This window comes from Massilia sp. Masssp94 (assembly GCF_059491305.1).
Window position 1 is genome coordinate 1 of the sequence record NZ_CP168501.1, and the last position, 55749, is coordinate 55749.

Sequence of the window (55749 nt, forward strand, 5' to 3'; positions counted from 1 at the left end):
GAAACAAACCGCCCAATATCCGGATCATAGTAACGGAACCGGTTGTAATGCAATCCGCTTTCGTTATCGTGATACTGCCCTTGAAACCGAACAGGCTGCACCTCCCCGATCTCATCGGGCAATACGACGACCGGCACCTCCTCCCGCACAACCTCGAGCACATTCCCCCAAGCTCGATACCGCGCAGCCCACACAACGCGCCCATCCGCATCGGTCAACTCCCGCGGCGTCCCCAAATGGTCCGTATGCAAATGCCGCATCTCGGCCGGCTCGGCGCCATCCGCACCTGCCACTGAATCCAGCCCCGCCAACGGCACAAACGCATCCTCGCCATACACATACGTCCGCGCATGACTCCCGCGCTCCTCGCACAGCAACCGGTTGCCATCCCAGACAAAGCGGGTCACACCAAACGCATCACGCTTGGAAATCCGGCGTCCGAACGGATCGTAGGCATAGCTGACAGTCTGCGCGCTATCGGTCGGCCCGCGCGCCACCACGCTACGCACCAGCTGATGCCCAGGATTCCACTCGAATCGCATCCGCGTATGCTTGCCGACCAGCTTCTCGACGACATTGCCATGCCCATCGTAGTCGTAACGCTTGTCCTCGTACACGCGAATACGGTTACCTTCGACGCGGCCGACCGGCGCCACGGTGGCATCGAGCAGGTTATGCGCCGGATCGAACGCAAACCGCTCGCTCGACTGCGGCTGCACGGCCGACAAAATGCGCCCGATCGGATCGTAGCTGTAGCGCGTCACACCGTTGCGCTGATCGTCGATCGACACGAGATTGCCCACCTCGTCGTACTCGTACTTGCGCGTGATGATGGTCGATGCCCCCTCGCCCGCCGTCTGCGACAACAGGCGCCCCACCGGGTCGTACCGGAACTGGCTGACGAGCGCCCCCTGCGTGCGGGCCACCATGCGGTGCGCCCGGTCGCGCTCAATATCGGTGATGACCTCGCCGTCCAGGTTCACCTGGTGCAGGTGACCCGAGCCGTAGTACAGGTTGTTCAGGATGCGGCCATCCGGCAGCGTCGTCTGCACGTGAACACGCAGCGCAAGCGAATTATCTGCCCGATACAACCGCAGCCGCACCACGGCTGACGCTACCGCGTCGACGAGCGCGTCAACTAATCTATTTGTTTGAGAAGAATTCTCGCGAAAAATTGACGGCTAAATATCTTGCGAAACCCACACCGCTGAATTAAGGCATCATGAGACATGAGCCTCAATTCGTTTCCCAAGAAATTCATAAAAATTCTCAGCGTACGGCATATCCTCGCCCGACGGGAGCCTTAGATATATCGGACATTCGCCGTTTTTGAAATTTCTATAGTCGAAGAAAAAAACTTCACCAAGATCAGTCTCACTAACAACAAGTTTTGAATCGTCCAGCAGCCCAGCTTTACGATTCATTAGATGTTGAAAAACTATGCCCCCCATTCGCCGACTCAAAAGGAACTCCATAAATACTGTAAATCTCTTCCCCTCCAATTTCGCCGCCTGCATATTGCTTGAGAAACCACCTATATGATTCTGACAACTTTCGATTTAGCGCGTTTTCTGCATTTACCAGCCATTCATCGTCTACCGCATCGGACGATGATCCAAAATCAATGATCGACTGATGGGCCGCGATCAATTTTTTAATCTCCGTCGCCGTTAAAGGTGGATTCATAATTTATTGCGCCCCATCGTTAGTCGCACGGTTCGCCCAATAGCGAGCCTTCCATGCATCAAATGCGGACCGATCAATCCCCGAAGGGATAACGTTGGGATTAATGTGAATTATTTCACTATTTTCTAATGGAATGTCTGCGTCAACTCAGCTATCGCGCTGTCATTTGATTGGAGCATGTGGTGAAGGTGTATGGGCTTCCCATCCGTGCCAATCGGCTCGCGACCTGTCGCCATCCTCTCAATATTCGTTCCGGAAATAACTTTCCCGCTTGCGCACCACGACGTGACTAAATTTTGATCAAAAGTATCATTTCTGGGATAGGCCGTAATTCCTTCAAATTCAGTCTGATTTGGCCAATAAACCCTGCCAGGATTCCCGCCATTTTCAGAAAATCTGCATGGCGTTAAGCCTAGCGGATCGACCCAGCTTATTGGATTGGAAGTATAGGCGAAGGTATTAACTCCGCCCAATAGACCGATCAGATCAATGGAAACAACCCACCCAATATCTGGATCATAGTAGCGGAACAGGTTGTAATGCAAGCCAGTTCGTTGTCGCAATATTGGGTTCAATATGGCGAATGACCCGGTTTCGACCATTTGTCCTGGTTCGGCCAAATTAACACCGCAGCTTGACCCGCCAAGTGCTCACATTAACGTAAAGGTTTTAATTTGCCGCATTGATGTGATTTCGCCATTCTTCAATCAATCCTTTAGCCAGAATGGCATCAATGACCCCGTTATCGATAGTGCCCACATATTGCCCGTCCAATTCAAACTCGAATTCAAGTCCATGCTCTTGCGATAAGCGCTGGACGGAATCGACAATATATTCAACCTCTTCAAGAAGAAGCGCATCGATTTCGCGGGGCAGATGATTAGAGGGCGACGCCGAATAAATCTCATGCACCCCCCCCACTGTTTCAACTAGAGCGTCACCTGGACGCGTCCCCGTGCTTTCCACAGTATCGACAAACTCAGGGGCACGGATAACCCAAGTTCTCAATGACGACATTTTTTCAATTGCATCCCTTACCAATTTCCGAGCTTCATCGTCCACGTCTTGGGCCAGAAAAAAAAGTAATTTCTGCTTTGGGTGCGATTCAACGAACTGGATTTGCATAATATTTATCAAGGCTCAGTCAATTTAGGTGGATAAAAAGGCAGGGCTGATCCGGGGCCGCCGACGTTATAACGGAACCCTCCAGGAAGATGAGCGTTCAAATGACGAGTTGCTGGCAACGGAATTGTCACCGGAGTACTAGCGATATGATGCATCGAAATTTTTTCGCCCATTAAACCGACATCTTCCGGAAAAAACATAACCCATGCCTCATCTACTTTAGGAGTCCTACCCTTAGCGATTGCTGATAAATTATCTCCGCTAAGTATTTCGCCATATCCAATGCTATCCCAGTGATCACGAAGAGCACGCCAATCAGCAGCATTTGTTCGAGTTACTCCCGAGCGTGTTGTATTCGGTTGCCTAGGCAAAGTGTCGGTCCGCGTGGCACCTTTTTCACTTGGCGTTCCCTGACCGGCCCGACACGGGCTCAGACCAAACGGATCAATCCAGGTTACCGGGTTCCAAACATACGTAAATGTGTTCGCCCCACCCAACAGACCGATCGGATCAACTGAAACAAACCGCCCAATATCCGGATCATAGTAACGGAACCGGTTGTAATGCAATCCGCTCTCGTTATCGTAATACTGCCCCTGGAACCGAACAGGCTGCACTTCCCCGATCTCATCAGGCGAAACCACCTCCGGCGAATCCCGCTGCGCAACCTCGAGCACATTACCCCACGCACGATACCGCGCAGCCCACACGACCCGCCCACCCGCATCGGTCATCTCCCGCGGCGTCCCGAGATGATCCGTATGCAGATGCCGCACCTCAGCCCGCGCCGCGCCACCCGAATCTGCGACGGCATCCACCCGCGCCAGCGGCACGAACGCATCCTCGCCATACACGTACGTCCTCGAATGACTCCCCCGCTGCTCGCACAGCAACCGGTTCCCATCCCACACGAACCGCGTGACGCCAAACGCATCCCGCTTCGCAATCCGGCGCCCGAACGGATCATAGGCATAGCTGACAGTCTGCGCCACATCCGAAGGCCCACGTGAAACGACGCTGCGCACCAGCTGATGCGCCGGATTCCACTCGAACCGCATCCGCGTATGCTTGCCGACCAGCTTCTCGACGACATTGCCATGCGCATCGTAGTCGTAACGCTTGTCCTCGTACACGCGAATGCGATTGCCCTCGACGCGGCCGACCGGCGCCACCGTCGCATCGATCAGATTATGCGCCGGATCGAACGCAAAACGCTCGCTCGACTGCGGCTGCACGGCCGACAAAATGCGCCCGATCGGATCGTAGCTGTAGCGCGTCACACCGTTGCGTTGATCATCGATCGACACAAGATTGCCCACCTCGTCGTACTCGTACTTGCGCGTGATGATGGTCGATGCCCCCTCGCCCGCCGTCTGCGACAACAGGCGCCCCACCGGGTCGTACCGGAACTGGCTGACGAGCGCCCCCTGCGTGCGGGCCACCATGCGGTGCGCCCGGTCGCGCTCGATATCGGTGATGACCTCGCCGTCCAGGTTCACCTGGTGCAGGTGACCCGAGCCGTAGTACAGGTTGTTCAGGATGCGGCCATCCGGCAGCGTCGTCCGCACCCGGTTGCCCAGCTCGTCGTACTCATGACGCACCATGGTCGACGTACCCGAGGCATCCGTCTGCTCCATCACCAGCTGACCGATAGCGTCATACGCCATGCTGACAACGGCATCCGCATTGATCGCATGCGTCATGCGCCCCAGCGCGTCGTAGGCGAAGCGCAGCCGCATCTGCTGCGCCTGCGCCGCACCCGTCACGCGCGAGATCACTTTTTCCGTCAGCTGGCCCAGCGCATCGCGCACATACGTCGTCGCGATGGGCGTCAGTTCCGTGCGCGGCGCGCAGCCCAGTTCGTCCTTGCCGACGACGAGGCCGCTGTCGTCGTAGCGGTAGCGCGTCACGCGCGCATCGAAGCTCGTTTCTTCGGCGAGGCGGTCCAGCGCGTCGTAGACGAAGCGGTGCACGTCGCCGTTCTCGTTGATCAGTTCCGCGATCCGGCGCGCCGTGTCGTAGCGGTATTCCAGCACGCCGCCGCGCGCGTCAACGCGTTTCAGCGGCTTGCCGTCGCGATCGAGTTCGTAGGCGGTGCGGTGGCCCGCGGCGTCGACGTGGGCGACGAGGCGGCCCAGCCGGTCGTATTCGTAGCGCTCGGTGGTCCCGTCGGCATGCGTCACGGCGTACAGGCGGCCGAGCGCGTCGTAAGCGTAGGTGCTCGCGTTGCCGTTCGGGTCGAGCGCGCGCACGAGGCGCCCCTGGTCGTCGTAATCGAAACTGCTCGTGCTGCCCGAGCAGTCCGTGTAGCGGATCAGCTGCCCGGCGCGGTTGTACGCGAGCGCCTTGACGCCGCCGCGCGCGTCGATGACTTTCACCGGCAGGCCGCGGTCGTCGTACTGGTACGCCGTACGCTGGCCCAGCGCGTTCGTCACGCTCGTCAGGTTGCCCTGCGCGTCGTAGCGCAGCACGGTCGTCGCGCCGAGGGCGTCGGTGATGAGGGCCGGCTTGTCGAAGCGCGCGTCGTAGACGATGCCCGTGCCCCGCCCGCCCCGCTCGACACGGACGATGCGGCTGCGCTCGTCATAGCGGTAGCGCACCGTGCGGCCGGCCGGGTCGGTCAGTTCGAGCAGGTTGTCGTTCTCGTCCAGACGACGTGTCGTGACGCCGCCCGCCGCATCCACCTGCGCGACCAGGCGCCCGCGCGCGTCGAACCTGTAGTGCTGCACGCGGCCCAGCTGGTCGGTGACGACCGTTTCCTTGTCGAGATAGCGGAATGCCCACCACTGCCCCGTGTTGGTCCAGTTGCGCAATACCTTCCCATCCGGCCCTTCGACGTCGTACTCATAGCGCGACACGAGGCCGTCCGGCTGGCCGTGTTCCACCATCACATGGTTGCGGTAGCCGAACTCGCGCACGGCATCGCCCGCGCGGTTGCGCACGCGCCGCAGGTCGCCCGCGCCGTCATACTCGTAGGACACCAGCGTATGCGCGCTGCCTTCCGGTTCCGCGGGCATCAGCGTCACGCCCAGCAGGCGCATGCCGCCCGCGACGCGTCCGAACTCGAGGGCCAGGCTGTGCCCCGCGCTGTCGTCGATGCGTGCGGGCAGGCGGCGGGCGTCGTACGTGACGCGGATGTGGTTGTCGTTGGCGTCCTGCCAGCCCGTCAGCCGGGCGATACCGTCGCCGTACAGCACGGCGAATTGCGTGCGCAGGCCATTGTTGTCGACCAGCTCGAACGTCGTATCTCCCGTGCGCGCCAGCGTGATCTGTTCGGACGGCGAATGGATCGCGTCACCGACCCGCGGCAGCGAGAACGTGATGCCGCGGTCGAACGCGTCCAGCACGACGACCTCGTCGGCGCTGAGTTGCAGGCTGTCGCTGATGGGCAGCGCCCAGCCCTGGCCCAGCCAGCCGGCGCGGTGCAGCGCCGAGCTGTAGGTGCGCTGCCAGACCAGCGGCAGCGGCGCGGGTAACGCGAAGTCGAGGTCCAGGTCGCCGAGGAGGATCTTGTCGCCCGTGATCGGGTTGACGGGCTGGCCGACGAGGTTGCACGGCGGCTTGCTGGTGGCGATGCCGCGCTTGACCTCCGATGGCTTCTCGGCCGGTTTCTGCGCCTCCACCGGTTCCCTCGCGACGCCCTTGCCCGCGCCGGCTTCGGCCTGTCCCTGTGCCGACGCGAGCCTGGGCTGCAGGTTCGGATGCGCCATCAGCTTGTCGCGGTTCTGGCCGACCCATTCCGCGAACTTCGGCCCCAGCCGGCTCTGCGACAGGTTGCGCACGAGGAGCGAACTTTGCACCTGGCCGCGCGACAGGTACAGCACCAGCGCCGTCAGGATTGCCTTCACGAGCAGCATCTGCCCTTGCGCGAACGATTCCGTCGCCTCGCGCAGCATCGTCGTGCGCCGGGCGGTCGCGTCCGCCGGCAGGTCGCCGGCGTGCCAGGCGGTCGCGAAACCGTGGGCGGCATGCCGGCACAGGTCCGGCACCGTGCTGCTCATGTCCATGACCAGCATCCCGAGACCCATCCAGACGAGGATCTCGCCGCCGATCGCGACGCCCGCCTGCGCGCCCACCGCCGCGCCCGGGATGGCGCCCACGCCGAAGGCCAGCGACCCCAGCGCCCCGCCCGCCGCCGCACCGAGCACGGCGCCGCCGCCCAGGTACAGCGCCATCTGCTTCATGACCTCGTACAACACGTCGACGATCACCGCGAAGTTCAGGTCGGCGAACTGCTGCCTGAGCAGTTCCGCGAAGCGCGGCCGGGATGCGTCGAGCGCCTGCTTGACGGCCAATGCGTTGCGCACGCCGCCCATGTCGGCGCCCGCATCGGCGATGCGACCGAGCGTCGCGCTCGCCTCGTTCGACCAGCGCTGTACGCGCCGCGCGATGTCGAGCCGGGCCTGCGCGCCGGCCTGGGCATAGTGGCGCTGCATGGTGTCGAGGGCGCGCGTCAGATCGGTCCAGTTGCTCGAAAAGTCAGACATGGTGCTCGTAGGAAAACAATTGTGAACGGCGCCAATGGCCGATTTAACGAACAGGAAATTTCTGATAGTATATACATGATTTAACATAAATCTAACAATCCCCCGTGCGGAGGACACATTCGATGCAGGAGCTGCGATATGTCATCAGATTCGCTCGATAACCGGATAAAGGCGCTCGGCGTTGCCGGCACTGCCCTCGACACCGCGGCGCTGCTGAAAGCCGGCTCGGGGAGCGCGGCCCTGGCGTCGGGCGTCGCCGGCCTGGCCGGGCACGCGAGTCCGCAACTCGCGCAGGCACTCCAGGTCGCGTCGCAGGCGCACTCGCTGGCGCAGCATGCCGGCGCGCTGGCCGACCATGCGGGACCAGGCGCGGACCAGCCCGCGGTGCTGGCGCAAGGCGCGGCGGTCGCGGAAAACCTCGCCATCGAAGAACATCCCCTGGCGGGCCAGGCCGTGAGCGATTTCGCCGGCAACGAGCCGCACTACGTGCCGCCCAATGTCGATCCCGCCGGACAGGACGACGCCGCATCGGCCGTGGCATCCCTGCTGGCGAAGTTCAACGACGGCAAGCGCCTGCTGCGCTTCTATTCGCCGCTGCAGGGCGACAAGACCCTGCTGATCGAATCGCTGAGCGGCTCGTCGGCCATGTCCGACCAGTTCGTGTTCAACCTCAGCCTGATCTCGGAAAACGCCGCCATCGACCTGAAAGACCTGATGGGCAAGAACGTCAGCGTGGGCGTGCAGCTCGCGGACGGCAGCGAACACTTCATCAACGGCTACGTGCACTCGTTCGGCTTCAGCCATGCGGACGGCGGCTTCGCGTTCTATCACGCGCAGATCGTGCCCTGGCTCAGCTACCTGAAGCAGCGCGTCAACTCGCGCATCTTCCAGGACCAGAGCGTGCTCGAGGTCCTCGACACGATCTTCAAGGGCGACTACAACGGCCTCGCCGCGTACGAATTCCGCGTCAGCCAGACCTACCGCCCCGAAAACTACATCGTGCAGTACGACGAGACGGACGAGCACTTCGTCTGCCGCCTGATGGAGAAGTACGGGCTGTTCTACTATTTCGACCACAAGCCGAACGGCCACGTGATGGTGATCAGCGACGATTCGCGCTCGGGCGCGTTCTGCCCGCCGCAGCCGGATCACGCCGAGGTCGAATTCAACGGCGGCAACCGCTGGCACGACCGCGACAGCGTGACGGCGTTCGCGGCCGAGCGCAACCTGCAGCCGACCAAGGTGGCCCTGAACACGTTCGACTTCAAGGCGCCCAATGCGATGCAGTACGTGGAGCTGCCCACCGTGACGCAGCAGGGCGACATGCCGGCCATGGAAATCTACGACGGCAACCCCGCGTTCTCGTACAAGGACAAGGACGACGGCCAGCGCGAAGCGCGCCAGCGCCTGGAAGTGCTGGAGTGGCAGGCCAAGGTCTTCACGGGCGCTTCCGACTGCCGCGGCCTCGTCGCCGGCCGCACGTTCAGGCTGCAGGGCCACCACTGGTTCGATCCGGCCACCGAGGGCGACAACGATTTCCTCGTGCTGTCGGTGCAGGTCAGCGCCCGCAACAATTATTTCGAGCGGGGCCAGAGCGACGTCTACCGCAACACGTTCACCGCGATCCGCCGCAAGATCCCCTACCGCCCGCGCCGCGCGCACCCGCCGCCGCGCATGCCCGGGCCGCAGACGGCGACGGTCGTCGGCCCCAAGGGCACGGAGATCCACACGGACCAGTACGGCCGCATCAAGGTGCAGTTCCACTGGGACCGCTACGGCCGCCGGGACGAACGCAGCTCGTGCTGGATCCGCGTCTCGCAGCCGTGGGCCGGCCGTGGCTGGGGCACGATTTCCGTGCCGCGCATCGGGCAGGAAGTCATCATCGACTACCTCGAGGGCGACCCCGACCGCCCCGTCTGCACGGGACGGCTGTTCAATGCGGACCAGCCGGTCCCGTACGGCCTGCCGGACGGCGCCCACATGATGGGTTTCAAGAGCCGCTCCACGCCGGGCGGCGGCGGCTTTTGCGAGATGGTGATCCATGACAGCAAGGGCAAGGAACTGATCAATATCCACTCGCAGAAGGATATGGTCACGACCGTGCAGAACACGCAGGCCACCGTCGTCAACGGGCCGCACCAGACCAACACGGTCAGCACGGGCTACCAGACCAACACGGTCAAGCAGTACATCGTGACGACGGCGCAGACGGGCCACATCCACGACACGGCGAAGACCAACATCGAGCTGACCGCCGAGGACGACTACATCCACGCGACGGCCAAGACCAATATCGAACTGGTGGCGCAGACGGCCCACCTGCACCAGACCGCGAAGCAGAACATCGAGCTGACGTCGCAGACGGAGCACATCCACCTGAAGGCCAACACCGACATCACGCTGGAAGTCGGCAGCAGCAAGATCGTGCTGCAGGCCGACGGCACGATCCTGATCCAGGGCGTGAACGTCAGCGTGATGGGCAGCCGGATCGACCTGAATAAATAAATGAGCCAATGAGCGAGCGCGCCATGTACCACGCCAACCACGCCACCTTCGAACTGCCCGCGCAGTTGAAGGACAAGACGATGCACATGTTCACCTTGCGCGACGATGGTCCGAGCGAATTCAACGTCGTCGTCTCGCACGCGGACGTCAAGCCCGAGGAACAACTGGACCAGTTCGGCGAGCGCCTGACGAAGGAACTGACGCGCGCCTTGCCACGCTTCCAGCTGAAGGCGATGACGGAACGCCTTGTGGACGGCGCGCCGGCGCTGGAACTGGCCTACAGCTGGCGCAACGAAGCGGGTTATATGCACCAGCGCCAGGTCATCACGCTGGTCCAGGGCAGCAAGCCGGGCACGATCGAGGCCATGCTGATGGCGGCGACGTGCCTGCGCGAGTTCAGCGACGAGTGGAACGCCGCGTTCGACGCAATCGTGGACAGCATCAGGCTGCGCCGCCCGCTGCCGAAGGTTCAGGATGGGCCGCCCGCGGCGCCATCCCCTGCCCTGCCGACGATCTTCGCATTGTCCGAACCGCGCAAGACCCTGCACGTGTTCGCGGACAGGCACGAGGCGGGCAGCAAACTGTCGGCGCGCGACGTCAACCAGGACCACTGGGAATTCTATGACGCCGAGGGCACGCGCCTGCAGGCGAACGTCTCCCGGACGAACGCCGGCCTGTCGCTGCTGCGGCCGTCGGGCACGGTCACGCTCGAACGCACGGCGGAACCACCGGGACCGGCACTGGCCGAGCGGCTGCACCTGGCCCAGTACATCCAGGCCAGTTCGTCGTCCGTGCCGTTCTACAGCCTGACGGAGGTGCGCGCGCATCTCGATCGGGTCGCGAACGATCGGGTCGCGGAGCGCTAGATGCCGGCGGCGGCACGGCTGGGAGATCCGATCGGGCACAGCCCGACCATGAGCTGGCTCCTGAAAGGCCTGCTCATCGGCGCGGCCATCGCGGTGGCCGGCGTGGCGATCGTGGGCACGGGCGGCCTCGCCGCAGTCGCCGTCGTCGGCGCGGGCGCGGCGATGGGCGCGGGCCTGGGCGAAGCGATGAGCACGATGAGCTTTGCCGGCAAGGAAGTTACGGGCGCCATCGCGATGACCGGCTCGTCCAACGTGTTCGTCAACGGCCTGGCCGCGGCCCGCGCGCACGTCGACCAGGTCCTGTGCTCCAAGCACCCCGGCCCGATACCGATCGCGACGGGCAGCGGCCAGGTCTACATCAACGGCATGCCCGCCGCGCGCGTGGACGACAAGACGGGATGCAGCGCCGTCATCACGAAGGGGTCGGGCAACGTCTACATCGGCGGCGGCACGGCGCAGACCGACACGATCAATCCGGAAAACCTCGTGCCGGGCTGGGTGCATGCGTCGCTGCTGGTCGTCGGCGTCGGCTCGGCGATCGTCCTCGCCGGGCCCGTGATCGCCGTGGGCGGCCTGGTGGGCGCGTTCGCCGGCGGGATCGGCTGCGGCTGGGTGGGCGGCAAGATGTTCGGCGAAGGCAGCGACGGCCAGAAATGGTCCGCGATCGCGGGGAGCTTCCTGGGCGGGTATCTCGGTGCGAAGGCCGCGCCGGGGGCGTGGGAGTTCGCGCAGCGGGTCCAGGTGTCGGTCGAACCGGGCACGCTGGGCATGAACGGCGGGAACGTCCGCGTCTCGCTGCGTCCGCCTGCGACGGCTGCCGAGCCGCCGGCCACGCCGCCGGTGGAACCGCCGGCACGCGTCTCGGCATCGACGTATGCGCGCCTGCGCGCCAAGACGCCGAGTTCCGCCATTCAAAAACAGGTCAACGAAGGCGTGACCTTGCCGATGCCCGACCGGGCACTACCGGGCCTGACCGTGACGAAGCCGCTGCACGCGGACCATATCGTGTCGATGAAGCAGATCACGGAAATGGAGGGATTCGCCCGGCTGTCGCAGGAAGATCAGCTCGCCGTGCTGAACAATCCGCGCAACTTCATCGGCCTGAGCGAAACGGCGAATACGTCGAAGGGCGCGAAATCGTTCGCCGAGTGGACCGAATACAAGAAAGGCGGCATCGCCGTGGACCCGGCCTTCCGGCAGGAGATGATGCAGAAAGAGGTCGACATGGCGGCCGAGTTGCAACAGCAGATTTATAATCTCCTGGGCGGCGGCTAGCGTGCACCGGCAATCACTGAAAGACGAAGCGATGACAACAACACCCGACAAGAACGCGGTACTGAATGAATTGCAGCAGTTCGTGCAGCCGGCCGCATTGATGGCCTCGCCGGCCGAAGCGGAAGCGGATCCGGCCGTGCCCGTGCAGTGGCTGCGCTTCCTCGACGAGCAGGAACACGGCCGCAGGCTCGCGCTGCTCACGGAATGGAGCGACTTCGCCGCGGAGTGGCCCAGCGTCCAGGATTTCCTGCGGACGATGCTGAAGCACCTGTACGTGATGCGCGAGCAGGACGACACCTTGTCGCTGCTGTATCTCTACACCGTCGGCGGCAAGGACCTGAACTTTTTCCGCGGCCGCGCGCCGATCGCCGACGTGCCGGAACGCCTGCGCCCGATCTGGGACTGGGTGCCCGCCAAATTCCGCGATTTTTATACGCAGTTGCACGATGGCTGGACCTTCCTGCCGGCGAATTCGATGGGACCGCTGCCGGTCGAGGATTGGGCATTCCTGTCCGACGACAAGTTCGACATCGACGACGACACCGCACGCCGGCTACCCATCGATATCTCGCGAGCCGTCGCCGTGTTTCACAACGGCGCCGGCGATTACCTGTGCCTGAATTGCGTGGGCAACGGTGAAGCGACGGGAGTCATCTGGTGGCACGAAGATCCCGAGAATCCCGAGCCGGTCGATTTCTGGGGCGTGCTGGATGCCTGGGTCGGCATTTTTCTGGAAGAGGCGGACCGCCACGGTGCATGAGCGGATCGCCGCGCTGTGCAAGGAAGGCGATGCGCTGGCGTCGGCAGGCAGCGTCGACGACGCCAAACTGAAATACATGGCGACGTGCACTTCCACGCGCAGCGCTTCGACAAGGCATTCAAGTGTTTTCATAACGCGGTCCAATGTCCGAAAGGGCTCGGCAACCCCTACATTCACTTGCGTCTTGGGCAGCTCTACTTCGAACAGCGTCTCTTCGACAAGGCAGCCGATGAACTGACGCGCGCGTACATGGGTGGGGGGATCGATCTCTTCATGGAAGACGACGCCAGATACCTGGCGTTTCTCGAGACAAGAATCTCGCTGTGAAACGCCCCATCCATTACTGCAAAAGCTGGTCCCGTGCGAAGAAAAAACCGACCGAGCTTTGGCCTGCCGGGAAGGCCGAGGCGGCGCATCTGCATCGGCAACCCTATACGGCACTCGTTGGCAGTGCGGAACGGCCGTATTGTTTCGTGGACGTTGCCGCCAACGTCCTGGTCGTCGGTTTCCTCGACAGCCTGCTGCGCGAATCGCTGACGTATGCATTCAAGGAAGTCGAGGCAGGGAAGCTGTTCATGACGATGGCGGTTCACCGGAAATTCGAGGCCGACACCGACAGCGTGACGGGTGGCGTGACGTACATATTCGATCGAAGCGGCACGATGCGGATCCGGCGCGAATATTTCTGCCCGCATCGCGCGGAAACCGCAGCGTCGTCGTGCGATCCAGCGCCGCTTTACGACATGCGGCCCGAATTCGGACAATACGACGATATCATTCGCGTCGAGAGACAATGAGCGCGCGTTGAGCGACGCCAGCCCGGCACTTTCCGGCACGCCGGGCCGCACCCCGGTTCAGGCTGTCCCGCCCCCTTTACCCTGCGTCTTCGCACGCCGCATCAGCCCCGCCAGCGACACGCCGAGTCCGATCAGCGCGAGGCTCGACGGCTCCGGAACGGCGGCCGCCGGATCGGCGAAGGTCAGTTCCAGGTTGTCGAGATTGAGGATGTGGCTGGGATCGTCCGCGTAGATCGCGAATCCATAAATGTCTTGCGCACTGGTCAGCGCCACATGTCCGCGCAGGCTGCTCCCGCCCGGGCTCGGGTTGGCCAGCAATGCGCTGGCGATGGTCTGGCCATTCTTGTCGTAGGCGACGAGGTTCACGTCCCACGACGAAAAACTGTCGATGCCGATGGCAGTCACGGGCTTGCTCAGCAGCGCAATCGGGTAGGTCGAGCTGATGAAGTGATTGGATGGATTCCCGTCATAAAAGTCGGCCTGCAGCAGCGTCCCCTGGGTAAAACCCAGCCCGAGCGGGGCGTACAGCTGGTCCAGGGGTTGCAGGAAGGTGGAGGCAGTCGGCACATCGTCGGCGGTGCCAAGCACGCCGTCCGCGCCGGGGACATGTTCAAAATCGATGAGGACAGGGCTTGCGAACGCCGGCATGGCGGCAAGGCCGCAGGCCGACAGGAACAGGGAACAAAACAGTTTTTTCATCGGATGGACGGTGACGTTGAGTTGAGGAGACCCTGTACGGGCAGGCTGAAGCGGTAGCGATACTATTGAGTACTTGCACTCATGTCCACAACCCGGCGCAAGCGTGCGCGCCCATCCAAGACGCATACGCGTGTTCGTGAAAATGTGTGAGCCTGTGGCGCGGCCGAGATGCTATCGTTACGCCGCATCCGCTTCAAAACGACATGAACACACGACTGGAAATCTCGATGAAAAACCTGGTGCTGGCCACCGCCATCGGCCTCTCTTCGGCGCAGGCGCTTGCCTGCCCACTGTCCGACTCGCTGGCGAAGCGCTACGGCATCTCGTTCTCGGGTTTCAGCACCGCGGTGCCGGAATCCGTCGCGCCCGACACGGCCCACGGCGGCCCCTTCATCCGCGTGCGCATGCCGGACGCAGTCAATGTGCTGGATGGCTTCCACCACACCATCGTCATGGATCGCAGCACGAAGAAAGCCTGGATTCTCCGCACCGGCGGCTTCGTGGGCGTCTACCAGTGGTTCGGGCCGGTCGACGTCATCGATCCTGCGCTCGACAACTGCCGGCTGGAGCCGACAGACGGCGCGAATCGGGCGGAACGCCATGGATGACTCACTGCACGTGCGCGTGACCGATGACGAGACGATCAGCATCGATGGACGCCTGGTGGCCGGGAATGCCGAACTGGTCGACGCGCTCAGGTCGGCCTTGCGGGACAACCCGAACGTGGCGCTCGTGATCGAACCGGTGAAGCCCGAGTACTACACGGGCGTCGCGAAGGTCATCTACGCAAGCCAGCGCGCCGGGGTACCGGTCGAGAACCTGCGCTACGCGACCGGGACTGCCTAGCATGCGCCGCAGCGTGCCGTTGTTTCGAGGCCGTCAGGCATGCGCCTGCAGGCAACCGCCGTTCCGGTTCAACGATTACGAGACGGTGGAACTCGGCGAAGACAGCCGCGGGGCCGACGTCTCGCTCTCCACCTGCAACGCGTGCGGTACGATCTGGCTCACGTATCGCATCGACGAGCCGCACTATCATCGTTCCGGCCGCTGGTGGCGCGTCGACATCGCCGCCGCGGACGCGAGCACGTTGTCCGCCGCGACAGCCAGAGACCATGTCGAGCGTTCCCCCGCGGGGTTCGTCGGCGGCTCCTTCTTCGACTCGCCAGGCCGCGCCGTCACGGCCCCGATCACCGTCAGGTAAGTCGCGCCCCCATCAACGATCCACCATCGCCATCGCCTTCTCGTTGTACCGCGCCCCCGCGACGCCGATCTGCTCAAGCGCCCCATCCAGCCGGCGCAGGTCCTCGTCATCCAGCTTGAGAACGGCTGCCGCGAGATTCTGTTCGAGATAGGTACGGCGCTTGGTCCCCGGAATCGGCACGATGTCGTCGCCCTGCGCCAGCAGCCACGCCAGCGCAACCTGCCCCGGCAGTGCGCCATGCCGCGCCGCGATCTCCTTCACCAGGCCGGCGATGGCGAGATTGCGGTCGAAGTTCCCGCCCTGCAGGCGCGGGTCGTTCTGGGCGCGGAAGTCGTCCGCCGGATAGTCCTCGGCACGCTTCGCCGTGCCCGTCAGGAAGCCGCGGCCGAGCGGGCTGAACGGCACGAGGCCGATGCCCAGTTCGCGCAGCGCGGGCAGCACGTCGGCGTCGAGGTTGCGCTCCCAGATCGAGTACTCGCTCTGCAGCGCCGACACGGGCTGCACGGCGTGCGCGCGGCGGATCGTGGCGACGCCCGCTTCCGACAGCCCGAAATGCAGCACTTTACCTTCGCGGATCAGGTCCTTGACGGTGCCCGCCACGTCCTCGATCGGCACGTTCGGGTCCACGCGGTGCTGGTACAGCAGGTCGATGCGGTCCGTGCGCAGGCGCCTCAGCGAGGCCTCGACGACTTCGCGGATATGTTCCGGGCGGCTGTCGGCGCCGGCGAAATGGCCCTTGCCGATGACGAAGCCGAACTTGGTCGCGATCTGCACCTCGTCGCGCCGGCCTTCCAGCGCGCGGCCCAGCAATTCCTCGTTCGTGAACGGGCCGTACACTTCCGCCGTGTCGAAGAAAGTGCAGCCCAGGTCGATGGCGCGGTGGATCGTCGCGATCGATTCCGCGTCGTCCGGCGTGCCGTAGGCGTGGCTCATGCCCATGCAGCCCAGGCCGATGGCGGAGACTTGCAGTCCTTGGGATCCCAGTTGTCGAGTCGTCAGCATGTTCTTCATCCTTTTTTGCAAAATGCCGCCCGCGGCGGCCTGGTGACAATGTAGTCGTTGCACCTTGCAAAGAAAACACCAATAATCGGATAATCATTTTCCAAAAATGGAAGATGAGAGGAAAAGCGCGCCATTGGACTGGAACGATCTTAAATACTTTCTCGAAGTGGCGCGCGGCGGCAGCCTGACGCGCGCCGCGGACGTGCTGCGCGTGAGCCAGTCGACCGTCGGCCGGCGCATCGCCGAACTGGAAGCGCGCCTCGCGACGCGCCTGTTCGCCCGCTACCAGACGGGCTACCACCTGACGGACGAAGGCCGCGAACTGCTCGGGCGCGCGGAGGCCGTCGAGGACAACATGCTCGCCTTCGAACGGGGCGCGTCCGGCCTGAGCCCCGGCGTGTCGGGCCTCGTGCGCCTGGCCACGTCGGACAACCTCGCATCCGACCTCGTGATTCCCGCCCTGCCCCGTTTCGTCGCCCGCCATCCGCAACTGCGCCTGGAGATCGTCACGACGACGGCCGCCGTGGAACTGGGCCGGCGCGACGCCGACCTCGCGCTGCGTCTCGTGCGCCCCAGCCACGGCAACCTGAAGGCGCGCCGGCTCGGTGCGATGTCGTATGGCGTGTACGGGCACCGCGACTACCTCGCCCGGCATCCGGCACCCGGCGGCGATCCGCTCGCGGGCCGCGCCATGATCACGTGGGACGAAGCGCACGCGCACCTGCCGGCCGCGCAATGGCTCGCGAAGCGGGCACCGGAGGCGCACGTGGTGCTGGCCGTGTCGACCTTGCGCGCGCAGATCGCGGCCGCGCGCGCGGGGCTTGGCCTCGCCGTCATCCCGGACTTCCTCGTCACGGATCCCGATCTCGTCCGCGTGCTGGCGCCGGGTGATGTGTTCAGCGACGGCGTCTGGCTCGTGCTGCATGCGGATCTCGCCGCGTCGAGCCGGGTGCGCGCCGTCGCCGACTTCCTCGCGGAGACGGTCGAAGCAGCCCGCGCCGCGCTGGCGGGCGAGGCCTAGCGGTTCTGGTAGCCGCCGTACGTCGCGACGGGACTCCACGCCGGCGACACCGGCAGCGCCTTCGGTGCGAGCGGCGCATAGTCGCCCGCGCCGTAGACCACCTTGCCGTTGACGACGGTGAGCACGCTCTCCAGCCGCTTGATGCCCTCCGCGTCCATGGCGAAGTAATCCTGCGGCAGCACGACGAAGTCGGCGTACTGGCCGCGTTTCAGGGTGCCCTTCACTTTCTCCTCACCGCTCATCCACGCGGACCCCGTCGTGATCAGCTTCAGCGCTTCGAAGCGGGTCAGGCGGTCGCCATCCTGCCAGATCTGCAGGCCGCCGGCCGTCTTGCCGGTGACGGCCCAGTACACGGACGGCCACGGGTTGTAGCTGGAGACGCGCGTGCCGTCCGTGCCCAGGCCGACGGGGATGCCCTGCGCGAGCATCTTGCGGATCGGCGGCATCTGGCGCGTCTGTTCGCCGTAGCGCTTCCAGTACGACTCGCCCTGGAAGTGCATGCGGTCCTGCACGGCGATGCCGCCGCCCAGCTTCCTGATGCGCGCGAGGTCGGCGTCGGTCACGGTCTCGCCGTGGTCGATGATGAAGCGCAGGCCGTTCAACGGCGTCTGCGCATTGACCTTCTCGATCACGTCCAGGTCGCGCGCGATGCTCTCGCCATACGTCGCGTGCAGGCGGAACGGCCAGCGGTTCTTCACGAGCAGCGACACGACGGGTTCCAGATCGTGTTCCATCGAGGCCGGCAGGTCCGGACGGGGCTCCAGGAAGTTCTCGAAGTCGGCTGCGCTGGCGACGAGGTTTTCGCCCGCGCCTTCGGCCGAGAAGCCGTTCGGGTACAGCATGTGGTCGTTCTGCTTCGGATGCGTCATCGTCAGCCAGCGCTGGAAGTCTTCCAGTTCCTTGCCGGCCTTTTGCGCGAACAGGTAGTAGGCCGTGCGCACCGTCAGCTTGCCCTGCTTCGCGAGTTCCAGCGACACGCCGTAATCGTCCGGGTAGTTCTGGAAGCCGCCGCCCGCGTCGATGGCGCTCGTCACGCCCAGGCGGTTCAGTTCGCGGTAGAACTGCAGGGTCGAGTTGACCTGGTCGTCGTGGCCCAGCTTGTTCGTCTTCGCGAGGGTCGAGTACAGGATCAGAGCGTTGGGCTTGGCGATCAGCTTGCCGGTCGGCTGGCCGTTCGCGTCCAGTTCGACCTCGCCGTCCTTGTAGTGCGTGTTGCGGTCGTAGCCCAGCGTCGCGATGCCCTTCTTGTTGAGGAAACCGAGGCCGTACAGGTACAGGATGAACACGGGCTTGTCCGGCACGGCGGCATTGATTTCTTCCAGCGTGGGCAGGCGCTTTTCCTCGAACTGCCATTCGTTCCAGCCGCCCACGACCTTCACCCACTGGCCGTCCGGCGTGCGCGCGGCCTGCTCCTTCAGCATCGCCAGCGCGCGTTTCAGCGACGTCACGCCGTCCCAGCGCAACTCCATGTTGTAGTTCAGGCCCTCGCGGATCACGTGCAGGTGCGAGTCGTTCAGGCCGGGAATCACGGTGCGGCCGTGCGCGTCGATCACCCGCGTGTTCGCCCGCTTCAGTTTCAGCACCTTCGCGTTGCTGCCGGTGGCGAGCACCTTGCCGTCCTTGACGGCGATGGCCTGCACGAACTCGCCTTCTTTCGCCATCGTGGCGATCTTGCCGTTCGTGAGGATCAGGTCGGCCTGCGCGAAGGCGGCGCCGGCCGTGAGGAAGCCCGCTGCGGCCAGGGCGGCGCGCAGCGCGGGGATACGAATCGTGTTCATGATGTCTTTCTTCGGTTGCTCAACGGGCGCAGGTTAGCGGATCCTAATGCGTGGCACACCTGCCTTACGACCGGGCCGGCGGGCTTCGTGTTAGCATCCGACGATGGAACGACGAAGCGACTACAAGACCGCCCTCATGATCGAATCCACGATCCACGAGGCCCAGGAACAGAACCGCTCGCCCGCGCGCGCACTGGCGTCGCTGGGCGTGCCGTTCGAGATTGCGATGCGTGTGCTCACGCGCCCGGACGAGCGGCGCCATGCGGTGCCGCCGCCGCGCAGCGCGGATGCCCAGGGCTAAGTTCAGGGATAGCGGACCGGCCGGCCCGGCAGATCCGGTAAGGGAATGAATTCCGTCTCGCCGGGTACCTGCGGGAAGCGCTGGGCTTTCCAGTCTTCCTTGGCCTGCTCGATGCGGTCGGATGAGGACGAGACGAAGTTCCACGTCAGGTAGCGCGGGCCATCCATCGGCTCGCCGCCCAGCAGCATCACGCGGGCGCCCCTGTTCCCGGTCGCCGCCAGCGTGACCGTCGCACCCGGTTTCAGCACGAGCAGCTGGCCTTGTTCGAAGCGGCCGTCGCGGCCCAGGTCGAGCGTGCCGTCCACCACGTACAGCGCCTGTTCCGGATACTCGGCCGGCAGCGTCAGGCGCGCGCCCGGCTGCAGCGCCAGGTCGACGTAGAACAGCGGCGACTGCACGGGCACGGGCGAGCGCTTGCCGAAATAGCTGCCGGCGATGATGCGGGCGGTGGCGCCGTCGCCGTCGAGGATCGGCAGCTCCTGCGAGCCGATGTGCGCGAAGGCGGGATCGCACTCTTCCTTCTCCTTCGGCAACGCCACCCAGCACTGGAGGCCGAACAGGTTGGAGCCGGCCGCGCGCACGTCCGGGCCGGTGCGCTCGGAATGGACGATGCCCTTCCCGGCCGTCATCCAGTTCACTTCGCCCGGCTTGATGTCCTGCACGGTGCCGAGGCTGTCGCGGTGGCGGATCTGGCCGTCCAGCAGGTACGTGACGGTGGCCAGGCCGATGTGCGGATGCGGCCGCACGTCGATGCCCTCGCCCGCGTGGAAAACGTGCGGCCCCATCTGGTCGAGGAAGACGAACGGCCCCACCATCCTGCGATCCTTGTGCGGCAGCGCGCGCCGCACTTCGAAGCCGCCGCCCAGGTCGTGCGTGCGCGGGATGATGATGGTTTCCAGACTCTCGTGTTCGAACGCGTCCATGTCAGCGTGCCTCCGTGGTGATCTGGATGGTCCCGGACAGCGTCTTGTGCACCGGGCATTTGTTGGCGATGTCGGTCAGACGGGCCTTCGTCTCGTCGTCCAGCGCGCCGATGTATTCGATCGTGCGGTGCAGGCCGTAGGCCGCGCCTTCCTGGCCATGCTTGATCGAGACCTTGATCTCGTCCAGCGGATAGCCCTTGCGCCTGGCGTACAGGCTCACGGTCAGCGTCGTGCAGGCCGCCAGCGCGGCGGCCAGGATGTCGTGCGGTTCCGGGCCGCTGTCCTCGCCGCCGAATTCCGGCTTCACGTCCGTCAGGATGCGGTGTTGGCCGATCTCGATCACCTGCTGCAGCGGCCCCGCGCCGCGATGCGTCGTCACTTCCATGGCTCGTTCTCCTCGTCTATTTCTTTTGCGTGGATGTCCGCCACCCGTGTACGCCAGGTCGCGGACAAATTGTACCCGTCTCAGGCTGCCCGGCTGCGCAGTACGTTCACTCGTGCGGCGCTCGTCTCGCGCTGGCGTTCGACGTCGAACAGGGCCAGCAAGCCGCCGAAGATCGCCACGTTCTTCAGGAAGTGGTTCAGCTGGTTCTGGAACTCGGCCGCGTCCACATGCCAGAAGCCGTGGAAGATCAGGGTGACGGGCACCGTGAACAGCGCGAGCGCCAGCGCCGCATATTTCGCCTGGATCCCGGTGACCAGCGCCAGCCCGCCGCCGACCTCGAGCAGGATCGCGCCCGCCAGCAACAACCCCGCCGCCGGGATGCCCAGGCTGTTCATCCATCCGGCCACGTAGCCGAAGCCGATGATCTTGTTGATGCCCGATGCGAGGAACAGTGCGCCCACCAGGGCGCGGCCGACGGGATACAGTTTAGTGGTTTCCATGCTCTTCTCCTCGAATATCGTTGCGTTTGACTCGTTAATGTTCACCAGGTTCAGACCGGCAGGTCGAACAGCAGCACTTCCGCATCCTTCGCGTCCGACAGCGCCACGACGGCCTCGTCGCTGATCTGGACGGCGTCGCCGGCTTCCAGGGCGCAGCCGTTCACCGTGAGGTTGCCCCGCGCCACTTGCACGTAGGCCTGGCGGCCCGGCAGCAACGCATGGTCGGCGCGCTCGCTGCCATCGAGGATCGTCGCGTAGATGGCGGCGTCCTGGCGCAGCGACACGGAACCGTCGCGGCCGTCGTTCGACGCGATCAGGCGCAGCTTGCCGCGTTTGCTGTCCGTGTCGAAGTGCTTCTCTTCGTAGCCCGGTTCGCCGCCCGCCTCGGCCGGGATCACCCAGATCTGCAGGAAGTGCACGGATTCCGTCGCCGAGTGGTTGTACTCGCTGTGGGTGACGCCCGTGCCGGCGCTCATGCGCTGCACGTCGCCGTAGCGCAGGACCGAACCGTTGCCCATGCTGTCCTTGTGTTCCAGCGCGCCGTCCAGCACGTAGGAGATGATCTCCATGTTCTTGTGGCTGTGCGGATCGAAGCCGCGGCCCGGGGCCACGCGGTCTTCGTTGATCACCCGCAGCGGGCCGACGTTCATGTGGGCCGGGTCGTAGTAGTGACCGAACGAGAAGGTGTGCTGCGAGCGCAGCCAACCGAAACTGGCGACACCGCGGTCCGCGCTTTTACGTACTTTCAGCATGATGTTCTCCTTGTGATTGTGATTTGGGTGTTCGAACAGTTCGAACACGCTGCGCTTCCCTGCTGGCTTGTTGCCCTCGAAAGCGCGTTTCCATGGAAAGCATTATGGTCGGTGCCAAGCAAGAAGAAAAACGAGTTGTTTTATGGTCTATCATCGATTTTTTCGACAATCGACCGCCGCGCATGGACGCTACACTGTGTCGGAAGGGATAAACAGGAGACACAGATGCAAGCCAGCTACGTCCACGGGGCGCACTCGCTCCCCCTCATCGGCGACACGATCGGGGCCCACCTCGACCGCATCGCCGAGCGCCATCCCGACCGCGATGCGCTCGTCATCCCGCACCAGTGCGTGCGCTGGAGCTGGCGCCAGCTGCGCGAACGCGCGGACCGGCTCGCGGCCGGCCTGCTGGGCTTGGGCTTGCAGCCCGGCGACCGCATCGGCATCTGGTCGCAGAACCGCGCGGAATGGGTGCTCACGCAATTCGCCACCGCCAAGGCCGGCCTCGTCATGGTCAACATCAATCCGGCCTACCGCCGCGCCGAGCTGGAATACGCGCTGGCCAAGGTCGGCTGCCGCGCGCTGATCCTCGCGCCCGGCTTCAAATCGAGCGACTACCTCGGCATGCTGCGCGACCTCGTGCCCGAACTCGATGGCGCCGCACCGGGCGAACTGCGCAGCGCGACGCTGCCCGGGCTGCGCCACGTGATCCGCCTCGGTCACGAATCCACACCGGGCATGCTGGCCTTCGACACGGTGGCGCAATGCGCGACCCCGGCCGACATGGCGCGCCTGCACGCCGTGGCGCGCACCCTGCAGTTCGACGATCCGGTCAACATCCAGTTCACGTCCGGCACGACGGGCACACCGAAAGGCGCCACGCTCACGCACCACAACATCCTGAACAACGGCTTCTTCATCGGCGAGGCGATGCGCCTGACGGAACGCGACCGCCTGTGCATCCCCGTCCCGCTGTACCACTGCTTCGGCATGGTGCTGGGGAACCTCGCATGCATGACGCACGGCGCCGCGATGGTCTATCCCGGCGAAGGCTTCGATGCCGGCGCGGTGCTCGCCACCGTGCAGGCCGAGCGCTGCACGGCGCTGCACGGCGTGCCGACGATGTTCATCGCGCTGCTGGACCATCCCGGGTTCGCATCGTTCGACCTGGGCAGCCTGCGCACGGGGATCATGGCCGGCTCGCCCTGTCCGATGGAAGTCATGCAGCGCGTGATCCGGCAAATGCACATGGACGAGATCACGATCGCCTACGGCATGACGGAGACGTCGCCCGTCAGCTTCCAGACCTCCGTCGACGACCCGCTCGCGTGCCGCGTGGGCACGGTCGGGCGGATCCACCCGCACCTGGAAGTCAAGATCGTCGACGCGGAGGGCCAGGTCGTCCCGCGTGGGGAAACCGGGGAGCTGCTCACGCGCGGCTACTCGGTGATGCTCGGCTATTGGGGCGACGACGAACGCACGCGCGAAGCGATCGACCCGGCCGGCTGGATGCACACGGGCGACCTTGCCACGCTGGACGCGGACGGCTATTGCCGCATCGTGGGCCGCGCCAAGGACATGGTGATCCGCGGCGGCGAGAACATTTACCCGCGCGAGGTCGAGGAGTTCTTGTATCGCCATCCGAAGGTGCTGGACGTGCAGTGCGTGGGCGTGCCCGACCCGAAATACGGAGAAGAACTGTGCGCGTGCATCGTGCTGCGCCCGGGCGAGCACGCGGATGCGGACGAGATCCGCACCTTTTGCCAGGGGCAGATCGCGCACTACAAGATCCCGCGCTATATCCGGTTCGTGGACGGGTTTCCGATGACGGTGACGGGGAAGATCCAAAAGTTCATGCTGCGCAAGGAGGCGGCGGACGATCTCGGGCTGGGGGGCCATGCATGAAGTGTCTCGTCGTGATCGCCCACCCCGTCCATGACAGCCTGTGCCGCGCGCTGGCCCGGCACGCCATCTCCACCCTGACCGCCCACGGCCACGACGTGGTCGTCGAAGACCTGTACGGCGCCGGCTTCGCGCCGGCGTTGACGGCGACGGAACGCGCGAGCTACTACGGACCCGCGTTCGACGCAAACGCCACCGGGACGCACATCGCGCGCCTGCAGGCCGCCGAGGCACTCGTGCTCGTGTTCCCGACGTGGTGGTTCGGCTTCCCCGCCATGCTGAAAGGCTGGTTCGACCGCGTGTGGGCGCCGGGCGTCGCGTACGACCACGCCGGCGACCTGGGGCCGATCCGGCCGCGCCTGGACAAGCTGCGCCATGCGCTCGCGATCACGTCGCTCGGTTCGCCGTGGTGGGTCGACCGCCTCATCCTCCGCCAGCCCGTGAAACGCGTGCTGAAGACGGCGCTGCTGGGGACGTGCGCGCCGCAGTGCCGGTTCGGGATGCTGTCGCTGTACCGGGCCGAGTCGCTCGCGCCGAAGCAGGTGCAGGCGTTCCGCGCCCGTATCGGAAGGACGTTGTCGAAGTGGGCGCGCGCCTGATACGATGCGCCCCTCGCCCTCGATTGCCCGCACATGCTCAGACTCAGCCTGGACGCCCTCCTCACCGTCGACACGATCGCCCGCCGCGGCAGCTTCTCGGCCGCCGCGAAGGAGCTGTATCGCGTGCCGTCGACGATCTCGTACACCGTCTCCAAGCTGGAGGACGACCTGGGCGTGCAGTTGTTCGAGCGCTTCGGCCCGCGCGTCGTCCTCACGCCGGCCGGCGAAGAGCTGCTGAAGGAAGGCCGCTACCTGCTCAAGGCCGCGGGCGACCTGGAGAGCCGCGTGCGCCGCGTGGCCTCCGGCTGGGAGACCGAATTCACCATCGGCATGGACTCCGCACTCGCCCCGCTCGGCCTGCAGGACGACATCCGCGCCTTTTATGACGTGGCCGACCAGACCCGGTTGCGCATCGTGCGCGAAGCGTTGTCCGGCACGTGGGAAAGCCTGCTCGACCGCCGCGTCGACCTGCTCGTCGGCGCGGCCGGCGAAGGGCCTTCCGGCGGCGGCTACACGGCGGAACCGCTGGGGACGATGTCGTTCGTGTTCGTCGTCGCGCCTTCCCACCCGCTGGCGAGGGTCCGGCATCGCCTGGGCAAGGCGGAGCTGACGGCGCACCGCGCGGTGTCCGTCGCCGACTCCGTCCGGCTGCTGCAGGCGCGCACGGTGGGCCTGCTGTTCGGCCAGGACACCCTGACCGTCCCCGACATGCAGACGAAGTACGAATTCCAGCTGGCGGGCCTCGGCTTCGGCTTCCTGCCCGAGGCGTGGGCGCGCGCCGACATCGCGGCCGGCCGCCTCGTGCAGAAGGAAGTCGAGGAGCCGAAGCCGGACGAGACGCTGTACATGGCGTGGCGCACGGGCGAGGAAGGCGCGGCACTGAAGTGGTGGCGCGAGCGCATGCGCGCGTCGGCGCCGGTGGACCGCATGCTCGCTCTCAACTGCCCGGTCGAGAAGGCAACACCCGATACCGCCAGGTAAGCAAAACCTATACGTTCGTATGACTAGACCGCCCGCGCGCCGCTCCCGACAATGTCCGGGTCCGGATGCGGCGGCGCGCGCTGTCCCTTCCGGCTTCCAGCCACCAACCCGAAGGGACACGCCATGACCATCACCCGCACCGCCAACACCATCACGACCCGCGACGGGACCATCATCCACTTCACCGACTGGGGCCACGGTCCCGCCGTCGTGTTCAGCCACGGCTGGCCGCTGCAGGGCGACGCCTGGGAAGACCAGATGATGTTCCTGGCGAACCATGGCTACCGCGTCATCGCCCACGACCGCCGCGGCCACGGCCTGTCGAGCAAGCCCTGGCACGGCAACCACATGAACGACTACGCGGACGACCTGGCGCAACTGGTCGAAGCACTGGACCTGACCGACGTGACCCATGTCGGCCACTCGACCGGCGGCGGCGAAGTCGCGCGCTACATCGGCCGCCACGGCACCGACCGCGTCAAGCGCGCCGTGCTGGTGGGCGCCGTGACGCCGCAGATGGCCAAGTCGGATGCGAACCCGAACGGCGTGCCGATGTCCGTGTTCGACGGCATCCGCGCCGGCGTGCAGGCCGACCGCGCCCAGTTCTTCAAGGACCTGAGCATCCCGTTCTACGGCTTCAACCGCGAGGGCGCCAAGGATTCGCAGGGCGCGCGCGACACGTTCTGGCTGCAGGGCATGCAGTGCAGCGTGCGCGCCGCCTACGAGTGCATCAAGCAGTTCTCGGAAACCGACTTCACGGAAGACCTCCAAAAGATGACGATCCCGACCCTCGTCATCCACGGCAGCGACGACCAGATCGTCCCGATCGACACCACCGCGCGCCGCGCCGTCGAGATCCTGCCGCAGGGCCGCCTGGTCGTCTACGAAGGCGGCCCGCACGGCCTGGCCTTCACCCACAAGGACCGCCTGAACGCCGACCTGCTCGCGTTCCTGCGCTCCTGATGCAATCACGCCGGCAGCGCCGCGCCCTCCGCGGGCGCGCGCGCCGGCGCGTCGCTGGCGCCGAACAACCCCATCATCGCGACGGCCGGCGCCGCCGTATGCACTTCCAGCACGATACACAGGCCGCCCATCAGGAGGCCCAGCAGCGCGAACGTCAGGTAGTAACGCATCATCCCCTCCCAATCGGGCCGAATCGATCATGAAACCATGGTAGACGCAGATCCGCGCGCGGCACAGTATCCTTTGGTATGAGTAGCGTAAAACCACACACGACATGAGGATACGATGGACCGCTTCGCCGAACTGAAGGCCTTCTGCACCGTCGCCGCCACCGGCGGCTTCTCGCCCGCCGCGCGCCGGCTCGGACTCGTCACCTCGTCCGTCGCGCGCCTCGTCGACGCCCTCGAAGGCCGTCTCGGCGCCGTGCTGCTCAACCGGTCCACCCGCAGCGTCACCTTGACGGACGCGGGCCGCACGTATTACGAGGAAGCCCTGCGCATCCTGGAACGCCTCGACGCGGCCGACGAAGCGGCAGCGGACGGCGCGGCCGGCGTGCTGCGCGTGGCCGCCCCCGTCACCTTCAGCACGCTGTACGTCGCACCGATCCTGCCCGCGCTGCGCGCGCGCCACCCGCGCCTGACGCTCGACCTGCGCCTGGACGACGCGCCCGCCAACCTCGTCGACGAAGCGATCGACGTGGCCATCCGCATCGGCAGCCTCGATCCGCAATCGAACCTCGTCGCGCGCAAGCTCGCCGCCCACGACCGCGTGCTGTGCGCCAGCCCGGCCTACCTCGCCGAGCATGGCGCGCCGGAGACGCCGATCGCGCTCGCGGCGCACGACTGCCTGCAGTTCGCGTTCGGCGCGGGCCGCCGCACGTGGCGCCTGCAGGCCGATGATTCGAAAGCGGACGCGGAAGACGTCGAGGTGCGCGGCGTCGTTCACGCCAATAATTCGGAAGTGCTGCGCCAGGCGGCGCTGGGCGGCCTCGGCATCGCCATGCTCGCGCGCTGGCTCGTGCAGCGCGACCTGCGCGCGGGCACGCTCGTGCGGGTGCTGCCCGGCTACCGCGTCAATCCGGGCCCGATGGACGTCGGGCTGTACGCGCTGTATCCCGCGAGCCGGCGCAACTCGACGAAGATCCGCGCCTTCGTCGACCTGCTGGCCGAGCATCTCGCGGAACAGGACCTGGGCGACCACCTCAGCGGCCAACCTGGCGCACCGCCAGCGTAGCCAGCCGCGGCACGATCTCGCGCCCCAGTTCCTCGACCTGGTCCTCGACGGGCCGCGGCCCCTGCAGGTTGACGAGCATGTGCGCCACGCCCAACGCCGCCATCCGCTCGAAATAGACCAGCAGCGCACGGCGGCCGGCGCGCAGGCCCAGTTCCAGCGGTTCGGCGGGCGCGTCCGGGTCGGCCAGCAGTTCCAGCTGCAGCGACTGCACGAACGGTTTCGATACCCCGCCGGCCCGCTCTTCCAGCGCCCGCTGCCACAGCGCGATGCGGCCCTGCTGGCGCGCTTCCTCGCGGTGGTACGTGGCCCAGCCGTCCGCGTGCGCCGCGATCCATTGCAGCGACTGGCGCGCCGTGCCGACCGCGAGCAGCGGGATGCGCGCGCCCGGTACCGGTGTCGGCGCGTAGCCGCCCGTGCCCTCGAGCAGGTCGGCACGCACCTGCGCATCCGTCGACAGGGCGGCGGCCAACGTCTGCCAGCGCTCGCGGAACAGGACTTCCGGCGCGGTGTCGACGCCGAACGGCGCCAGTTCCTCCGGCCGGTCGCCCGAGCCGAGGCCGAGGATGAAGCGGCCGCCGCTCAGCCGGTCCAGCGACCACGCGGCCTTCGCGACATGCAGCGGATGGCGCAGCGGCAGCACGGCGGCGGCGGTGCCCAATGCGGTGGACGTCGTCGCGCCGGCCAGCAGCGTCAGCCAGATGAACGGATCGTCCAGCACGGCGGCTTCTCTCGTGCCGCCCTGCGGAACGATCAGCGGCACGTCGCGGGCCCACAGCGCGGCGATGCCGAGCGCGTCGGCACGGGCAGCCAGCGCCGCCTCGCGCGCGCTGTCGGCCGGCGCGCCGGGCGCGCGTGCGAGAGGCGTCATCAGGCCCAGCGTGAGGTGGCCCGCGCCGAGCACGCGGTGCCAGGCGCGGTTGTAAGCAAAGATTGTCATGGCGATCTCCTGCGAACGTCCAGCATACCGCGTCGGCGGCGCGCGCGTCGGCGCCTGCCGCGCAAGACACTCTTGCGCCAAAAGCATCAATCGACCGGGCCGTCCGGCGCTACAGTGACGGCCAGCCGGTATCCCTTTGTATAACTAGACGATGGGGCGGCCATGAATCGACAATCGCCGCAACTGAATCAAGGAATCCACGATGAGACTGCGCACCCTCGCCGCCGCCGGCACGGCCTTCGTGGCCGTCGTACTGGGCGGCCTGTATGCCTGGACCCGCCCGGCCGCAATCGCACCCGCCGCCGGCCCGCCGTCGCCACCCTCCGCCGCCGTCCTCGAGGCCGGCGCACGCGTCGTGGCGCTGGGCGACTGCATGGTCTGCCATACCGCGCCCGACGGTCCCGCCTATGCCGGCGGCCTCGGTCTGAAGACGCCGTTCGGCATCATCTACAGCACCAACATCACGCCCGATCCCGAGACGGGCATCGGACGCTGGACGAGCGCCGCGTTCAAGCGCGCCCTGCGCGAAGGCGTGGCACGCGACGGCCATCTGCTCTACCCGGCTTTCCCGTACATTCACTATACGCGCATGTCCGACGACGACATCGAACTGGCGTACGCCTGGTTGATGTCGCGCCCGCCGGTGCGCGTAAAACAGCCGGACAACGACCTCGCGTTCCCGTTGAATTTCCGGCCCCTGCTCGCGTTCTGGAATGCCTTGTACCTGCGTCCCGGCGACGGCGCGGCGCCGGGCACGGGCCAGGTCGAACGGGGCCGCTACCTCGTCGATACGCTGGGCCACTGCGCCTCCTGCCACAGCGGCATGAACCTGCTGGGCGGCGAGCGCAGTCCCGCGTTCGAGGGCGGCACCGTCGACGGTTGGCATGCGCCCGCGCTCACTCGCCTCGCGCAAGGCAGCGCACCGTGGACGCGCGCCGAACTCGCGGATTATCTGCAGGGCGGCCTGTCGCTCACGCATGGCGCGGCAAAGGGTCCGATGCGGCCAGTAACGGAACGGCTCGCGGCGGTCCCGCGCGCGGACGTCGAGGCGATGGCCGCCTACCTGGTGACGATCCAGCAGCCCGCCACCGCGACGGCCGTCCCGGCGGTCGCACAAACCGGATCGTCCGGCGCCGCCCTGTTCGCGGCCGCCTGCGCGGGTTGCCACACGCCGTCGGCACCGATGATGCGGCTCGGCGGACGGCCGGGTCTCGACCGCAGCAGCGCCGTGCTGGGCGACGATGCTTCCAATTTCATCCTGACCGTGCTGCACGGGATCCCGTGGGAACGCCCCGCGCCCGGTGGCGCGGCTGCCGCCTACATGCCGCCGTTCGCCGACGTGCTGTCCGACGCCCAGGTCGCCGAGCTGGCCGCGTGGGTGCGCACGGGCGCCGGCCGTCCCGCCTGGCCCGACGTGGCCGCCGCGAGCGCGAAGCTGCGCAAGGAGATGCAACCATGACCCAATCTCATCCCATCAAGGTCGACGTCAACGGCCGCCTGCACGACCTGCGCGCGGATCCCGCCACGCCGCTGCTGTACGTGCTGCGCAATGAACTGAACCTGAACGGCGCCAAGTTCGGCTGCGGCATGGGCCAGTGCGGCGCCTGCACCGTGCAGCTGGACGGCAAGCCCGTGTTTTCCTGCGTAACGCCGCTGGCCGCCTGCGCGGGGCGCAAGGTACGCACCGTGGAGGGTCTCGGCAGCGCCGCGCAGCCGGGCAGGCTGCAGGCCGCGTTCATCGAGCACCAGGCCGCGCAGTGCGGCTATTGCATCGCCGGCATGATCGTGCGGGCGCAGGCCTTGCTGGACAAGGTGCCGCATCCGACCGACGAGCAAATCCGTCGCCACATGGAACCGAATCTGTGCCGCTGCGGCACGCACCACCGCATCCTCGCGGCCATCCGCGCCGCGGCGGGAGAACCCGCATGAATGAAGTCAATCGAGGCCGCCGCGCCTTCCTCGAAGGGGGTGCCCTCGTCCTCGCGTTCGCGCTGCTGCCGCGCGCCGCGCGCGCCGAATTCAACGGCATGGGCGTGCCGCCGGTCGCCAACGCCAGACTGGCTGGCAGCCTGCAGCGCACGCCCTTCCTGGACGCGTGGATCCGCGTGGCGCCCGACGGCAAGGTGACCGTCTTCAGCGGCAAGGTCGAACTGGGCACCGGCGTGCGCACGGCGCTCGCGCAGGTCGCGCTCGAACAGCTGGAACTGCAGCCGGGCGACATCGAGTTCGTGCAGGGCGACACGGCGCGCACGCCGAACGAGGGTTTCACGGCCGGCAGCCACACGATGGCCGACAGCGGCAGCGCGCTGCTGCATGCGTCGAGCCAGGTGGCGGCGCTGCTGCGCCAGGGCGCGGCGGCGCAGTGGCGCGTGGGGCCGGAGACGGTGTTCCTGCGCGCGGGCCGCGCCGTCGGCCCCGACGGCCGCAGCATGCATTACGGCGAAGCGCTGCGCGGCCTGGACGCGGCCGGGTTGCACCGCGCGGCCAGAGAAACGTCGCCATTGCGTCCACCCGCGCGCTACCGCCTGATCGGCAAGCCACTGGCCCGCTTCGACATCCCGGCGAAAGTCACGGGCGGCGCGGCGTACGTGCAGGACATGCGCCTGCCCGGCATGCTGCATGCCCGCGTCGTGCGGCCGCCGCGTCCGGGCGCGAAGCTCGTGCGCGCCGACCTCGACGCCATCCGGCGCCTGCCGGGCGTACGCCAGGTGGTGCGCGACGGCGACTACCTGGCCGTGCTGGCGGACGACGAATGGCGCGCGATCCAGGCGATGAACGCGCTGGCCGCGAACGCGCAATGGCAGGGCGGCGCGCCGCTGCCGCGGGCGGACGCGATCCACGCGACCTTGCAGCAGCTACCCGCGCAGGACATCACCATCCTCGACCGCGGCAAGGTGGACACGCCCGCGGCCGGCCCCGGTATCTCCGTCCGCTACACGAAGCAGTACGTCATGCACGGCTCGATCGGCCCGTCGTGCGCCGTCGCCCGGCTGGACGGGGACATGCTGACCGTCTGGACGCACACGCAGGGCGTGTATCCCCTCCGGGCCGCGCTGGCCGAACTCACCGGCATGCCGCTCGATAAAGTCCGCTGCATCCACACGGAGGGGTCGGGCTGCTATGGCCAGAACGGCGCCGACGACGTGGCGGCCGATGCGGCGCTGCTGGCGCGCGCCGTGCCCGGCGTGCCCGTGCGCGTGCAGTTGATGCGCGACCAGGAAAACCTGTGGGAGCCGTATGCCCCCGCGATGGTGACGACCGTGCGCGCGGCGCTCGACGCGCAGGGCCGCATCTCGCACTGGGATTACGCGCTGTGGAGCGGTTCGCACAACGAACGGCCCGGCAACGCGGGCAAGCTGGTCCCCGCGTGGCTGCTGGCGCAGCCGATTGCGCCGTCGCCGTCGCAGCCGATGCCGATGCCGGAAGGCGGCGGCGACCGCAACGCGCTGCCGTTGTACGCGATCCCCAACGCGCGCGTCGTGAACCATTTTCTGCCGGTGACGCCGCTGCGCAGCTCCGCGATGCGCTCGCTCGGGGCGCACATCAACATCACGACGATCGAAGGGACGATGGACCAGCTGGCGCAGCTGGCCGGCGCCGACCCCGTGCGCCTGCGCCTCGACCATCTGGGGAACGAGCCGCGCGCCCGCGCCGTCATCGAAAAGGCGGCCGCGCGCTTCGGCTGGGGCAAGTCGAAGCCGGCGCCGGGACACGGCTACGGCTTCGCGTTCGGCCAGTACAAGAACATCATGGCCTACGTCGCGATCGCGCTGGAACTCGCGGTCGACAAGGACAAGAACACCGTGCGCATCGTCCGCGTGGCGTGCGCCGCCGACTGCGGCCAGGTCGTGAATCCGGACGGCGCGCGCAACCAGCTCGAAGGCGGCATCATCCAGGCCGCCAGCTGGACCCTGCACGAACAGCTGCGCTACGGCCCGGACGGCATCGCCAGCATGGACTGGAGCACCTACCCCATCCTGCGCTTTTCCGGGGTGCCGGAGCGGATCGACGTCGACCTGCTGGACCAGCCCGGCCTGCCCTTCCTGGGTGTCGCGGAAGCCGCGCAGGGCCCGATGGCGGCCGCGCTCGCGAACGGGCTGGCCAACGCGACCGGCGCGCGCCGCCACGACCTGCCGCTGCTCGGGCGGCCCTTCCCCGCCTGAGGCCGCGATGCTCGCCATTCATTCAAGACCCGCATCGATCATCCTTTCGTATGAGGGGATTGTCCTACAAGGCCGCGATACTGGTTCAGCCGCGGCCCAATTCGCGCCGGCGGCACACTTGAGCGCGCAGATGAATCGAACGACCGTACCTAACGAACCTGCTTGTGCCCCGCCCGCCCCGCTCGCCGCCGGCGCCGCGGCGTCCGAGCCCCATATCGCCGCCTGCCGGCGCGCCTGGCAGCTGCTCTGCGACGCCGGCATGCCCACGCTGGCCGACGTCCCCGTGCTTGCCGCCGACCCGCTGCTCGCCGACGCGCTGCAGGATGCCTTCAACGCGGGCCGTTTGCCCGGTGCGCTGATCGAAGCGGAGATCCGGCGCGCGCTGCTGGACGGCCCGCGCGACGCCACCTTGCTGGCCGCCGTGCTGCTGGCGGCCGTCGCGCTCGACCGCTTCCACGGTGGCCGCCGCGCCATGCTGCTCGCCGAAGCGTGCGCCGTGCGCGCCCGCCATGAGGATGCGCGCGCCGTCGCCGGCGCCGTGCTGCGCGCCCATGCCACGCTCATCCTGTCGCGCTGCGCACCGCTGCGCGAAGCGGCGCTGCTGCAAGCCGAAGCCTGCCGCCTGGAAGCCGGCCGTCCCGACACGCTGGCCCGCAACGCCGTGCTGTGGACGGGCGTGCGCCTGCTGTGCGGCGCGCCGCTGGCCGAGCTGCTCCATTACGCCGACGCCGTCCGTCAGTCGGTCCCGTTTGGCAACGTTTCCGTCGCCACCAGCCAGCTGGACAGCCGCATCGCCCTGTTCCGCGCGCTCGCGGACGGCCCGCGCCCGCCGTACATGCCGACGGTGCCCGCCGACGCCATGCAGTTCGGGTGCTGGCTCGGCAGCCTGCAATCCGCCCGGCTGCGCGGCGAAACGGGCGCGGCGCGTGCGGCGCTGGCCGCTGCACGCCAGCTCGTCACGCCGGTCACGCCGCCGTGCGAGCTGCTGCCGTATCACCTGTTCGGCGCGCTGACGCTGGCGCGGCTCGACCATGTGGCGGGCGCCACGGCCGCGCTACGCGCGCACCGCCGCGCCCTGCAGGCGTGGGCCCGGCGCGCGCCCGACGTGGCCGGCGCGATGGCGCTGCTCGCGCTCGCGGCCGAGCAGGATGCCGCCGGTGGCGCGCGTGCCCTCACCGCCTACGAACGCGCCGCCGCGCAGGCCCAGTCGGCCGGCCAGGCCTGGGTCGCCGCCCTGGCATGGGAAGGCGCCGCGGGCCTGTGCGCCCGCCACGGCCTCGCCGGCGCGCTGCCGGGCTACCGCAAGCTCGCGCTGGACACCTGGCGCGACTGGGGCGCGCACGGCCGCGTGCGCGACCTGATGCTGGCACGGGACGCGGCGCCCGCCGCGCCCGACCACGACCAGCAGACGCGCGCCGCGCGCGCCGGCACGGTCGGAGAACTGGGCATCACGATCGCGCACGAAGTCAACCAGCCGCTGGCCGCGATCCTGCTGCACGCGGCGGCCGCCCGGCGCTGGCTGCGCCGCGGCCAGCCCGACACGACGCGCGCGCTGGAAGCGCTGGAACAGATCTCGGCGTGCGGCCGCCAGGCCGGTGACATCGTGCGCAGCGTGCGCGGTCTCGCGCGGCGCGAGGGCGAAGCAGCCAGCATGTTCGCACTGGACACCGCGGTCGGCGAAGTGGCGCAACTGCTGCGCGCGCTGATGGTGCGCCAGAACGTGCAGCTGGAGACGCGCCTGCTGCTGCCGGAACGCCAGATCCACGCGAGCCGCGCCCAGATCCAGCAGGTGCTCATCAACCTGCTGCTGAACGCGATCGAGGCGCTGGCGGGCGTCAGCGACCGGCCGCGCCGCATCGTGCTGGAATCCGTGCCGGCCGGCCCCGCACTGGTCGAGCTGCGCGTGCGCGACAACGGCCCCGGCATCGCCCCGGCCGACCGCGAGCGCATCTTCGACGCCCTGTATTCGACCAAGGCGCACGGCACGGGCGTCGGGCTGTCGATCAGCCGCGCCATCGTCGAGGCGCACGGCGGCCGCATCGAATGCACGGCCGCGGAGCCGCACGGGGCGCTGTTCCGCGTCGTGCTGCCCGTGCGCAGCATCGCCAGCGTCGTCCCCCCGTCCGAAAGCCGCGACCATGCCTGAGAATCCCGCGCCCGTGATCCGCGTCTGCCGCTACATCGACGACCACCTGACCGAGCCGCTCACCCTGGCGGACCTGGCCGGCCACGCGGGCCTGTCGCGCCATTATTTTTCGCGCCTGTTCCGCGCCACGACGGGCGACCCGCCCATGCGCTACCTGATGCGGCGCCGCATCGAGCACGCGCGCCGGCTGCTGCTGGACCGCCGCCACAGCGTGTGCGAAATCGCCATGCTGTTGCACTTCGCCGACCAGAGCCATTTCTGCCGCAGCTTCCGCCGCAGCACGGGCCTGTCGCCGCTGCAGTACAGCCGCGCGCAGTAATATATTTACATTCTGGAGGAAACCATGAACCTACCCGCCATCGCCGACCTGATCCTCACCAACGGCCGCTTCCACACGCTGGACCGGTCCAACCCGCAGGCGGACGCGGTCGCCATCGCCGGCGGCCGCTTCGTCGCCGTGGGTGACGCCGCCGACGTCATGCGCCACCGTGGCGATGCCACCCGCGTGATCGACCTGGACGGCCACGCCGTCATCCCGGGCCTGAACGATTCGCACCTGCACCTGATCCGCGGCGGCCTGAACTACAACCTCGAGCTGCGCTGGGAAGGCGTGCCGTCGCTGGCCGACGCGCTGCGCATGCTGAAGGAGCAGGCCGACCGCACCCCGAACCCGCAATGGGTGCGCGTGGTCGGGGGCTGGAACGAATTCCAGTTCGCGGAACGGCGCATGCCGACCCTGGAAGAACTCAACGCGGCGGCGCCCGACACGCCCGTGTTCGTCCTGCACCTGTACGACCGCGCCCTGCTCAACCGCGCCGCACTGCGCGCCGTCGGCTACGACAAGACGACGCCGAACCCGCCGGGCGGAGAAATCGTGCGCGACGCCGCCGGCAACCCGACCGGCATGCTGATCGCGCGCCCCAACGCGATGATCCTGTACGCGACCCTGGCGAAAGGCCCGAAGCTGCCGCTGGAGCAGCAGATCAATTCGACCCGCCACTTCATGCGCGAACTGAACCGCCTCGGCCTCACGAGCGCGATCGACGCGGGCGGCGGCTTCCAGAATTATCCCGAGGATTACCAGGTGGTCGAACAGCTGGCCGCGCAAGACCAGCTGACCATCCGCATCGCCTACAACCTGTTCACGCAGAACAAGGGCAAGGAACTCGACGACTTCAAGAAATGGACGGGAATGGTGACGCCGGGCCAGGGCACCGACTGGTACCGCCACAACGGCGCGGGCGAGATGCTCGTGTTTTCCGCCGCCGACTTCGAGGACTTCCTGGAACCGCGCCCGGACCTGCCGGCCGGCATGGAGGAGGAACTCGAGCAAGTGGTGCGCCACCTCGTGTCGAGCCGCTGGCCGTTCCGCCTGCACGCGACCTACGACGAATCCATCTCGCGCATGCTGGACGTGTTCGAGAAGGTCGACCGTGAGATCCCGTTCAATGGCCTGCGCTGGATGTTCGACCACGCCGAGACCATCACCCCGCGCAACATCGAGCGCGTGAAGGCGCTGGGCGGCGGCATCGCGATCCAGCACCGCATGGCCTTCCAGGGCGAGTACTTCGTCGACCGCTACGGCGCGAAGGCGGCCGAATCGACGCCGCCGATCAAGCGCATGCTGGACGCCGGCGTGCCCGTCGGCGCCGGCACGGACGCCACCCGCGTGGCCAGCTACAACCCGTGGACGGCGCTGTACTGGCTCGTCTCCGGCCGCACCGTCGGCGGCCTGCGCCTGTATGACGCAGGTTCGCGCCTCGACCGCCACACCGCATTGGAACTGTGGACCGCGGGCAGTGCCTGGTTCTCCAGCGAACAGGGGCAGAAAGGCCGCATCCAGGCAGGCATGCTGGCCGACCTCGCCGTGCTCTCCGCCGACTACTTCCGCGTCGACGAGGACGCCATCAAGGCCATCGAATCCGTGCTGACCGTCGTGGGCGGGCGCATCGTGTTCGGCCAGGGCGCGTTCGACAAGCTGGCGCCGCCCGCCATTCCCGTGCTGCCCGAGTGGTCGCCCGTGGCGAAGGTGCCGGGCCACTACCGCCCCGTCCAGCAACCGGTCGCCGCAAAGCTGCCGCACCAGTGCCGCGGCGCGTGCTCCGTCCACGCGCATGCGCACGACCGCGCGCGCAAGTCGGATGTGCCGGTGTCGGATTTCAGCGCGTTCTGGGGCGCGTTCGGCTGCAGCTGCTTTGCGTTCTGAGGAGAAGACCATGTCCATGAAACCCAATGACCTGACGCTCGGCGTCGGCCTCGGCCTGCTGGCCGGCTACATCGACACGTCCGCGTTCGTCGGCCTGTTCGGCCTGTTCACGGCGCACGTGACGGGCAACTTCGTCCTCATCGGCAGCGAGCTCGCACGGCCGTCGCACGCCGGCGTGCTGCCGCTGAAATTCCTCGCGATTCCCGCGTTCGCGGCCGGCGTCGTCGTGGCGCGCCTGATGGACGTGCGCTGCGCGCGGCTCGGCCACAATCCGGCCCGCCCGCTGCTGGGCATGCAGTTCGTGCTGCTCGCACTGTTCACGATCGCGGGCCTCGCGGCGTCGCCGCTGGCCGGTCCGGAAGCGCCGCTGGTCCTCGTGACCGGCATGCTGGGCACCGCGGCAATGGGCGTGCAGAACGCCGTCGGCAAGCTGCAGCTGGGCCGCATCGCGCCCACGACGGTCATGACCGGCAACGTGACGGAGCTCCTGATCGACATGACCGACCTGGCCACGGGCCGCGCCACACCGGCCGTCAAGGCGCGCTTCGTGAAGTTCTTCTGGCCCGTGCTCGCGTTCGCGCTCGGCTGCATCTCGGGCGGCATGGCGTGGATGGCGTTCGGATTCTGGTGCTTTGCGCCCGCACTCGCGCTGCTCGCGTGGCTCGTGCTGCTGGACTGGCCGGCGCTGGAAGCGGCACCGGCGGCAGCGTAGCGTCCACGATACGCGAACGTCACGCGTGGGCACGGAGTGCCCACCCTACATTCCGGCGAGTGGTTTTTGCCGCTCGCATCGGGCATCGTAGCAGCCGAACATCGGTTCATCACAACAACACCAAACGAAAGGGAAAACGATATGAACGATATGAACGCCAGGCGCCGGAGCATGCTGGGCGGCGCCGCCGCGCTGCCCCTGGCCATGATGGCTGCCGCCGGTCCGGCGCAAGCGGCCACGGAATCGAAAGGCGGCGCTGCCCGCATGACGTCGAGCTACGTGCGCACCAAGGATGGCGTCGACATCTTCTACAAGGACTGGGGCAGCGGCACGCCGATCGTGTTCTCGCACGGCTGGCCGCTGAGTTCCGACGACTGGGATTCCCAGATGATGTATTTCGTCGAGCGCGGCTTCCGCGTCATCGCGCACGACCGCCGCGGCCACGGCCGCTCCACGCAGGTCGGCTCCGGCCATGACATGGACCACTACGCCGACGACCTGGCGGCCGTCGTCGAGCACCTGGACCTGAAGGGCGCGATCCACGTCGGTCACTCGACGGGCGGCGGCGAAGTCGTGCGCTACCTGGCCCGCCACGGCCAGTCGCGCGCGTCGAAAGCCGTGCTGATCGCGGCCGTGCCGCCGATCATGGTCAAGACGGCGACGAACCCGGGCGGCCTGCCGAAGGACGTCTTCGACGGCATCCAGCAGCAGGTCGCGACGAACCGCGCGCAGTTCTACCGCGACCTGCCGTCCGGCCCGTTCTACGGCTTCAACCGTCCGGGCGTGAAGCCGCAGGAAGGCATCATCCAGAACTGGTGGCGCCAGGGCATGATGGGCGGCGCCAAGGCCCATTACGACGGCGTCGTCGCGTTCTCGCAGACCGACTTCACGGCGGACCTCAAGAAGATCACGCTGCCGGTGCTGGTCCAGCACGGCGACGACGACCAGATCGTGCCGTACGCCGACTCCGGCGTACTGTCCGCCAAGCTCCTGCAGAAGGGTACGCTGAAGACCTACAAAGGTTTCCCGCACGGGATGCCGACGACGCATGCGGACGTCGTCAACGCCGACATCCTCGCCTTCATCAAGGGTTAAGCGGGCAACTGCGCATGGTGGGCACGGGGTGCCCACGCGTCCGTATGCCGATCAGCGGCTGCGCACGCTCGCGATGCCGAGCTTCTCCGCCATGCGCACCAGTTCGGCAAGGGTGCGCGTCTGCATCTTCTGCATCAGGTTGCGCTTGTGGACCTTGGCCATGATCTCGCTGATGCCCATCTCGTCCGCGATCTGCTTGTTCAACAACCCGCCGATGGCGAGGCCGAACACCTCGCGCTCGCGCGGCGTGAGCTGGGCATGGCGGCGCGCCAGTTCGTCCGCTTCGCGGCGCTGCGCGATGCGGCTCGCATCGCTGGCCAGCGCCTCGCCGACGGCGGCCAGCAGCGCGTCCGGATCGACCGGCTTGGTGAGGAATTCGTTGGCGCCCGCCTTCATCGCCGCCACGGACAGCGGGATGGTGCCGTGGCCGGTGAGGAAGATGACGGGCAGCGCCAGGTGGCGCCCGGCCATGTGCTGCAGCACGCTCATGCCGTCCAGCTGCGGCATCTGCATGTCGAGGATCAGGCAGGCGGGCACGGGCGGCGCCGGCTGCACGAGGAAGTCGGCGGCGTCGGCGAACGCGCGCACGTCGTACCCCTCCGCCTCGAGCAGGTGTTCGAGGCCGGAACGCACGTTCGCGTCGTCGTCCACCACGATCACCATCCGCTCGCCCATGCCTGCCTCCTCGTCTGTTGCAGACGCAAGCATAGCGGAAAACACCGGATCGTGCGGAGGGACGGCCATCACCGAACGGCGTCCGGCGGCACCGGGATCGAATCGATCAGCGCCAGCAGGCAGTCGGCGTCGACCGGCTTGAGCAGCAGCGTCAGCGCGCCGACCACGCTCGCGCGGCGCACGAGCGCGGGATCGTCGTCGCCCGTGATGAAGATGACGGGCAGGCTCGGGGCCAGCGCGCGCAGGCTTTCGCGCAGCGCGAAGCCGTCCGGCTCGCCGATGTGGATGTCGAGCACGGCGCAGTGGGCACGCACGGGGTCGCAGGCGTCCAGCGCGGCGGCGGCGCTCGGATAGCCCAGGGCCGCGTAGCCGGCCGCGCGCAGCAGGCCGAGCATGCCGGTGCGGACGGTGTCGTCGTCGTCCACCACGAGCACCGTCTGGCTGCCGTCAGGCTGCGCGATCATGGCCGGCCTTGTTGTCCACCGGTGCGGGCGGCGGCGGCGTCACGCCGCTGATGCGGGTCACGCACTCGCTGCGGAACCAGGACACGGTGACGGGCTCGCCCGAGATCAGGCGCTTGGCGATGGGCACGGCCTGCTCGCCCACGAGCATGCCGAACAGGCCGATCAGCGCGATCGCCGGCGGCGCGGGGGAACGAACCCCCAGCATTGCATAGATGCAGCCGACCAGCAGGCCGACTGCCAAGGAAACCAGGTAGAACTTCATGCATCCCCCTGTGGATGAATGGCGGGAGCGGCCCCGGCGCGGATAGGCGCCAGAGCCGCGGACGCACGCAACGGGATGGCCGGCGCGCGCGAAAAATCAGCGTGCCGGTACCGGCGCCAGCGTTTCGTGGCTGGTGGTGCCGCGTTGCGGTGCCTTGTGCACCATCGTGTACGCGTAGTCGATGCCCATGCCGTACGCGCCCGAATGCTCCTTGGCGATGCCGGTCACGGCGTCATAGGTGTCCTTGTGTGCCCAGTCGCGCTGCCACTCCAGCAGCACCTGCTGCCAGGTCACCGGCACGACGCCGGCCTGGATCATGCGCTGCATGGCGTAGTCGTGGGCTTCCCTGGTCGTGCCCCCCGAGGCGTCGGCGACCATGTAGATCTCGTAGCCGCCTTCCAGCATCGCACAGGGCGAAGGTGGTGTTGCAGACTTCCGTCCACAGGCCGGCGACGACGATCTTCTTGCGGCCGTTGGCGGCCAGCGCGTCGCGCACTTTCTGGTCGTCCCACGAGTTCATCGAGGTGCGCTCGAGGATGGGCTGGTTCGGGAACACGTCCAGCAGTTCCGGGTAGGTGTAGCCCGAGAAGCCTTGCGTCTCGACGGTGGTGATCGTCGTCGGGATGTTGAACGTGCGGGCCGCCTTGGCGAGGCCGACGGTGTTGTTCTTCAGGACCTGGCGGTCGATGGACTGCACGCCGAAAGCCATCTGCGGCTGGTGATCGATGAAGATGATCTGGCTGTTCTGCGGCGTCAGCACTTCGAGTTTTGGATTGCTCATGGGATGATCCTCTGGGAGGGATGAAAAGATGGTTGGTGGTGCACCGGCCAGGCCATGGTAGTCCCGCCCCTCCCGCATTGCCAGTATCCGTTCGTATAGGCGCGCAGGCACGGCGTGCTTTACAATCCGGTCAATGTTCCGTTCCGCCATCGTCTTCCTCCTCGCGCTGTTGTCCGGCAGCGCGCACGCGCTCGACCCCACGCTGTCCATCGCCCAGCTGCACCACGACGCGTGGACGAGCAAGGACGGCATGCCGGGCGACGTGTGGGAGATGACGCAGGACCGGGACGGTTTCATGTGGTTTGCCACGCCGTCCGGCCTGTACCGCTTCGACGGCGTGCGCTTCGAGCACATCCGGTCGCTCGGCGGCGTGCCGCTGCTGTCGAACGTGATCGCGACGGTGCGCGCGTTTCCCGACGGGTCGCTGTGGATCGGGTACCGCTTCAACGGCCTGTCGGTGTATCGCGGCGGCCGCCTGCGCCATTATGCCGAGGCGGACGGCCTCGAGCCCTCCATCGTGTATTCCGTCGTGGCGGACGAGCGTGGGCGCACCTGGGCCGCGACCGGCAAGGGCCTGTTCATGCTCGAAGGCGCGCGCTGGCGCAAGATCGGCGCGGACTGGGGCCTCGCGGGCACGTCCGAAGGCGTGCGCCGCGACCCGTCCGGCCGGCTGTGGGTGAACACCGAGAACGCCCTGTACTACCGCGATCCCGGCGTCGACCGGTTCGTCGCCACGGGCCTCGCGGGCCAGCACTTCAACGTCATCGCCGACCGCGACGGGCGCCTGTGGCTGTGGTACCTGGACCGCATGACGCGCCTGCCGGAGCGCCTCGCCACGCCGCCGCGGCCACGCGACTGGTGGATGACGTCGTACTCGTTCGACGCCATCTTCGACCGCGACGGCAACCTGTGGCATGCCGGCTGCGACGGCCTGTGCCGCCTGGGTCCGGCGGCGCTGGCGCGCGTCGACACGTGGCGCCAGCGCATCGATCCCCGCGAGCGCGCGCCGTCGGGCCTCGTCACCGGCGCACCGATGGTCATGTTCGAGGATCGCGAAGGGAATATCTGGCTCGGCACGCGCGGCGGCGTCGAGCGGTTCCGGCGCAACCGGGTCGTGTCGCTCGACCTGCCGCCCGGCTACTCGAACGTGACGATGGCGCTCGACGACGCGGGCCGCGTGTGGACGGGCGCGGAGAGCATCCGCCGGTTGCGGCTGTGGACGTACGACGCGGCCGGCCTCGCCGAACAGCCCGAGCGGGACGTGCGGGCGCTCGCCACGGCCGCGGACGGCGCCCTGCTGGTGGCACGGCCCGGCGTCATCGAACGGCGCAAGGCCGGCGCCGTCACGCGCATCCCGCTCCCGCGCGACGTCCCCCTGGAAGCGATGGACGCCGGCGTGCGCACGATGCTGGACGATGGATCCGGACTGTGGGCCGGCTTTTCCTACAACCGCACGTACCGCTGGGCAGGCGGCCGCTGGCATCCCGCGCACGAGGCCGGCCTGCCCGACACACAGGCGATCAGCATGGCGCGCGGCGCCGACGGCACGTTGTGGTTCGGCTACCGCGACAGCACGGTATGGGCCCTGCGCGACGGGAAGGCGCGGCGCTACGGTGCCGCGGACGGGCTCGACGTCGGCGTGATCGGCAGCGTGGCCGACGCGGGCGGCGTCGTGCTCGCGGCCGGCGACAAGGGTCTGTCGATGCTGTCCCGCGGCCGCTTCGTCCCGGTACGGCTGGCCGATCCGCAGGCCCTGGCCGGCATCACCGGCATGCTGCTGCGCGCCGACGGCGACCTGTGGCTGAACGGCAGCCGCGGCCTCGTGCGCATCCCGGCCACGCAGTGGCGCGCGTTCCTGAAGGCGCCGGCCGGCACCATCGCCACCTACGACCTGTTCGACGCGACCGACGGCTATCCAGGCATCGCGCAGTTCCGCTCGGGGCAACCGAGCCTGATGGAGACGCCCGACGGCCGCCTGTGGCTGTACGGCACCGACGGCGCCGCCTGGATCGACCCGGCCCGCCTGCCCCGCAACCGGCTGGCGCCGCCCGTGCACATCACGAGCGTGACCGCCGGCGGGCGCACGCTCGATGCAACGGGCGGCTTGATCCTGCCGGCAGGCACGCGGGACCTGCAGATCGCCTACACGGCCCCCAGCTTCACGATGCCGGAGCGGGTCCGCTTCCGCTACAAACTGGAAGGCGTCGACGACGACTGGCGCGACGCCGGCCCGCGCCGCACGGCCTATTACACGCGCCTGGGGCCTGGCCGCTACCGCTTCGCCGTCAGCGCCGCCAACGAGGACGGCGTGTGGAACCCGACGGGGGCCGCGCTCGACGTCACGATCGCGCCCACGTTCGTGCAGGGCGCGCCGTTCAAGGCGCTGTGCGCCGCCCTCCTCGCGCTGGCGGCATGGCTGCTGTACCGTTTGCGCCTGCGCCGGGTCACGCTGCAGCTGCGCCGCCTGCTGCAGGAGCGCGCGGGCGAACGCGAACGCATCGCGCGCACCTTGCACGACACGCTGATGCAATCCGTGCAGGCCCTGTTGATGCTGTTCGAGCACGCGCGCGACCGGCTGCCGCAGGACTGCCCCGACCGCCCGCTGATCGACCGCACGCTCGAACAGGCGCGCAACGCGCTGCGCGAAGGCCGCGACGAGGTCCTCGGCCGGCGCCGTCGTCCCGCTGGGCCACATCCTCGGCGAGCAGTTCGGCGTGCGCTTCGACGTGCGCGTGGAGGGCCAGCGGCGCGCGCTGTGCCGCGACGTGGCCCAGGAGACGTGCTTCATCGCCCGCGAAGCGCTGCAGAACGCGTTCCGGCACGCGCGTGCGAGCGAGGTCGTGCTGGAGGTGGCCTACGGCGAGCAGGCGTTCGAACTGCGGGTGCGCGACGACGGCCGCGGCATCCGCGAGGCCGCCCGGCCCGGCCACTGGGGCCTCGCGGGCATGCGCGAGCGCGCCGCGGCGATCGGCGCGCGGCTCGACATCGGGCCGGGCGCCGAACGCGGGACGGTCGTCGCGCTCACGGTGCCCGCCGGCCAGGCGTACGAGCGGCCGGCGCGGCGGCCGTGGTGGCGCCGCCTCGCCGGCGGTGTCCCGGCCGGCCAGCCGTAGATATGCATATGTGTCATGGTAGCGTCGATCATGTTACGATCAGTGTCCCGTAATGACATCTGCTGCCTTTACGAACGAACGACATCATGATGACTCTCCACGACCTTCGCCACCTCGCCATGCGCCATGCCGGCACGGGCCCGGACTGCATCGTGCCCGGGCTGCGGGTGCGTTCGGTCACGGCGCCGACCCTGCCGATGAGCGGCATCGAAGAGCCGATGTTCGCGCTGATCCTGCAGGGCCGCAAGCGCTCGACGATCGGCGGGCGCACCTACGAGTATGGTCCCGGCGACTGCGTGATCGTGTCGCTGACGATGCCGTCGACGGGCCAGGTGACCCATGCCAGCGAGGCCGAGCCGTACCTCGGCGTCGCGCTCACGCTGCGCCCGGCCGAGATCGCGGGCCTGATCGTCGAAGCGGAAGCCGAGGCGCCGCCGGCCGCGGCGCCGATGGCCGTGCATGCGGCGTCCAGCCAGCTGCTGGATGCCGTCGGGCGCCTGGTGACCCTGCTCGACCACCCGGACGACGCGCGCATCCTGCGGCCGCTGCTGGAAAAGGAGATCCTGTGGCGCCTGCTGTCCGGCCCGCACGGCCCGATGCTGCGCGAGGTGGGGCTGGCCGACAGCCGCGCCTCCCGCATCGGCCGCGCGATCCGCTGGCTGCAGCAGCATTACGCGGAACCCGTCTCGACGCAGCAGCTGGAGGCGGTGAGCGGCATGAGCGCGTCGTCGCTGTTCCGCCACTTCAAGGACTTCACGTCGCTGAGCCCCCTGCAATACCAGAAACAGATCCGCCTGCACGAGGCGCGCGCCCGCCTCGCGGCCGCCAGTTGCGACGTGGCGGCCGTCGCCTACCAGGTGGGCTACGAAAGCCCGTCGCAGTTTACGCGCGAGTACAGCCGCATGTTCGGACGGCCGCCGCGCGACGATCTCCGGCGCGTGCGGGAGGCGGTCGTATGACGGTCACGCCGACCCGGCTCTTCCTGCATTACCTGGGACGACTGGACGCCCTCCTGAAGCAGGTCGAGGCGTTCGACGGGACCGTTGCGGACCGCCGCCTGCACCCGGACATGTTCCCGCTGCTGCAGCAGGCCCGGGTCGCGATCGGGTTCACCTTGCGCGCCACCTGTCCGCTGGCGGGACGCGAGATCGTCTCGTTCGGCGCCGACGCGTTGACGTTTCCCGGCGTCTTCGGCGAGCTCGAACGGACGATGGCGTACCTGGCGGCGATCCCCGATGCGGATTTCGCCGGCATGGACGCGCGGCGCGTGCGCACGACGGCCGGCTTCGCGGAGCTGGACCTGCCGGCCGCCGAGTACTATCAGATGTATGCCGTGCCCAACTTCTTTTTTCACTATTCGATGGTGTATGCGATCGCGCGCCAGGGCGGCGTGCCGGTCGGGAAATCCGGGTTCGACGGCTATCACCGTTATCCCGCCGGTTTTACATTCGACGCTGTGTGACGGGCCATGCATTGTGACGGGGCGACGCTGTCGAGCGTTCTCTGTCACAATGTTGTCATAATCGGCTTCTACACTCCGTTGTCACGAGTGAAATATTCCCGAAAAATGGATATGAAGTTAAAAACGGACGAGGCACTTGCCGCGCTTCCGCCCGATAGCCCACACCTGTTCCTCAACCGCGAACTGTCGCTGCTCGAATTCAATCGCCGCGTGCTCGAAAACGCGGAAGATCCGTCCGTCCCGCTGCTCGAACGCCTGCGCTTCCTGACGATCGTCTCCAGCAACCTGGACGAATTCTTCGAGGTCCGCGTCGCCAGCCTGCTCGCCCAGCACCAGGCGCACGGCGGCCCGGAGCCCGGCCAGGCCGACCTGGACGGCGCCGCCGACGAATGCCGCCAGATCATCGCGCGCCAGTACGCGCTGCTGAACGACCAGATCCTGCCGCAGCTGTCCGCGAACGGCATCCACCTGCTGCGCCGCTCGGACCGCAACGCGGCGCAGAAGGCGTGGGTCAAGCAGTACTTCGACAAGGAGGTGCGCCCGCTGCTCACGCCGGTCGGCCTCGACCCCGCGCACCCGTTCCCGCGCGTGATCAACAAGAGCCTGAACTTCATCGTCGAACTGGCCGGCAAGGATGCGTTCGGGCGCGGCACCGGCATCGCGATCATGAAGGCGCCGCGCGTGCTGCCGCGGCTGATCCGCCTGCCGGACGAACTGTCCGACAAGCCTGGCGCGTCCTACTGCCTGCTCACGTCCGTGATCCAGGCCCACATGGCGGACCTGTTCACGGGGCGCGAGGTGGTGTCGTACTCGCAGTTCCGCGTCACCCGCAACAGCGACCTGTGGGTGGACGAGGAAGAAGTGAAAAACCTGCGCCAGGCGCTGCAAAGCGAACTCCATAGCCGCAACTACGGTTTCGCCGTGCGCCTGGAAGTCGCGCGCGGCTGCCCGAAGCACCTGGCCGACTTCCTGCTCGACCAGTTCTCGATCGACCGCTCGCGCCTGTTCACGGTGGACGGCCCCGTCAACATGGGCCGCCTGCTGGAAATCGCCAACAGCAACGCCCGTCCGGACCTCAAGTTCACGCCGTATGCGCCGGGCTTCCCGGCCAAGCTCGTGAATGCGCACGACACCTTCTCCGTGCTGCGCAAGCAGGACATCCTGCTGCACCATCCGTACCAGTCGTTCCAGCCCGTGATCGAATTCGTGCGCTGCGCCGCGGCCGATCCGAACGTCGTCGCGATCAAGCAGACGATCTACCGCGCCGGCTCGAACTCCGAGCTGATGGATTCGCTGATCAACGCGGCGCTGCGCGGCAAGGAAGTCACCGTCATCGTCGAACTGATGGCGCGCTTCGACGAAGAGGCGAACATCAACTGGGCCGAGCGGCTGGAAGAAGCCGGCGCCCAGGTCGTGTACGGCGTCGTCGGCCTCAAGACGCACGCGAAGATGGCGCTCGTGCTGCGCCGCGAACCGGACGGCCTGCGCCGCTACGCCCACCTCGGCACGGGCAACTACAACCCGACGACGGCGCGCTTCTACACGGACTTCGGCCTGCTCACGTCGGACGAGGAGCTCACCGCGGACGTCAACGAGGTGTTCATCCACCTCACGAGCATGACGCGGCCCACGCAGCTGTCGGCGATGTGGCTGGCGCCGTTCACGCTGCAGAAGGAAATCGTCAAGGCGATCCGCCAGGAAGCGGCGATCGCGCGCGAAGGCAAGCCGGCGCGCATCATCGCCAAGATGAATTCGCTGACCGACGAATCCGTGATCCGCGCCCTGTACGAAGCGTCCGCGGACGGCGTGCGCATCGACCTGATCGTGCGCGGCGCGTGCTCGCTGCGGCCCGGCGTGCCGGGGCTGTCGGAGAACATCCGCGTGCGCTCGATCGTCGGCCGCTTCCTCGAACACACGCGCGTCTACTACTTCCGCAATAATCTCAAGAACGACATCTACCTGGGCAGCGCGGACTGGATGAACCGCAACCTGTTCCGCCGGGTCGAAGTGGCTTTCCCCGTCCGCTCGCCGGCGCTCAAGAAGCGCGTGCTGCGCGAGGGCCTGCAAGTCTATTTGAAGGACAACGTCAATGCCTGGGAACTGGGCAGCGACGGCCGCTACAAGCGCCGCAAGGCCCGCGGCAGCCAGGCGGCCTTCAGCGCCCAGCAATTCCTGATGGAGACGCTGGGCGCGCAAAGCACCGCCCACGGACATAACAAGGAGAACGACCATGGAACTGATCCTGTGGCGCCACGCCGAGGCTGAGCCGCACGTGCCCGACCGCCAGGGCGATCAGTTGCGCGAGCTGACCGCCAAGGGTGCGCGCCACGCGTCGCGCGTGGGCGCATGGCTCGACCGCCAGTTGCCGTCGCACTGCCGCATCCTGTCCAGCCCCGCTGCGCGCTGCGTGCAGACGGCGCAGGCGCTGGGCCGCAAGTTCATCACCGTGGAAGCGCTGAACACGGATTCGTCGGCGGAGCGCATCCTGGAAGCGGCCGGCTGGCCGGACAACAAGAATCCAGTCGTCGTGGTCGGGCACCAGCCGCTGCTCGGCCAGGTGGCGTCGCTGATCTTTGCCGGGACCGCGCAGGACTGGAAGATCCGCAAGGCCAGCGTGTTCTGGATTGCCAGCAAGGGCGAGGAGGATCCGGCGCCGTTCGTCAGGCTGGCGGTGGGGCCGGATATCGTGGGCAAGCTGCGCTGATGGCGCGGTCGGTTCGGGCATAATATTGCTGGAATTAAACCAGACGCCCGATCCCATTCCCATGGCACACATGACCGATATCCGACGCGCCCGTTTTCCCGACGATCTCGATGCCGTCGTCGCCATTTTTCGCGAATACATCGGCAGCACCAGCGTCAGCCTCGATTTCCAGGACTACGAAGAGGAACTGGCCGACCTGCCCGGCAAATACGACGCGCCGACAGGCGGACTGTTCCTCGCCGTTCACGCCGGTGCCGTCGTTGGTTGCGCCGGCTTCCGCGCAGTGGACGACGAGACTTGCGAGATGAAACGCGTGTATGTCCGCCCCGTCGCGCGCGGGCAGGACCTGGGGCGCCGGCTGGTCGAGCGCATCCTGGACGAAGGACGCGCGGCCGGCTACCGCCGTATCTGCCTCGATGTCCTGCCGGAGTTCGAAACCGCCCGGCGGCTGTACGAGTCGCTGGGCTTCGTGCCGGCCCCACCCGTGACCTTCAATCCCGTTGCCGGAACCCGGTTTCTCGGCATGGATTTATAGATCGCGGCGACGGCGCGTGAACGCCTCACGCATTCTGCAGCCGCGCACTCCGCGTCCCGCCACCCACGCCCACCGCCGTGACGATCGCCAGCGCCTGGAACAACGCGATCCCCGCGAACAGCCAGCCCGGATGCCCCGCATCCATCACGAGCCCGAACAGCGCGGGCCCCACGGACAGCCCGGCATCGAGCCCCGAATACACGATCCCATACACCCGCCCCGTCGCATTCTTCGGCGCCGCCGCGCGGATCATCAGGTCGCGCGACGGTCCCGCGATACCGGAGAAGAAGCCGACGAGCGCCATCAGCGGCAACGCGAGCCAGCCGGGCACGACGGCCACGCCCAGCAGCAGCGCCAGCGCGGCGGCCACGGCGAAGGCGATCGCCACCGTGCGGTCGTGGTCCTGCCGCCCGGCCCCGACAAACCCGCCGAGCAGCATCCCGCCCGCCGACGCCAGCATGTAGGCGGTGTACGACCCCGTCGCCAGCTCGCGCGAGATGCCGTACAGCTGCATCAGGCCGATAGACGCAAAGGCCTGGATGCCGCCCAGCGCCACGGCCGTCAGGAAGAAGAACGCGAAGCACATCCACACGGCCCGCAGGCGCAGGAACGACAAGGTGCCCTCGCCGGCCGCAGGTGCCGCGGCAACGACCGGCTTGGGTTCGGGGGCCAGCCGCGCGCGGTTCAGGACCAGGATGGCCAGCACCGCGAACGGCAGGATCGCCGCGCAGGCCAGCGCCATGCGCCAGCTGGAGAACGCCGCGACCGTCGTCATGAACAGGGGCGCCGCGGCCCAGCCGATGTTGCCGCTGATGCCGTGCACGGAAAAGCCGTGCGCGAGCCGGGCGCGCGAGACGCGCTGGTTCAGCAGCGTGTAGTCGGCAGGATGAAAAATGCTGTTGCCGACGCCGGCCAGCAGCGCGCCCCCCATCAGCGCCGCATAGCTGCCGGCGACGGACAGCACGAGGGCCGAGACGCCCAGCATCGTCATGCCGAAGAACAGCACGCTGCGCGCGCCGACCTTGTCGACGACGAAGCCGGCCAGCGCCTGGCCGACGCCCGACACGACGAAGAACGCCGTCAGCAGCAGGCCCAGTTCCGCGTAACTGAGGCCGAACGCGGGCTTCAGCCAGGGGAACAGCGCGGCCAGGATCAGGTGATAGAAATGCGACGTGCCGTGGGCGAGGCCCACCAGGGCGATCACGCGCGCGTCGGCGCGCAGGGTGCTGTCTTGTGACATATTTACTCCAGACGAAAACGCCAGTGTAGGCAAATGGACCACGGCTGAATTACGATAGCAGGACAACTTCTATCGAGAATCGGACATCCGTGAGCATCCCCGTCGTCCACCATACGCAGCCGTTCCCCGACTGCTTCGATCCCACGCCGGCGCGGCCCGTCACCCTGACGGCGCGCGACCTGGAGGCGGCCGACAACGTCGCGCCCCACACGCATACCTTCGGCCAGCTGACGTATGCGCGCGAAGGCGTGATCCGCCTGACGGCCGCCGGCAGCAGCTGGATCGTGCCGCCGTCGCGCGCGATCTGGACGGCGCCCGGCGTCGTGCACGAGGTCACCGTGCTCGAACCCGTGCGCCTGCGCCCCGTGCGCATCCACGCCGCGCGCTCGCCGTTTCCCGGCGAGGATTGCCGCGTGCTGGAAGTATCGACCCTGCTGCGCGAGCTGATCCTCGCACTGGAACAACTGCCGCAGCTGGAGCCCTCGCCGCGCGCGACGCTCCTGTCCGAACTGATGCTGGACGAGCTGGCGCGCTCGCCCGCGCTGCCGATCCGCGTGCCCCTGCCGCGCGACAAGCGCCTGCAAAGCCTGTGCGAACGCCTGCTCGATGAACCCGGCGCCACGCACACGCTGGCCGACTGGGCGCGCCAGGTGGGCGCGTCCGAACGCACGCTGGCGCGGTTGTTCGAGCGGGAACTGGGCATGAGTTTCACCGAATGGCGCCAGCAGGTGCGCCTCGCGCACGCGGCGCCGCTGATCGCGCGCGGGATGCCGCTGTCACGCGTGGCGGAGGAACTGGGCTATACGAGCCAGTCCGCGTTTTCGCACATGTTCAGGAAGACGTTCGGCTGTTCGCCGTCGGCGTTTTTCGCGCAGCGCTGACGTGCAGCACTTCTACAGGAAGGCCCTCGGCGCGTTCGTGCTGCTGCTGGCCGCCGACGCGCTGATCGCGGGTTTCTGCATCCATCGCAGCGCGCCATCCGCGTCGCTCCTGCCGCGGGATCGCACGGCGCCGCACTGGCACGCCGCCGCCATCACGGACGCCCCGTTCGGCGGCGCGTCGACGGTACGCATCCAGGAGGCCACGCGGCAATCGCTCCGGTTCGACTTCAAGGTATCGGACGCCATCCCGCATCCTTGGGCGTGGGCGGCGCTGCAGTTCGACGGGACGGCGGATCTGTCGAGGTACTCGACCGTTTCTTTCCTCGCGAAATGCACGCCCGCCAATTCGCTGATCCTCAACATCACCGTGGTCGACGAAGGTGTCGCCAAGCCCGCCATGACTTTCTTTTCCTGCAACGAAGAGGGCATGCCGGTCTCGCTGGATCTTACGCGCCTGGCCATTCCGGAGTGGTGGTACGACGCCCAACATGTCGACCTTGCGCGCCGCTCCTACCAGCTGGATCGGGTGGCAAAACTCGAATTCGGCGCGAGCCAGTACAGCCCGCGCGAGCTCGATTCGCATGTCGAGATCAGCGGTCTCACGCTGCATGGCCGCGACGACCGCTACCTCGTCGCGCTGGCGGTGATCCTGGTGGCCGGCTGGACCGCCTTCGGCATCGGATTCTTCCGCGCGCAGTCGCGCGCCCTCGGGGCGACGGTGGCGGCCCGGCTCAGGAAGGATCTGTCGTTCGTGGCATACCGCCAGTTGACCGTCGAACGGTTCGAGGACAAGGCAAAGGCCGACATCCTGCGCTTCATCGCCACCCATTACGCGCAGGCCGGACTGGACCTGGACGCCGTCGCCGCCGGCACGGGCGCGACCCGCGGCAAGGTCAATGACGTGCTCAAGACGGAACTCGGCATGTCGTTCGCCGGCTATCTGAAAAAGCTGAGGCTGACCGAAGCGGCCAGACTGCTGACCGACCAGGCCGGTGCGACCGTGGCGGAAATCGCGTATTCGGTCGGCTATGCCAACAGTTCGTATTTCAACAAGGTGTTCAAGGAAGAGTACGGGTGTTCCCCCAGGGAATTCAGGAAGCTGGCAAGCCGACTGAATACGCCTTCAGGCCACTAAAACAATCTGCAGAAATTCATGCAAATTTCTGCATCCGCTGGAATTTTCCGCAATAAGCGTTAGAGGCCCGCCGTGTGGATGCCTACGATTGGGGACCGAGAACAACGATTGGAGGAGCCCATCTTGAACAGGAAGTACCACATCCGAGCCGCCATCCCTGCCCTGCTCGCGGCATGTTTGTCAGGTTGCAGCGGGGGCAGCGGGGTCATCAACGCGCCCGACGCGCAGGCGGGCGCCAGCGGCGCGGCCGCGGCCGCCCCCGTCCTGTCGGTGCCGGCCAGCCTGGGCGTCCACGAAGGCTTGACCGCGACCTTCCTGCTCCCGACGGCGACCGTCGCCGGCGGGCGTACCGCCACGTGGTCCATCGCCGGCAGCGACGCGGCGCGCTTCAGGATCGATCCCGCGACCGGCGCCCTCTCGTTCCGCCAGGCGCCGGACACCGCGCATCCCGGCGACGCCGATGGCCACAACGACTACGACCTGAGCGTGCAGGTCAGCGATGGCCAGCGCACCAGCCAGGCCCCGCTGAAGGTACAAGTGCTTCCCTGGAACGACGGCGGCGCGGCCGGGCTGCCGCTGCCGCTCGCGGCGAGCGACGTGGCCCGCCCCGGCGGCACGACGGGCCAGCCCGGGCTGCGCGTGCTCGACTGGGCCGGCTTCAAGGCCGCCCTGTCCTATACCTTCGACGACTCGCAGCCGTCGCAGATCGATCACTATCCGGACCTGAGCGCGCAGCGCGTCCGCGTCACCTATTACGTCAATCCGGTCGCCAACTGGTATCCCAACTACGACGCCACGTGGAAGGACGCGGTCGCGCAGGGTTCGGAAATCGGCAACCACACGACGCACCACTGCCGGGCCGCGGAACTGACCGACAACGATCCCAATACCTGCCCGGCAAGCCTGGGCAGCGCCGGGGCCGAGTTCGACGACACCAGCGTCTACATCCGCACGAAGCTCGGACAGTCCGCCGTCTGGACGTCCGCCTACCCGTTCGGCGACACGGACTACAAGGCCGCGGCCGCATCGCGCTTCCTCGTCTCGCGCGGCGTGTGGCCGGGCATGGTGGCAGCCGGCACGGGCAGCGACGCGCAGAACCTGCCGCTCGCCGAGTTCCCCAGCGACGCGTCCAAATTCGACACCGCCGCGAGCCAGGGCCGCTGGATGATCTATCTGTTCCACACGCTGCTGCCCACCACGCAGGACTGGGGCGGCGGCGTGGACATCGGCGCGGTCACCGGCAACATGGCCCACGCCAGGGCGCTGGGCACGGTATGGATCGACAGCGTGGTCAACATCGGCGCCTACTGGCGCGGCCAGCAGTTGCTGCAGGCGGCCACGCCCACGGCCAGTGCCGGCGTGACGACCTGGCGCTGGACGCTGCCGGCCAACTTCCCGTCGGGCCGCAAGCTGCGCGTCGTGGTGAACGGCGGCACGCTGTCGCAGAACGGCAAGTCCCTGGCCTGGGATCGCCGCGGCTACTACGAGGTGTCGCTGGATGCGCAGTCGCTGAGCTGGACGCAGTGACGCGTATACAATGATTCCCCCGCGCGGGGAATCACTACATAGGCCCATGCAAGAGTTCTACAAGAAAGCGCTGGTGGCGCTCATCCTCGTCCTGGTGGCCGATGCGCTGGCCGCCTGGTTCTGCATCCGCCAAAGCCACCCGTCCGCCTCGCTCATTCCCAGGGAACGAGGCGGCGTGCACTGGCGCCCGGACGTCATCACGGACGCCATCCTGGGCGGCACGTCGACCATTCGCATCCTGGAACCGGGCCGCGCTGCGCTTCGCTTCGACTTCCGGGTCACGCCCGCCGCCAGTTATCCCTACGTGGCGGCCGAAATGCTGCTGGAAGATGGCCAGGCCAAGGCGGGGCCGGTGGACTTGTCGAAGTACACCACCGTCACGTTCGTCGCCAGATGCGCGCCCGCCAATTCACTGCTGTTCAGCCTGTCCACGTTCGACCCGGCCATCTCGACGCCGGGCCTGTTTCATACCTACCCGTCGCCACAAACCTACTTCTCCTGCAGCGAGCAGGGCACGCCGGTGTCGCTGGACCTGACCCGCCTGACGATTCCGCCGTGGTGGTTCCAGACGTCGAAGGTCGACCCGGCGCGCCAGTCCTACGATCTGGGGCAGGTCGGCAGATTCGTATTCGGCGTCACGCAGAAGAGCCCGCGCGACACCGATTCCAGGGTCGAGATCGGCGAATTCACGCTGCACGGCCACGACGAGCGCTACGCTGTCGCGCTGGCGGTCATCTCGGTGATCGGCTGGGGCGCGTTCGCCGTCTGGTTCTTGCGGGGACACTCGCGGGCGCTCGTCGCCAGCCTGCAGTCGCAACTGAAAATCGACAGGCAGTTCGTCGCCTACCGGCAGCTGACCCTGGAACCGTTCAGGGACAAGGAACAGGCCGCCATCCTGCACTACATCGGCACCCATTACATGAACCCCGACCTGGACATGGGCACGGTGACCGCGCGCATCGGCGCGGACCGCGAAAAGATCAACGAGATCCTGAAGTCGGAGCTCGGCATGACCTTCACGGCCTACGTCAATCAATTGCGGCTGACGGAAGCGGCGCGGCTGCTGACCGAGCAGGCCGGCACGCCCATCGCGGACATCGCGTTTGCCGTCGGTTATGCGAACGTCTCGTATTTCAACAAGCTGTTCAAGGAAGAATATGGCTGCACGCCCGGGGCGTTCCGGAGCCATGGCACCCGTGTGAGGTCTGGCTGACGCCGAGCCGCCGCTCCAGGCCCGCCCGGACGTCCGGCCAGTCGAGGTCGGTGATCGCGAACAGCACGCTGTCGCGCACATGCCCGGTCCAGGTGACTCTTTCGCGCCGCAGCACGCCTTCGCGCACGGCGCCCAGTTTCGCGATGGCGGCCTGGCTGCGCACATTGCGTGCATCCGTCAGCAGCTCGACGCGGCGCATGCCGCTCGCGAACGCGTGCGCCAGCATCAGGTATTTCGCTTCCGCATTGACGGACGTGGAGCGCACGTCCGGATGGATGAACGTGCCGCCGATTTCCACGGTCTGGCGCGAGGACTTGATGTTCAGGAAGCTGGTGGTGCCGACGACGGCACCGCTCGCGACGGCGCGGATGGCGTAGGCGATCCAGCCGCCCTGCGCCACCTGCGCGTTGAGACTGTCCCAGAAGCCGTCGAAGCCGTCGCCCTGCCCGTTGATCGCGAACAGCTGCCACGCGTCGGGGTCGCAATCGAGCGCGCCGCGCACGGGTGCGCGGAGCGTCTCGTCAAAAGGTTCGAGCCGCACGTGGCGGCCTGCGAGGGGGACGGGGTTCATGTCCCCCATGATAGCAGAGCGTTAATGAACTGACGGCTGCGGCGGGGTGATGCCCGCGCCGGCACCCCGCGGCTGGTAGGCCTGCGCGGCCTGGTGGGTATCGTCGTATTCCTTGAAGCTGGCGATCTTGCCGCCGGCGACGCGGAAGATGTGGCACCAGTCGCCGCTGAACTCGGCGCCGGTGGC

54 protein-coding genes and 3 pseudogenes (1 of these 57 only partly in view) are annotated in these 55749 nt (G+C 67.3%); 35 read left to right on the top strand and 22 right to left on the bottom strand.

Annotated elements, in window-relative coordinates; all coding sequences use genetic code 11:
- Positions 1 to 2 precede the first annotated feature (2 nt).
- The 6 genes and pseudogenes from ACEN9G_RS00005 to ACEN9G_RS00030 all read right to left on the bottom strand — a co-directional run.
- Positions 3 to 929, bottom strand: a pseudogene (locus ACEN9G_RS00005) (RHS repeat domain-containing protein); the annotation flags it as partial.
- Between the two features lie 484 nt (positions 930 to 1413).
- Entirely contained in the window at positions 1414 to 1686 is a 273-nt protein-coding gene (locus ACEN9G_RS00010) for an SMI1/KNR4 family protein (protein ID WP_413342484.1), read from the bottom strand.
- A 3-nt stretch (positions 1687 to 1689) separates the two neighbouring features.
- A complete protein-coding gene (locus ACEN9G_RS00015) occupies positions 1690 to 1821 on the bottom strand; it encodes an HNH/ENDO VII family nuclease (RefSeq protein WP_483127756.1) in 132 nt (43 codons plus the stop codon).
- Entirely contained in the window at positions 1812 to 2231 is a 420-nt protein-coding gene (locus tag ACEN9G_RS00020) for an RHS repeat-associated core domain-containing protein (RefSeq protein WP_413342483.1), read from the bottom strand. Before ACEN9G_RS00020 ends, ACEN9G_RS00015 begins: the two co-directional genes overlap by 10 nt.
- Before the next feature lie 124 nt (positions 2232 to 2355).
- Positions 2356 to 2811, bottom strand: a complete 456-nt coding sequence (locus ACEN9G_RS00025) for a hypothetical protein (protein WP_413342481.1) — start codon at positions 2809 to 2811, stop codon at positions 2356 to 2358.
- Positions 2812 to 2819: 8 nt separating this feature from the next.
- Positions 2820 to 7298 (bottom strand): DUF6861 domain-containing protein, encoded by a 4479-nt coding sequence (locus ACEN9G_RS00030; protein WP_483127521.1) that lies wholly within the window; start codon positions 7296 to 7298, stop codon positions 2820 to 2822.
- 138 nt (positions 7299 to 7436) lie between these two features.
- Between ACEN9G_RS00030 and ACEN9G_RS00035 the strand changes: the two genes are divergently transcribed.
- The 6 genes from ACEN9G_RS00035 to ACEN9G_RS00060 all read left to right on the top strand — a co-directional run bounded on the left by ACEN9G_RS00035 (position 7437) and on the right by ACEN9G_RS00060 (position 13501).
- The gene (locus ACEN9G_RS00035) at positions 7437 to 9803 is read left to right on the top strand and encodes a type VI secretion system Vgr family protein (RefSeq protein ID WP_483127522.1); all 2367 of its coding nucleotides are present in this window, start codon (positions 7437 to 7439) and stop codon (positions 9801 to 9803) included.
- A gap of 8 nt (positions 9804 to 9811) precedes the next feature.
- Positions 9812 to 10669, top strand: coding sequence for a DcrB-related protein (locus ACEN9G_RS00040; protein WP_413344577.1), 858 nt, complete (start codon positions 9812 to 9814; stop codon positions 10667 to 10669).
- Positions 10670 to 11944, top strand: a complete 1275-nt coding sequence (locus ACEN9G_RS00045) for a PAAR domain-containing protein (RefSeq protein WP_495605506.1) — start codon at positions 10670 to 10672, stop codon at positions 11942 to 11944.
- Positions 11945 to 11975: 31 nt separating this feature from the next.
- The gene (locus ACEN9G_RS00050; protein WP_413343432.1) at positions 11976 to 12704 is read left to right on the top strand and encodes an SMI1/KNR4 family protein; all 729 of its coding nucleotides are present in this window, start codon (positions 11976 to 11978) and stop codon (positions 12702 to 12704) included.
- Positions 12705 to 12788: 84 nt separating this feature from the next.
- A complete protein-coding gene (locus ACEN9G_RS00055) occupies positions 12789 to 13031 on the top strand; it encodes a hypothetical protein (protein WP_413343430.1) in 243 nt (80 codons plus the stop codon).
- On the top strand, positions 13028 to 13501 hold the full coding sequence (locus ACEN9G_RS00060) for a hypothetical protein (RefSeq protein WP_413343428.1): 474 nt from the start codon (positions 13028 to 13030) through the stop codon (positions 13499 to 13501). Before ACEN9G_RS00055 ends, ACEN9G_RS00060 begins: the two co-directional genes overlap by 4 nt.
- 57 nt (positions 13502 to 13558) lie before the next feature.
- On the opposite strand, the gene ACEN9G_RS00065 is transcribed toward ACEN9G_RS00060, so the two are convergent.
- A complete protein-coding gene (locus ACEN9G_RS00065) occupies positions 13559 to 14089 on the bottom strand; it encodes a PEP-CTERM sorting domain-containing protein (RefSeq protein ID WP_483127524.1) in 531 nt (176 codons plus the stop codon).
- Between the two features lie 314 nt (positions 14090 to 14403).
- On the opposite strand from ACEN9G_RS00065, the gene ACEN9G_RS00070 reads away from it, so the two are divergent.
- Genes ACEN9G_RS00070 through ACEN9G_RS00080 form a run of 3 tightly spaced genes read left to right on the top strand, consistent with a single transcriptional unit; the run spans position 14404 to position 15401 of the window.
- A complete protein-coding gene (locus ACEN9G_RS00070) occupies positions 14404 to 14808 on the top strand; it encodes a hypothetical protein (RefSeq protein ID WP_413343426.1) in 405 nt (134 codons plus the stop codon).
- Positions 14801 to 15046, top strand: coding sequence for a hypothetical protein (locus tag ACEN9G_RS00075; RefSeq protein ID WP_413343424.1), 246 nt, complete (start codon positions 14801 to 14803; stop codon positions 15044 to 15046). Before ACEN9G_RS00070 ends, ACEN9G_RS00075 begins: the two co-directional genes overlap by 8 nt.
- A 1-nt stretch (position 15047) precedes the next feature.
- Positions 15048 to 15401 carry a hypothetical protein gene (locus ACEN9G_RS00080; protein WP_413343422.1) on the top strand — a complete coding sequence of 118 codons (354 nt, stop codon included), beginning with the start codon at positions 15048 to 15050 and terminating at the stop codon, positions 15399 to 15401.
- A gap of 12 nt (positions 15402 to 15413) precedes the next feature.
- On the opposite strand, the gene ACEN9G_RS00085 is transcribed toward ACEN9G_RS00080, so the two are convergent.
- The gene (locus ACEN9G_RS00085) at positions 15414 to 16403 is read right to left on the bottom strand and encodes an aldo/keto reductase (protein WP_413343421.1); all 990 of its coding nucleotides are present in this window, start codon (positions 16401 to 16403) and stop codon (positions 15414 to 15416) included.
- A 133-nt stretch (positions 16404 to 16536) separates the two neighbouring features.
- Here ACEN9G_RS00085 and ACEN9G_RS00090 point away from each other — a divergent pair, with 133 nt between their 5' ends.
- Positions 16537 to 17424, top strand: coding sequence for a LysR family transcriptional regulator (locus tag ACEN9G_RS00090; protein WP_483127526.1), 888 nt, complete (start codon positions 16537 to 16539; stop codon positions 17422 to 17424).
- Here ACEN9G_RS00090 and ACEN9G_RS00095 read toward each other — a convergent pair.
- The gene (locus ACEN9G_RS00095; RefSeq protein WP_413341522.1) at positions 17421 to 19202 is read right to left on the bottom strand and encodes an amidohydrolase; all 1782 of its coding nucleotides are present in this window, start codon (positions 19200 to 19202) and stop codon (positions 17421 to 17423) included. The two genes, ACEN9G_RS00090 and ACEN9G_RS00095, sit on opposite strands and share 4 nt — an antisense overlap.
- A gap of 103 nt (positions 19203 to 19305) precedes the next feature.
- On the opposite strand from ACEN9G_RS00095, the gene ACEN9G_RS00100 reads away from it, so the two are divergent.
- Positions 19306 to 19503 (top strand): hypothetical protein, encoded by a 198-nt coding sequence (locus ACEN9G_RS00100; protein WP_056131219.1) that lies wholly within the window; start codon positions 19306 to 19308, stop codon positions 19501 to 19503.
- A gap of 2 nt (positions 19504 to 19505) precedes the next feature.
- Here the strand turns inward: ACEN9G_RS00100 and ACEN9G_RS00105 are convergent, their stop codons facing one another.
- The 4 genes from ACEN9G_RS00105 to ACEN9G_RS00120 form a co-directional block, all read right to left on the bottom strand.
- Positions 19506 to 20426 carry a pirin family protein gene (locus tag ACEN9G_RS00105; protein ID WP_413341524.1) on the bottom strand — a complete coding sequence of 307 codons (921 nt, stop codon included), beginning with the start codon at positions 20424 to 20426 and terminating at the stop codon, positions 19506 to 19508.
- A gap of 1 nt (position 20427) precedes the next feature.
- Entirely contained in the window at positions 20428 to 20811 is a 384-nt protein-coding gene (locus tag ACEN9G_RS00110) for an OsmC family protein (RefSeq protein WP_413341526.1), read from the bottom strand.
- A gap of 80 nt (positions 20812 to 20891) precedes the next feature.
- Positions 20892 to 21311, bottom strand: a complete 420-nt coding sequence (locus ACEN9G_RS00115; protein ID WP_056131209.1) for a DoxX family protein — start codon at positions 21309 to 21311, stop codon at positions 20892 to 20894.
- 50 nt (positions 21312 to 21361) lie between these two features.
- On the bottom strand, positions 21362 to 22063 hold the full coding sequence (locus ACEN9G_RS00120; protein ID WP_413341527.1) for a pirin family protein: 702 nt from the start codon (positions 22061 to 22063) through the stop codon (positions 21362 to 21364).
- 225 nt (positions 22064 to 22288) lie between these two features.
- Between ACEN9G_RS00120 and ACEN9G_RS00125 the strand changes: the two genes are divergently transcribed.
- The 4 genes from ACEN9G_RS00125 (at position 22289) to ACEN9G_RS00140 (ending at position 26508) form a co-directional block, all read left to right on the top strand.
- Positions 22289 to 23968 (top strand): AMP-binding protein, encoded by a 1680-nt coding sequence (locus ACEN9G_RS00125; RefSeq protein WP_413341529.1) that lies wholly within the window; start codon positions 22289 to 22291, stop codon positions 23966 to 23968.
- Entirely contained in the window at positions 23965 to 24564 is a 600-nt protein-coding gene (locus tag ACEN9G_RS00130; RefSeq protein ID WP_413341531.1) for an NAD(P)H-dependent oxidoreductase, read from the top strand. The genes ACEN9G_RS00125 and ACEN9G_RS00130 overlap by 4 nt, the downstream gene beginning before the upstream one ends.
- Before the next feature lie 33 nt (positions 24565 to 24597).
- Positions 24598 to 25545 (top strand): LysR substrate-binding domain-containing protein, encoded by a 948-nt coding sequence (locus ACEN9G_RS00135; protein WP_413341533.1) that lies wholly within the window; start codon positions 24598 to 24600, stop codon positions 25543 to 25545.
- Between the two features lie 123 nt (positions 25546 to 25668).
- A complete protein-coding gene (locus ACEN9G_RS00140) occupies positions 25669 to 26508 on the top strand; it encodes an alpha/beta fold hydrolase (protein WP_413341535.1) in 840 nt (279 codons plus the stop codon).
- 5 nt (positions 26509 to 26513) lie between these two features.
- Here the strand turns inward: ACEN9G_RS00140 and ACEN9G_RS00145 are convergent, their stop codons facing one another.
- Positions 26514 to 26678 (bottom strand): hypothetical protein, encoded by a 165-nt coding sequence (locus ACEN9G_RS00145; protein WP_495605507.1) that lies wholly within the window; start codon positions 26676 to 26678, stop codon positions 26514 to 26516.
- A 115-nt stretch (positions 26679 to 26793) separates the two neighbouring features.
- On the opposite strand from ACEN9G_RS00145, the gene ACEN9G_RS00150 reads away from it, so the two are divergent.
- A complete protein-coding gene (locus tag ACEN9G_RS00150; RefSeq protein ID WP_483127527.1) occupies positions 26794 to 27741 on the top strand; it encodes a LysR family transcriptional regulator in 948 nt (315 codons plus the stop codon).
- On the opposite strand, the gene ACEN9G_RS00155 is transcribed toward ACEN9G_RS00150, so the two are convergent.
- Positions 27710 to 28678, bottom strand: coding sequence for a TIGR03571 family LLM class oxidoreductase (locus ACEN9G_RS00155; RefSeq protein WP_483127528.1), 969 nt, complete (start codon positions 28676 to 28678; stop codon positions 27710 to 27712). The genes ACEN9G_RS00150 and ACEN9G_RS00155 overlap by 32 nt on opposite strands.
- Positions 28679 to 28880: 202 nt before the next feature.
- Here ACEN9G_RS00155 and ACEN9G_RS00160 point away from each other — a divergent pair, with 202 nt between their 5' ends.
- From ACEN9G_RS00160 to ACEN9G_RS00195, 8 genes are all read left to right on the top strand, one after another.
- Positions 28881 to 30137: a c-type cytochrome gene (locus ACEN9G_RS00160; RefSeq protein ID WP_483127529.1), complete on the top strand. Its 1257-nt coding sequence runs from the start codon at positions 28881 to 28883 to the stop codon at positions 30135 to 30137.
- A complete protein-coding gene (locus ACEN9G_RS00165; protein WP_413346254.1) occupies positions 30134 to 30607 on the top strand; it encodes a (2Fe-2S)-binding protein in 474 nt (157 codons plus the stop codon). Before ACEN9G_RS00160 ends, ACEN9G_RS00165 begins: the two co-directional genes overlap by 4 nt.
- Positions 30604 to 32841, top strand: coding sequence for a xanthine dehydrogenase family protein molybdopterin-binding subunit (locus ACEN9G_RS00170; RefSeq protein ID WP_483127530.1), 2238 nt, complete (start codon positions 30604 to 30606; stop codon positions 32839 to 32841). Before ACEN9G_RS00165 ends, ACEN9G_RS00170 begins: the two co-directional genes overlap by 4 nt.
- A gap of 130 nt (positions 32842 to 32971) precedes the next feature.
- The gene (locus ACEN9G_RS00175) at positions 32972 to 34987 is read left to right on the top strand and encodes a sensor histidine kinase (protein ID WP_495605508.1); all 2016 of its coding nucleotides are present in this window, start codon (positions 32972 to 32974) and stop codon (positions 34985 to 34987) included.
- Positions 34980 to 35306 (top strand): helix-turn-helix domain-containing protein, encoded by a 327-nt coding sequence (locus ACEN9G_RS00180; protein WP_056131176.1) that lies wholly within the window; start codon positions 34980 to 34982, stop codon positions 35304 to 35306. Before ACEN9G_RS00175 ends, ACEN9G_RS00180 begins: the two co-directional genes overlap by 8 nt.
- 24 nt (positions 35307 to 35330) lie before the next feature.
- Complete coding sequence (locus ACEN9G_RS00185; RefSeq protein ID WP_413341262.1) at positions 35331 to 37193, top strand: amidohydrolase; 1863 nt, start codon at positions 35331 to 35333, stop codon at positions 37191 to 37193.
- A 10-nt stretch (positions 37194 to 37203) separates the two neighbouring features.
- Positions 37204 to 37905, top strand: coding sequence for a YoaK family protein (locus ACEN9G_RS00190; protein ID WP_413341264.1), 702 nt, complete (start codon positions 37204 to 37206; stop codon positions 37903 to 37905).
- A 264-nt stretch (positions 37906 to 38169) separates the two neighbouring features.
- Positions 38170 to 39000: an alpha/beta fold hydrolase gene (locus tag ACEN9G_RS00195; protein WP_413341269.1), complete on the top strand. Its 831-nt coding sequence runs from the start codon at positions 38170 to 38172 to the stop codon at positions 38998 to 39000.
- A 51-nt stretch (positions 39001 to 39051) separates the two neighbouring features.
- Here the strand turns inward: ACEN9G_RS00195 and ACEN9G_RS00200 are convergent, their stop codons facing one another.
- The 4 genes and pseudogenes from ACEN9G_RS00200 to ACEN9G_RS00215 all read right to left on the bottom strand — a co-directional run bounded on the left by ACEN9G_RS00200 (position 39052) and on the right by ACEN9G_RS00215 (position 41182).
- On the bottom strand, positions 39052 to 39675 hold the full coding sequence (locus ACEN9G_RS00200) for a response regulator transcription factor (protein ID WP_413341265.1): 624 nt from the start codon (positions 39673 to 39675) through the stop codon (positions 39052 to 39054).
- Between the two features lie 68 nt (positions 39676 to 39743).
- Positions 39744 to 40139: a response regulator gene (locus tag ACEN9G_RS00205; RefSeq protein ID WP_483127532.1), complete on the bottom strand. Its 396-nt coding sequence runs from the start codon at positions 40137 to 40139 to the stop codon at positions 39744 to 39746.
- Positions 40123 to 40401: a XapX domain-containing protein gene (locus ACEN9G_RS00210; protein WP_413345993.1), complete on the bottom strand. Its 279-nt coding sequence runs from the start codon at positions 40399 to 40401 to the stop codon at positions 40123 to 40125. Before ACEN9G_RS00210 ends, ACEN9G_RS00205 begins: the two co-directional genes overlap by 17 nt.
- Positions 40402 to 40497: 96 nt before the next feature.
- A pseudogene (locus ACEN9G_RS00215) lies at positions 40498 to 41182 on the bottom strand (hydrolase).
- 2164 nt (positions 41183 to 43346) lie between these two features.
- On the opposite strand from ACEN9G_RS00215, the pseudogene ACEN9G_RS00220 reads away from it, so the two are divergent.
- The 7 genes and pseudogenes from ACEN9G_RS00220 to ACEN9G_RS00250 all read left to right on the top strand — a co-directional run.
- A pseudogene (locus tag ACEN9G_RS00220) lies at positions 43347 to 43784 on the top strand (triple tyrosine motif-containing protein); the annotation flags it as partial.
- Between the two features lie 163 nt (positions 43785 to 43947).
- Positions 43948 to 44295: an ATP-binding protein gene (locus ACEN9G_RS00225; RefSeq protein ID WP_495605571.1), complete on the top strand. Its 348-nt coding sequence runs from the start codon at positions 43948 to 43950 to the stop codon at positions 44293 to 44295.
- A gap of 86 nt (positions 44296 to 44381) precedes the next feature.
- Positions 44382 to 45254 (top strand): AraC family transcriptional regulator, encoded by an 873-nt coding sequence (locus ACEN9G_RS00230; protein WP_483127534.1) that lies wholly within the window; start codon positions 44382 to 44384, stop codon positions 45252 to 45254.
- The gene (locus ACEN9G_RS00235) at positions 45251 to 45757 is read left to right on the top strand and encodes a DUF1993 domain-containing protein (protein ID WP_413344093.1); all 507 of its coding nucleotides are present in this window, start codon (positions 45251 to 45253) and stop codon (positions 45755 to 45757) included. Before ACEN9G_RS00230 ends, ACEN9G_RS00235 begins: the two co-directional genes overlap by 4 nt.
- A gap of 105 nt (positions 45758 to 45862) precedes the next feature.
- Positions 45863 to 48022: a polyphosphate kinase 1 gene (gene ppk1, locus ACEN9G_RS00240; protein WP_413344094.1), complete on the top strand. Its 2160-nt coding sequence runs from the start codon at positions 45863 to 45865 to the stop codon at positions 48020 to 48022.
- Positions 47988 to 48461: a SixA phosphatase family protein gene (locus ACEN9G_RS00245; RefSeq protein WP_413344095.1), complete on the top strand. Its 474-nt coding sequence runs from the start codon at positions 47988 to 47990 to the stop codon at positions 48459 to 48461. The genes ppk1 and ACEN9G_RS00245 overlap by 35 nt, the downstream gene beginning before the upstream one ends.
- Positions 48462 to 48531: 70 nt before the next feature.
- Positions 48532 to 48996: a GNAT family N-acetyltransferase gene (locus tag ACEN9G_RS00250; protein WP_413344096.1), complete on the top strand. Its 465-nt coding sequence runs from the start codon at positions 48532 to 48534 to the stop codon at positions 48994 to 48996.
- Between the two features lie 25 nt (positions 48997 to 49021).
- On the opposite strand, the gene ACEN9G_RS00255 is transcribed toward ACEN9G_RS00250, so the two are convergent.
- Positions 49022 to 50236, bottom strand: a complete 1215-nt coding sequence (locus ACEN9G_RS00255) for an MFS transporter (protein ID WP_483127535.1) — start codon at positions 50234 to 50236, stop codon at positions 49022 to 49024.
- 89 nt (positions 50237 to 50325) lie between these two features.
- On the opposite strand from ACEN9G_RS00255, the gene ACEN9G_RS00260 reads away from it, so the two are divergent.
- The 4 genes from ACEN9G_RS00260 (at position 50326) to ACEN9G_RS00275 (ending at position 54992) form a co-directional block, all read left to right on the top strand.
- Positions 50326 to 51117, top strand: a complete 792-nt coding sequence (locus ACEN9G_RS00260) for a helix-turn-helix domain-containing protein (protein ID WP_258851798.1) — start codon at positions 50326 to 50328, stop codon at positions 51115 to 51117.
- Position 51118: 1 nt separating this feature from the next.
- A complete protein-coding gene (locus ACEN9G_RS00265; protein WP_413344875.1) occupies positions 51119 to 52252 on the top strand; it encodes a helix-turn-helix domain-containing protein in 1134 nt (377 codons plus the stop codon).
- Positions 52253 to 52375: 123 nt separating this feature from the next.
- Positions 52376 to 53779, top strand: coding sequence for a polysaccharide deacetylase family protein (locus ACEN9G_RS00270; protein ID WP_483127536.1), 1404 nt, complete (start codon positions 52376 to 52378; stop codon positions 53777 to 53779).
- Between the two features lie 46 nt (positions 53780 to 53825).
- Positions 53826 to 54992, top strand: coding sequence for an AraC family transcriptional regulator (locus tag ACEN9G_RS00275; protein WP_413342737.1), 1167 nt, complete (start codon positions 53826 to 53828; stop codon positions 54990 to 54992).
- Here the strand turns inward: ACEN9G_RS00275 and ACEN9G_RS00280 are convergent.
- A complete protein-coding gene (locus tag ACEN9G_RS00280) occupies positions 54925 to 55563 on the bottom strand; it encodes a GNAT family N-acetyltransferase (RefSeq protein ID WP_413342740.1) in 639 nt (212 codons plus the stop codon). The two genes, ACEN9G_RS00275 and ACEN9G_RS00280, sit on opposite strands and share 68 nt — an antisense overlap.
- Positions 55564 to 55584: 21 nt before the next feature.
- Positions 55585 to 55749 carry the end of a nuclear transport factor 2 family protein gene (locus ACEN9G_RS00285; RefSeq protein WP_413342743.1) on the bottom strand. It continues 282 nt past the right edge of the window, so only the last 165 of its 447 coding nucleotides appear in the window; the start codon falls outside the window, past its right edge — the gene reads right to left on this strand; its stop codon occupies positions 55585 to 55587.

Excerpts from the sequence above, each read along its gene's own strand:
- ACEN9G_RS00010 (WP_413342484.1), bottom strand. The coding sequence starts at position 1,686 with ATGAATCCACCTTTAACGGCGACGGAGATTAAAAAATTGATCGCGGCC.
- ACEN9G_RS00025 (WP_413342481.1), bottom strand. The coding sequence starts at position 2,811 with ATGCAAATCCAGTTCGTTGAATCGCACCCAAAGCAGAAATTACTTTTT.
- ACEN9G_RS00030 (WP_483127521.1), bottom strand. The coding sequence starts at position 7,298 with ATGTCTGACTTTTCGAGCAACTGGACCGATCTGACGCGCGCCCTCGAC.
- ACEN9G_RS00035 (WP_483127522.1), top strand. The coding sequence starts at position 7,437 with ATGTCATCAGATTCGCTCGATAACCGGATAAAGGCGCTCGGCGTTGCC.
- ACEN9G_RS00040 (WP_413344577.1), top strand. The coding sequence starts at position 9,812 with ATGAGCGAGCGCGCCATGTACCACGCCAACCACGCCACCTTCGAACTG.
- ACEN9G_RS00045 (WP_495605506.1), top strand. The coding sequence starts at position 10,670 with ATGCCGGCGGCGGCACGGCTGGGAGATCCGATCGGGCACAGCCCGACC.
- ACEN9G_RS00050 (WP_413343432.1), top strand. The coding sequence starts at position 11,976 with ATGACAACAACACCCGACAAGAACGCGGTACTGAATGAATTGCAGCAG.
- ACEN9G_RS00070 (WP_413343426.1), top strand. The coding sequence starts at position 14,404 with ATGAACACACGACTGGAAATCTCGATGAAAAACCTGGTGCTGGCCACC.
- ACEN9G_RS00075 (WP_413343424.1), top strand. The coding sequence starts at position 14,801 with ATGGATGACTCACTGCACGTGCGCGTGACCGATGACGAGACGATCAGC.
- ACEN9G_RS00080 (WP_413343422.1), top strand. The coding sequence starts at position 15,048 with ATGCGCCGCAGCGTGCCGTTGTTTCGAGGCCGTCAGGCATGCGCCTGC.
- ACEN9G_RS00085 (WP_413343421.1), bottom strand. The coding sequence starts at position 16,403 with ATGCTGACGACTCGACAACTGGGATCCCAAGGACTGCAAGTCTCCGCC.
- ACEN9G_RS00095 (WP_413341522.1), bottom strand. The coding sequence starts at position 19,202 with ATGAACACGATTCGTATCCCCGCGCTGCGCGCCGCCCTGGCCGCAGCG.
- ACEN9G_RS00100 (WP_056131219.1), top strand. The coding sequence starts at position 19,306 with ATGGAACGACGAAGCGACTACAAGACCGCCCTCATGATCGAATCCACG.
- ACEN9G_RS00105 (WP_413341524.1), bottom strand. The coding sequence starts at position 20,426 with ATGGACGCGTTCGAACACGAGAGTCTGGAAACCATCATCATCCCGCGC.
- ACEN9G_RS00110 (WP_413341526.1), bottom strand. The coding sequence starts at position 20,811 with ATGGAAGTGACGACGCATCGCGGCGCGGGGCCGCTGCAGCAGGTGATC.
- ACEN9G_RS00115 (WP_056131209.1), bottom strand. The coding sequence starts at position 21,311 with ATGGAAACCACTAAACTGTATCCCGTCGGCCGCGCCCTGGTGGGCGCA.
- ACEN9G_RS00120 (WP_413341527.1), bottom strand. The coding sequence starts at position 22,063 with ATGCTGAAAGTACGTAAAAGCGCGGACCGCGGTGTCGCCAGTTTCGGT.
- ACEN9G_RS00125 (WP_413341529.1), top strand. The coding sequence starts at position 22,289 with ATGCAAGCCAGCTACGTCCACGGGGCGCACTCGCTCCCCCTCATCGGC.
- ACEN9G_RS00130 (WP_413341531.1), top strand. The coding sequence starts at position 23,965 with ATGAAGTGTCTCGTCGTGATCGCCCACCCCGTCCATGACAGCCTGTGC.
- ACEN9G_RS00135 (WP_413341533.1), top strand. The coding sequence starts at position 24,598 with ATGCTCAGACTCAGCCTGGACGCCCTCCTCACCGTCGACACGATCGCC.
- ACEN9G_RS00140 (WP_413341535.1), top strand. The coding sequence starts at position 25,669 with ATGACCATCACCCGCACCGCCAACACCATCACGACCCGCGACGGGACC.
- ACEN9G_RS00145 (WP_495605507.1), bottom strand. The coding sequence starts at position 26,678 with ATGCGTTACTACCTGACGTTCGCGCTGCTGGGCCTCCTGATGGGCGGC.
- ACEN9G_RS00150 (WP_483127527.1), top strand. The coding sequence starts at position 26,794 with ATGGACCGCTTCGCCGAACTGAAGGCCTTCTGCACCGTCGCCGCCACC.
- ACEN9G_RS00155 (WP_483127528.1), bottom strand. The coding sequence starts at position 28,678 with ATGACAATCTTTGCTTACAACCGCGCCTGGCACCGCGTGCTCGGCGCG.
- ACEN9G_RS00160 (WP_483127529.1), top strand. The coding sequence starts at position 28,881 with ATGAGACTGCGCACCCTCGCCGCCGCCGGCACGGCCTTCGTGGCCGTC.
- ACEN9G_RS00165 (WP_413346254.1), top strand. The coding sequence starts at position 30,134 with ATGACCCAATCTCATCCCATCAAGGTCGACGTCAACGGCCGCCTGCAC.
- ACEN9G_RS00170 (WP_483127530.1), top strand. The coding sequence starts at position 30,604 with ATGAATGAAGTCAATCGAGGCCGCCGCGCCTTCCTCGAAGGGGGTGCC.
- ACEN9G_RS00175 (WP_495605508.1), top strand. The coding sequence starts at position 32,972 with ATGAATCGAACGACCGTACCTAACGAACCTGCTTGTGCCCCGCCCGCC.
- ACEN9G_RS00180 (WP_056131176.1), top strand. The coding sequence starts at position 34,980 with ATGCCTGAGAATCCCGCGCCCGTGATCCGCGTCTGCCGCTACATCGAC.
- ACEN9G_RS00185 (WP_413341262.1), top strand. The coding sequence starts at position 35,331 with ATGAACCTACCCGCCATCGCCGACCTGATCCTCACCAACGGCCGCTTC.
- ACEN9G_RS00190 (WP_413341264.1), top strand. The coding sequence starts at position 37,204 with ATGTCCATGAAACCCAATGACCTGACGCTCGGCGTCGGCCTCGGCCTG.
- ACEN9G_RS00195 (WP_413341269.1), top strand. The coding sequence starts at position 38,170 with ATGACGTCGAGCTACGTGCGCACCAAGGATGGCGTCGACATCTTCTAC.
- ACEN9G_RS00200 (WP_413341265.1), bottom strand. The coding sequence starts at position 39,675 with ATGGGCGAGCGGATGGTGATCGTGGTGGACGACGACGCGAACGTGCGT.
- ACEN9G_RS00205 (WP_483127532.1), bottom strand. The coding sequence starts at position 40,139 with ATGATCGCGCAGCCTGACGGCAGCCAGACGGTGCTCGTGGTGGACGAC.
- ACEN9G_RS00210 (WP_413345993.1), bottom strand. The coding sequence starts at position 40,401 with ATGAAGTTCTACCTGGTTTCCTTGGCAGTCGGCCTGCTGGTCGGCTGC.
- ACEN9G_RS00230 (WP_483127534.1), top strand. The coding sequence starts at position 44,382 with ATGATGACTCTCCACGACCTTCGCCACCTCGCCATGCGCCATGCCGGC.
- ACEN9G_RS00235 (WP_413344093.1), top strand. The coding sequence starts at position 45,251 with ATGACGGTCACGCCGACCCGGCTCTTCCTGCATTACCTGGGACGACTG.
- ppk1 (WP_413344094.1), top strand. The coding sequence starts at position 45,863 with ATGGATATGAAGTTAAAAACGGACGAGGCACTTGCCGCGCTTCCGCCC.
- ACEN9G_RS00245 (WP_413344095.1), top strand. The coding sequence starts at position 47,988 with ATGGAACTGATCCTGTGGCGCCACGCCGAGGCTGAGCCGCACGTGCCC.
- ACEN9G_RS00250 (WP_413344096.1), top strand. The coding sequence starts at position 48,532 with ATGACCGATATCCGACGCGCCCGTTTTCCCGACGATCTCGATGCCGTC.
- ACEN9G_RS00255 (WP_483127535.1), bottom strand. The coding sequence starts at position 50,236 with ATGTCACAAGACAGCACCCTGCGCGCCGACGCGCGCGTGATCGCCCTG.
- ACEN9G_RS00275 (WP_413342737.1), top strand. The coding sequence starts at position 53,826 with ATGCAAGAGTTCTACAAGAAAGCGCTGGTGGCGCTCATCCTCGTCCTG.
- ACEN9G_RS00280 (WP_413342740.1), bottom strand. The coding sequence starts at position 55,563 with ATGAACCCCGTCCCCCTCGCAGGCCGCCACGTGCGGCTCGAACCTTTT.